General features: G+C 61.3%; 50 protein-coding genes (2 of these 50 running past the window's edge). 38 read left to right on the top strand and 12 right to left on the bottom strand.

Annotated elements, in window-relative coordinates:
* The 6 genes from queA to ACP7CJ_RS09535 form a co-directional block, all read left to right on the top strand.
* Nucleotides 1-848: the 3' portion of a tRNA preQ1(34) S-adenosylmethionine ribosyltransferase-isomerase QueA gene (gene queA, locus ACP7CJ_RS09560; protein ID WP_426100185.1), read on the top strand. 217 nt of this gene lie to the left of the window's left edge; the window shows 848 of its 1,065 coding nt (coding positions 218-1,065); its start codon lies off the left edge, out of view; it ends in the stop codon at nt 846-848.
* Between the two features lie 5 nt (nt 849-853).
* Nucleotides 854-1,969, top strand: coding sequence for a tRNA guanosine(34) transglycosylase Tgt (tgt, locus tag ACP7CJ_RS09555; protein ID WP_276197995.1), 1,116 nt, complete (start codon nt 854-856; stop codon nt 1,967-1,969).
* Between the two features lie 43 nt (nt 1,970-2,012).
* Nucleotides 2,013-2,351 carry a preprotein translocase subunit YajC gene (gene yajC / locus ACP7CJ_RS09550; RefSeq protein WP_076017553.1) on the top strand — a complete coding sequence of 113 codons (339 nt, stop codon included), beginning with the start codon at nt 2,013-2,015 and terminating at the stop codon, nt 2,349-2,351.
* 62 nt (nt 2,352-2,413) lie between these two features.
* Complete coding sequence (gene secD / locus ACP7CJ_RS09545) at nt 2,414-4,282, top strand: protein translocase subunit SecD (RefSeq protein WP_247399230.1); 1,869 nt, start codon at nt 2,414-2,416, stop codon at nt 4,280-4,282.
* A gap of 9 nt (nt 4,283-4,291) precedes the next feature.
* The gene (gene secF, locus ACP7CJ_RS09540) at nt 4,292-5,206 is read left to right on the top strand and encodes a protein translocase subunit SecF (protein ID WP_247399227.1); all 915 of its coding nucleotides are present in this window, start codon (nt 4,292-4,294) and stop codon (nt 5,204-5,206) included.
* Nucleotides 5,207-5,330: 124 nt separating this feature from the next.
* Nucleotides 5,331-5,873 (top strand): glycine zipper 2TM domain-containing protein, encoded by a 543-nt coding sequence (locus ACP7CJ_RS09535; protein WP_276194748.1) that lies wholly within the window; start codon nt 5,331-5,333, stop codon nt 5,871-5,873.
* Nucleotides 5,874-6,082: 209 nt separating this feature from the next.
* Here ACP7CJ_RS09535 and suhB read toward each other — a convergent pair whose 3' ends face one another.
* Nucleotides 6,083-6,898: an inositol-phosphate phosphatase gene (gene suhB / locus ACP7CJ_RS09530; protein WP_276194746.1), complete on the bottom strand. Its 816-nt coding sequence runs from the start codon at nt 6,896-6,898 to the stop codon at nt 6,083-6,085.
* 145 nt (nt 6,899-7,043) lie between these two features.
* On the opposite strand from suhB, the gene trmJ reads away from it, so the two are divergent.
* From trmJ to ACP7CJ_RS09425, 21 genes are all read left to right on the top strand, one after another.
* Entirely contained in the window at nt 7,044-7,814 is a 771-nt protein-coding gene (gene trmJ / locus ACP7CJ_RS09525; RefSeq protein ID WP_426100184.1) for a tRNA (cytosine(32)/uridine(32)-2'-O)-methyltransferase TrmJ, read from the top strand.
* Between the two features lie 2 nt (nt 7,815-7,816).
* Nucleotides 7,817-8,599 (top strand): serine O-acetyltransferase, encoded by a 783-nt coding sequence (gene cysE / locus ACP7CJ_RS09520; RefSeq protein ID WP_426100183.1) that lies wholly within the window; start codon nt 7,817-7,819, stop codon nt 8,597-8,599.
* A 303-nt stretch (nt 8,600-8,902) separates the two neighbouring features.
* Complete coding sequence (iscR, locus tag ACP7CJ_RS09515) at nt 8,903-9,394, top strand: Fe-S cluster assembly transcriptional regulator IscR (RefSeq protein WP_003194020.1); 492 nt, start codon at nt 8,903-8,905, stop codon at nt 9,392-9,394.
* Nucleotides 9,395-9,444: 50 nt separating this feature from the next.
* Nucleotides 9,445-10,659: an IscS subfamily cysteine desulfurase gene (locus ACP7CJ_RS09510; protein WP_247399828.1), complete on the top strand. Its 1,215-nt coding sequence runs from the start codon at nt 9,445-9,447 to the stop codon at nt 10,657-10,659.
* A 99-nt stretch (nt 10,660-10,758) separates the two neighbouring features.
* Nucleotides 10,759-11,145 (top strand): Fe-S cluster assembly scaffold IscU, encoded by a 387-nt coding sequence (gene iscU / locus ACP7CJ_RS09505; protein WP_010565229.1) that lies wholly within the window; start codon nt 10,759-10,761, stop codon nt 11,143-11,145.
* A 28-nt stretch (nt 11,146-11,173) separates the two neighbouring features.
* Entirely contained in the window at nt 11,174-11,497 is a 324-nt protein-coding gene (iscA, locus tag ACP7CJ_RS09500; RefSeq protein ID WP_276194733.1) for an iron-sulfur cluster assembly protein IscA, read from the top strand.
* 8 nt (nt 11,498-11,505) lie between these two features.
* The gene (hscB, locus tag ACP7CJ_RS09495) at nt 11,506-12,027 is read left to right on the top strand and encodes a co-chaperone HscB (protein WP_426100182.1); all 522 of its coding nucleotides are present in this window, start codon (nt 11,506-11,508) and stop codon (nt 12,025-12,027) included.
* Nucleotides 12,028-12,078: 51 nt separating this feature from the next.
* Nucleotides 12,079-13,941, top strand: a complete 1,863-nt coding sequence (gene hscA, locus ACP7CJ_RS09490) for a Fe-S protein assembly chaperone HscA (RefSeq protein ID WP_426100181.1) — start codon at nt 12,079-12,081, stop codon at nt 13,939-13,941.
* Nucleotides 13,942-13,944: 3 nt separating this feature from the next.
* Complete coding sequence (gene fdx, locus ACP7CJ_RS09485; protein WP_247399833.1) at nt 13,945-14,286, top strand: ISC system 2Fe-2S type ferredoxin; 342 nt, start codon at nt 13,945-13,947, stop codon at nt 14,284-14,286.
* A gap of 14 nt (nt 14,287-14,300) precedes the next feature.
* Nucleotides 14,301-14,501, top strand: a complete 201-nt coding sequence (gene iscX / locus ACP7CJ_RS09480) for a Fe-S cluster assembly protein IscX (RefSeq protein ID WP_276194727.1) — start codon at nt 14,301-14,303, stop codon at nt 14,499-14,501.
* Between the two features lie 88 nt (nt 14,502-14,589).
* Nucleotides 14,590-15,015 (top strand): nucleoside-diphosphate kinase, encoded by a 426-nt coding sequence (gene ndk / locus ACP7CJ_RS09475; RefSeq protein WP_017846179.1) that lies wholly within the window; start codon nt 14,590-14,592, stop codon nt 15,013-15,015.
* Between the two features lie 28 nt (nt 15,016-15,043).
* On the top strand, nt 15,044-16,192 hold the full coding sequence (rlmN, locus tag ACP7CJ_RS09470) for a 23S rRNA (adenine(2503)-C(2))-methyltransferase RlmN (protein WP_276194724.1): 1,149 nt from the start codon (nt 15,044-15,046) through the stop codon (nt 16,190-16,192).
* 12 nt (nt 16,193-16,204) lie between these two features.
* Nucleotides 16,205-16,963 carry a type IV pilus biogenesis/stability protein PilW gene (gene pilW, locus ACP7CJ_RS09465; RefSeq protein ID WP_276194723.1) on the top strand — a complete coding sequence of 253 codons (759 nt, stop codon included), beginning with the start codon at nt 16,205-16,207 and terminating at the stop codon, nt 16,961-16,963.
* On the top strand, nt 16,963-17,970 hold the full coding sequence (locus ACP7CJ_RS09460; RefSeq protein WP_426100180.1) for a RodZ domain-containing protein: 1,008 nt from the start codon (nt 16,963-16,965) through the stop codon (nt 17,968-17,970). The genes pilW and ACP7CJ_RS09460 overlap by 1 nt, the downstream gene beginning before the upstream one ends.
* Before the next feature lie 2 nt (nt 17,971-17,972).
* Nucleotides 17,973-19,082, top strand: a complete 1,110-nt coding sequence (gene ispG / locus ACP7CJ_RS09455) for a flavodoxin-dependent (E)-4-hydroxy-3-methylbut-2-enyl-diphosphate synthase (protein WP_276194721.1) — start codon at nt 17,973-17,975, stop codon at nt 19,080-19,082.
* A 23-nt stretch (nt 19,083-19,105) separates the two neighbouring features.
* Nucleotides 19,106-20,395, top strand: coding sequence for a histidine--tRNA ligase (gene hisS, locus ACP7CJ_RS09450; RefSeq protein WP_247403069.1), 1,290 nt, complete (start codon nt 19,106-19,108; stop codon nt 20,393-20,395).
* Nucleotides 20,396-20,436: 41 nt separating this feature from the next.
* Complete coding sequence (locus ACP7CJ_RS09445; RefSeq protein WP_247403067.1) at nt 20,437-21,078, top strand: YfgM family protein; 642 nt, start codon at nt 20,437-20,439, stop codon at nt 21,076-21,078.
* A complete protein-coding gene (gene bamB, locus ACP7CJ_RS09440; RefSeq protein WP_426100179.1) occupies nt 21,071-22,222 on the top strand; it encodes an outer membrane protein assembly factor BamB in 1,152 nt (383 codons plus the stop codon). The genes ACP7CJ_RS09445 and bamB overlap by 8 nt, the downstream gene beginning before the upstream one ends.
* A gap of 139 nt (nt 22,223-22,361) precedes the next feature.
* On the top strand, nt 22,362-23,831 hold the full coding sequence (der, locus tag ACP7CJ_RS09435) for a ribosome biogenesis GTPase Der (protein ID WP_247403065.1): 1,470 nt from the start codon (nt 22,362-22,364) through the stop codon (nt 23,829-23,831).
* Between the two features lie 114 nt (nt 23,832-23,945).
* Entirely contained in the window at nt 23,946-25,094 is a 1,149-nt protein-coding gene (locus ACP7CJ_RS09430; protein WP_426100178.1) for a pyridoxal phosphate-dependent aminotransferase, read from the top strand.
* Nucleotides 25,082-25,873: an amidohydrolase gene (locus ACP7CJ_RS09425; protein WP_426100177.1), complete on the top strand. Its 792-nt coding sequence runs from the start codon at nt 25,082-25,084 to the stop codon at nt 25,871-25,873. The genes ACP7CJ_RS09430 and ACP7CJ_RS09425 overlap by 13 nt, the downstream gene beginning before the upstream one ends.
* A 179-nt stretch (nt 25,874-26,052) precedes the next feature.
* Here the strand turns inward: ACP7CJ_RS09425 and leuA are convergent, their stop codons facing one another.
* From leuA to ACP7CJ_RS09405, 4 genes are all read right to left on the bottom strand, one after another.
* Entirely contained in the window at nt 26,053-27,732 is a 1,680-nt protein-coding gene (leuA, locus tag ACP7CJ_RS09420; RefSeq protein ID WP_276194719.1) for a 2-isopropylmalate synthase, read from the bottom strand.
* Between the two features lie 323 nt (nt 27,733-28,055).
* Nucleotides 28,056-28,877 (bottom strand): M23 family metallopeptidase, encoded by an 822-nt coding sequence (locus ACP7CJ_RS09415; RefSeq protein WP_276194718.1) that lies wholly within the window; start codon nt 28,875-28,877, stop codon nt 28,056-28,058.
* Nucleotides 28,878-28,880: 3 nt separating this feature from the next.
* Nucleotides 28,881-30,260: an exodeoxyribonuclease VII large subunit gene (gene xseA / locus ACP7CJ_RS09410; RefSeq protein WP_426100176.1), complete on the bottom strand. Its 1,380-nt coding sequence runs from the start codon at nt 30,258-30,260 to the stop codon at nt 28,881-28,883.
* Nucleotides 30,261-30,290: 30 nt separating this feature from the next.
* Nucleotides 30,291-31,181: a LysR family transcriptional regulator gene (locus ACP7CJ_RS09405; RefSeq protein WP_426100175.1), complete on the bottom strand. Its 891-nt coding sequence runs from the start codon at nt 31,179-31,181 to the stop codon at nt 30,291-30,293.
* A 99-nt stretch (nt 31,182-31,280) separates the two neighbouring features.
* Between ACP7CJ_RS09405 and ACP7CJ_RS09400 the strand changes: the two genes are divergently transcribed.
* From ACP7CJ_RS09400 to guaA, 4 genes are all read left to right on the top strand, one after another.
* On the top strand, nt 31,281-32,048 hold the full coding sequence (locus tag ACP7CJ_RS09400; RefSeq protein ID WP_276194715.1) for a sulfite exporter TauE/SafE family protein: 768 nt from the start codon (nt 31,281-31,283) through the stop codon (nt 32,046-32,048).
* A 162-nt stretch (nt 32,049-32,210) separates the two neighbouring features.
* Nucleotides 32,211-32,759, top strand: coding sequence for a sugar ABC transporter ATPase (locus ACP7CJ_RS09395; RefSeq protein WP_247402678.1), 549 nt, complete (start codon nt 32,211-32,213; stop codon nt 32,757-32,759).
* A 104-nt stretch (nt 32,760-32,863) separates the two neighbouring features.
* The gene (gene guaB / locus ACP7CJ_RS09390; RefSeq protein ID WP_321861888.1) at nt 32,864-34,333 is read left to right on the top strand and encodes an IMP dehydrogenase; all 1,470 of its coding nucleotides are present in this window, start codon (nt 32,864-32,866) and stop codon (nt 34,331-34,333) included.
* Nucleotides 34,334-34,415: 82 nt separating this feature from the next.
* Complete coding sequence (gene guaA, locus ACP7CJ_RS09385; protein ID WP_247402671.1) at nt 34,416-35,993, top strand: glutamine-hydrolyzing GMP synthase; 1,578 nt, start codon at nt 34,416-34,418, stop codon at nt 35,991-35,993.
* An 87-nt stretch (nt 35,994-36,080) separates the two neighbouring features.
* Here guaA and treR read toward each other — a convergent pair whose 3' ends face one another.
* Complete coding sequence (gene treR / locus ACP7CJ_RS09380; protein ID WP_426100174.1) at nt 36,081-36,785, bottom strand: trehalose operon repressor; 705 nt, start codon at nt 36,783-36,785, stop codon at nt 36,081-36,083.
* 237 nt (nt 36,786-37,022) lie between these two features.
* On the opposite strand from treR, the gene treP reads away from it, so the two are divergent.
* The 5 genes from treP (at nt 37,023) to ACP7CJ_RS09355 (ending at nt 44,511) form a co-directional block, all read left to right on the top strand.
* Complete coding sequence (gene treP, locus ACP7CJ_RS09375) at nt 37,023-38,465, top strand: PTS system trehalose-specific EIIBC component (protein WP_247402663.1); 1,443 nt, start codon at nt 37,023-37,025, stop codon at nt 38,463-38,465.
* Between the two features lie 117 nt (nt 38,466-38,582).
* Nucleotides 38,583-40,229, top strand: a complete 1,647-nt coding sequence (gene treC, locus ACP7CJ_RS09370; RefSeq protein WP_276194713.1) for an alpha,alpha-phosphotrehalase — start codon at nt 38,583-38,585, stop codon at nt 40,227-40,229.
* Between the two features lie 111 nt (nt 40,230-40,340).
* Nucleotides 40,341-41,561 carry a maltoporin gene (locus ACP7CJ_RS09365; protein WP_426100173.1) on the top strand — a complete coding sequence of 407 codons (1,221 nt, stop codon included), beginning with the start codon at nt 40,341-40,343 and terminating at the stop codon, nt 41,559-41,561.
* A gap of 122 nt (nt 41,562-41,683) precedes the next feature.
* Nucleotides 41,684-44,212 (top strand): phosphoenolpyruvate--protein phosphotransferase, encoded by a 2,529-nt coding sequence (ptsP, locus tag ACP7CJ_RS09360; protein WP_276194711.1) that lies wholly within the window; start codon nt 41,684-41,686, stop codon nt 44,210-44,212.
* A gap of 2 nt (nt 44,213-44,214) precedes the next feature.
* A complete protein-coding gene (locus tag ACP7CJ_RS09355; protein ID WP_276194710.1) occupies nt 44,215-44,511 on the top strand; it encodes a PTS transporter subunit EIIB in 297 nt (98 codons plus the stop codon).
* A gap of 127 nt (nt 44,512-44,638) precedes the next feature.
* Here ACP7CJ_RS09355 and mltF read toward each other — a convergent pair whose 3' ends face one another.
* The gene (gene mltF / locus ACP7CJ_RS09350) at nt 44,639-46,099 is read right to left on the bottom strand and encodes a membrane-bound lytic murein transglycosylase MltF (RefSeq protein ID WP_276194709.1); all 1,461 of its coding nucleotides are present in this window, start codon (nt 46,097-46,099) and stop codon (nt 44,639-44,641) included.
* A 286-nt stretch (nt 46,100-46,385) separates the two neighbouring features.
* On the opposite strand from mltF, the gene purL reads away from it, so the two are divergent.
* Both purL and ACP7CJ_RS09340 read left to right on the top strand, forming a co-directional pair.
* Nucleotides 46,386-50,282 (top strand): phosphoribosylformylglycinamidine synthase, encoded by a 3,897-nt coding sequence (gene purL, locus ACP7CJ_RS09345; protein ID WP_426100172.1) that lies wholly within the window; start codon nt 46,386-46,388, stop codon nt 50,280-50,282.
* A gap of 4 nt (nt 50,283-50,286) precedes the next feature.
* Nucleotides 50,287-50,598: an NGG1p interacting factor NIF3 gene (locus tag ACP7CJ_RS09340; protein WP_247404083.1), complete on the top strand. Its 312-nt coding sequence runs from the start codon at nt 50,287-50,289 to the stop codon at nt 50,596-50,598.
* Nucleotides 50,599-50,778: 180 nt separating this feature from the next.
* On the opposite strand, the gene nagE is transcribed toward ACP7CJ_RS09340, so the two are convergent.
* The 5 genes in view from nagE to ACP7CJ_RS09315 are tightly spaced (at most 36 nt apart) and all read right to left on the bottom strand, a layout consistent with a single transcriptional unit that may run on beyond the window.
* Nucleotides 50,779-52,485, bottom strand: coding sequence for an N-acetylglucosamine-specific PTS transporter subunit IIBC (nagE, locus tag ACP7CJ_RS09335; RefSeq protein ID WP_426100171.1), 1,707 nt, complete (start codon nt 52,483-52,485; stop codon nt 50,779-50,781).
* Between the two features lie 26 nt (nt 52,486-52,511).
* Nucleotides 52,512-55,022 (bottom strand): phosphoenolpyruvate--protein phosphotransferase, encoded by a 2,511-nt coding sequence (ptsP, locus tag ACP7CJ_RS09330; protein ID WP_426100170.1) that lies wholly within the window; start codon nt 55,020-55,022, stop codon nt 52,512-52,514.
* 36 nt (nt 55,023-55,058) lie between these two features.
* Nucleotides 55,059-56,081 (bottom strand): SIS domain-containing protein, encoded by a 1,023-nt coding sequence (locus ACP7CJ_RS09325; protein ID WP_426100169.1) that lies wholly within the window; start codon nt 56,079-56,081, stop codon nt 55,059-55,061.
* On the bottom strand, nt 56,062-57,168 hold the full coding sequence (nagA, locus tag ACP7CJ_RS09320; protein WP_426100168.1) for an N-acetylglucosamine-6-phosphate deacetylase: 1,107 nt from the start codon (nt 57,166-57,168) through the stop codon (nt 56,062-56,064). Before nagA ends, ACP7CJ_RS09325 begins: the two co-directional genes overlap by 20 nt.
* 36 nt (nt 57,169-57,204) lie before the next feature.
* A protein-coding gene (locus tag ACP7CJ_RS09315) for a GntR family transcriptional regulator (RefSeq protein WP_426100167.1) crosses the window boundary here: on the bottom strand, nt 57,205-57,671 show its 3' portion. Its footprint extends 265 nt past the window's final position; 467 of the gene's 732 nt are visible here — the last part of the coding sequence; its start codon lies beyond the right edge, outside the window; its stop codon occupies nt 57,205-57,207.

The following is a 57,671-nucleotide window of genomic DNA, read 5'->3' as shown; positions in this document are numbered from 1 at the left end:
CCTCCGGCGGCAAGCTGGAAATTCTGGTGGAGCGGGTGTTGGACAGCCATCGCGTGCTGGCCCATGTGCGTTCCAGCAAGTCGCCGAAACCGGGTTCGACCCTGCTGATCGATGGCGGTGGCGAAGCCGAGATGGTGGCGCGCCATGATGCGTTGTTCGAGCTCAAGTTTGCCGAGGAAGTGTTGCCGCTGCTGGAACGCGTCGGCCATATGCCGTTACCTCCTTATATAGACCGCCCCGACGAAGACTCGGACCGCGAGCGCTATCAGACGGTCTACTCCCAGCGCCTCGGCGCCGTGGCCGCGCCGACGGCCGGGCTGCATTTTGACCAGCCGTTGCTGGATGCGATCACCGCCAAGGGCGTCGAGACTGCGTATGTGACCCTGCACGTGGGGGCCGGGACGTTTCAGCCGGTGCGTGTGGATAACATCGAAGACCACCATATGCACAGCGAATGGCTGGAAGTCAGCCAGGACGTCGTGGACGCGGTCAACGCGTGCAAGGCGCGCGGCGGACGGGTTATTGCCGTGGGCACCACCAGCGTGCGTTCCCTGGAAAGCGCGGCGCGTGATGGCGTGCTCAAGCCGTTCAGTGGCGACACCGATATCTTTATTTACCCTGGCCGGCCGTTTCATGTGGTCGATGCCCTGGTGACCAACTTCCATTTGCCGGAATCCACGCTGTTGATGCTGGTGTCGGCATTTGCCGGTTATCCGGAAACCATGGCTGCTTATCAGGCCGCCATCGACAATGGATACCGTTTTTTCAGCTACGGTGATGCGATGTTTATCACCCGTAATCCGGCGCCGACTGCCCCTAAAGACGCGGGCCCCGAGGAACAACTATGAGCCGTATGTCGTTTGAATTGCTGGCCACTGACGGCAAAGCCCGTCGCGGTCGCCTGACGTTCCCACGCGGCACCGTCGAGACCCCGGCATTCATGCCTGTGGGCACCTACGGCACCGTCAAAGGCATGATGCCGCGCGACATCGTCGCCACCGGCGCCGAGATCATCCTCGGCAACACCTTCCACCTGTGGCTGCGCCCGGGCACGGAAGTGATCAAGAAGCACGGCGACCTGCATGACTTCATGAAGTGGCAAGGCCCGATCCTCACTGACTCGGGTGGTTTCCAGGTGTTCAGCCTGGGCGCGATGCGCAAGATCAAGGAGGAGGGCGTGACCTTCGCCTCGCCGGTCGACGGTTCCAAAGTGTTCATGGGCCCGGAAGAGTCGATGCAGGTCCAGCGCGACCTGGGCTCCGACATTGTGATGATTTTTGACGAATGCACGCCGTACCCGGCTGATGAAGACGTCGCGCGGGTTTCCATGGAGTTGTCGCTGCGTTGGGCCCAGCGCTCGAAGAACGCCCACGGCGACAACACCGCGGCGCTGTTCGGTATCGTCCAGGGCGGCATGCATGAAAGCCTGCGTAAACGCTCGCTGGAAGGCTTGGACAAGATCGGCTTCGACGGTCTGGCCATCGGCGGTCTGTCGGTAGGTGAGCCCAAGCACGAGATGATCAAGGTGCTGGATTACCTGCCGGGCCTGATGCCGGCTGACAAACCTCGTTACCTTATGGGCGTTGGCAAACCGGAAGATCTCGTAGAGGGTGTGCGCCGCGGTGTGGACATGTTCGATTGCGTGATGCCAACCCGTAATGCCCGCAATGGGCATCTGTTCATCGATACAGGCGTGCTGAAGATCCGTAACGCGTTCCATCGCCATGATGATTCGCCGCTCGATCCCACCTGTGACTGCTACACCTGCCAGAACTTCTCCCGTGCTTATCTGCACCATCTGGACAAGTGCGGGGAAATGCTGGGTAGCATGTTGAATACCATCCACAATTTGCGTCACTACCAAGTCCTGATGGCTGGTTTGCGCGAGGCTATTCAACAGGGTACATTGGCCGCCTTCGTCGATGCCTTCTATGCCAAGCGCGGGCTCCCTGTGCCGCCCTTGGACTGAGTTTTCCGACCCTAAGATTCACTATTTGCAACTGGAGTGCTAAATGAGCTTTTTTATCTCTAACGCCATGGCTGATGCCGCTGCGCCTGCTGCTGCCGGCCCCCTGGGCGGTGGTTTCGAGTGGATTTTCCTGGTCGGCTTCCTGGTCATCTTCTACCTGATGATCTGGCGTCCACAGGCCAAGCGCGCCAAAGAGCAGAAAAACCTGCTCGGCAGCCTGCAAAAAGGTGACGAAGTTGTGACGACCGGCGGTATCGCGGGCAAGATCACCAAGGTTTCCGACGCTTTCGTGGTTCTGGAAGTCTCCGACACCGTAGAAATGAAGTTCCAGAAGGGCGCCATCGCCGCCACGTTGCCTAAAGGCACGCTCAAAGCGATCTAAGTTCCAACCTTTACCAATCGACGGGGCGCGCAAGGCGCCCCGCGTTATAAGCGGGCGGCGTGATGCTGAACAAATACCCTCTGTGGAAATACCTACTGATCCTGGCGGTGCTGGCGATCGGTTTTATTTATTCCGCTCCCAATCTCTATCCTGATGACCCTGCGATCCAGATCTCTGGCGCCAGCACTTCGCTGAAGGTCAATCAGGCTGACCTGGAACGCGCGAGCAAAGCGCTCACCGATGCGGGTATCCAGGTTAAAGCGGCAACCTTGGCAGCTGATGCGAAGGGCGGCTTGTTGCGCCTGACCAAGCAAGAAGACCAGTTGCCGGCCAAAGACGTCGTGCGCAAGGCCATGGGTGACGACTATGTTGTCGCGCTCAACCTGGCACAGACCACGCCAAAATGGCTGCGCAGCATTGGTGCGCACCCGATGAAGCTGGGTCTGGACTTGTCCGGTGGTGTTCACTTCCTGCTGGAAGTCGACATGGACAAGGCCCTCGACGCGCGCCTGAAAGTCTACGAAGGCGACGTGAAGAGCCTGCTGCGTAAAGAGAAGTTGCGTTATCGCAGCCTGCCGCAGCTCAACGGTGCCATCCAGCTGGGCTTCTCTGACGAGGCCGCGCGCGAACAGGCCCGTGCGCTGATCCGCAAGAACTTCAACGATTTCGACATCGTACCGGCCGACCTCAACGGTCAACCTGTACTGCGTCTGGCGATGACCCCGGCCAAGCTGGCGGAAATCCGCGAATACTCCATCAAGCAGAACTTGACCACGGTACGTAACCGCGTCAACGAACTGGGTGTGGCCGAGCCGATCGTTCAGCGCCAGGGTGCCAACCGCATCGTGGTTGAGCTGCCGGGCGTGCAGGACACCGCTGAAGCCAAGCGCATCCTCGGTAAGACAGCCAACCTGGAATTCCGTCTGGCCGCCGAGCCGGGTGCTTCCAAAGCCACTTCCGAGACCTTCGAGTTCCGTGAAGGCAACCGCCCTGCGGCGCAGATCGAGCGTGGCTTGATCATCACCGGCGACCAGGTGACTGACGCCAAGGCCGGTTTCGGCGAGCACGGTACGCCTGAAGTGAACATCCGCCTGGATGGCCACGGCGGCGAACTGATGAGCCGCGCCACGCGCAGCAACGTCGGTCGCAGCATGGCGGTGATCTTCATCGAGCAACGCCCGATCACCACCTACACCAAGCAAATGGTCAACGGCGTCGAGAAAGACGTGCCGGTGCAGACCTTCAAGGAAGAGAAGAAGATCATCAGCCTGGCGACCATCCAGTCGCCGCTGGGTGCTCAATTCCGCATCACCGGCCTGAACGGCCAGGGCGAATCGTCCGAGCTGGCCCTGCTGCTGCGTGCCGGTGGCCTGGCTGCGCCGATGTACTTCGCTGAAGAGCGCACCATCGGCCCGAGCCTGGGTGCCGACAACATCACCAAGGGTGTCGATGCGGCCTTGTGGGGCATGCTGTTCGTGTCGCTGTTCATCATCGCCATCTACCGCTTCTTCGGCATCATCGCTACCGTGGCCCTGGCGGGCAACATGGTGATGCTGCTGGCCTTGATGTCGCTGCTGGGTGCTACGCTGACCCTGCCAGGTATCGCCGGTATCGTGCTGACCATGGGTATGGCGGTGGACGCCAACGTGCTGATCTTCTCGCGGATTCGTGAAGAGATCGCCGCTGGCATGACCGTGCAGCGTGCAATCAACGAAGGCTTCGGCCGGGCATTTACCGCGATTCTCGACTCCAACCTGACCACATTGCTGGTCGGCGGGATTCTCTTTGCCATGGGTACCGGCCCGGTCAAAGGTTTTGCGGTGACCATGTCCCTCGGTATCTTTACCTCGATGTTCACGGCCATCATGGTGACCCGCGCAATGGTCAACCTGATCTTTGGCGGGCGTGACTTCAAGAAGTTGTGGATTTAAGGGGCTGCCATGTTACGTACAATCAACTTCATGGGCGTTCGCAATATTGCGTTCGGCGTCACTGTGCTCCTTACCGTTCTGGCGTTGTTCAGCTGGTTCCATAAGGGCCTTAACTACGGTCTGGACTTCACCGGCGGTACGCTCATCGAGCTGACCTACGAGAAGCCAGCCGACGTTAGCCAGGTGCGCAGCGAGCTGGTCAAGGCCGGCTATCACGAAGCTATCGTGCAGAGCTTCGGTGCGACCACCGACCTGCTGGTGCGCATGCCGGGCGAAGACCCGCAACTGGGTCATCAGGTCGCCGAGGCCTTGCAGAAGGTCGGCGGTGATAACCCAGCGTCGGTCAAGCGCGTCGAGTTCGTCGGCCCGCAAGTGGGTGAAGAGCTGCGCGACCAGGGTGGTCTCGGCATGCTGATGGCGCTCGGCGGCATCATGATCTACCTGGCTTTCCGCTTTCAGTGGAAGTTCGGGGTTGGCGCCATTGTGTCGCTGATCCATGACGTGGTGGTAACCGTGGGTATCCTGGCGTACTTCCAGATCACCTTCGACCTGACCGTACTGGCTGCCGTGCTGGCGATCATTGGTTACTCCCTCAACGACACCATCGTGGTATTCGACCGGGTTCGAGAGAACTTCCGGGTACTGCGCAAGGCGACGCTGATCGAGAACATCAACATCTCCACCACTCAGACCCTGTTGCGGACCATGGCGACGTCGATCTCCACCTTGCTGGCGATCGCGGCACTGATGATCTTTGGTGGTGACAACCTGTGGGGCTTCTCCCTGGCGCTGTTTATCGGCGTTCTGGCGGGCACCTACTCGTCGATCTACATCGCCAACGTGGTGCTGATCTGGCTGAACCTCAACAGCGAAGACCTGATCCCTCCGGCCGCGACTGGCAAGGAGGTCGACGACCGCCCTTGATGGGTGAGCGTTGATTTGTTGTTACAAAGAAGGCGCGAGTATTGAACTCGCGCCTTTTTTTTTGCTCCAAGGCTGGGTATAGCGCGGATCTTTCGGTCCGTTTGTGATGGTCAGGAGGTTCAACGTGAACAAGTCGTTGCTGGTTGGTGCGGTATTGGGTGCTGTCGGTGTGACTGCCGGGGGTGCTGTTGCCACCTATAGCCTGGTAAAAAGCGGCCCTGAGTATGCGCAAGTGCTGGCGGTGCAGCCGGTGAACACCCAGATTAAGACGCCTCGCGAGGTCTGCAAGGACGTCGCAGTGACCCGGCAGAAGCCGGTGCAGGATCAACACCAGATCGTTGGTACGGTGGTCGGTGCGCTGGCGGGTGGCCTGTTGGGTAACCAGGTCGGTGGCGGTAACGGTAAGAAACTGGCCACCGTAGCCGGTGCGGTCGGTGGCGGCTACGCCGGTAACAAGGTTCAGGAAGGCATGCAGAACCGCGATACCTACACCACCACGCAAACCCGTTGTAACACCGTCAACGACATCAGCGACAAGGTTGTCGGCTATGACGTGCGTTACACCTTGGGTGGCAAGGAAGGTACGGTGCGCATGGATCGTGATCCAGGCGGTCAGATCCCGGTCGATAAAGAGGGGCGTTTGATTCTCGGTCAGAACCAGCCGTAATTCCGGGCCTGGCGCAGTTCACAATGTGGGGAGGGGGCTTGCCCCCGATGGCGGTGTGTCAGTCAGTCTATCTGTAGCTGAAACTCCGATATCCGGGGCAAGCCCCCTTCCACGGTTGGCTTGTGGTGTTGCTGGTATTTAAGTTAACGCCAAATTCCAGGCATAAAAAAAGCACCCCGAGGGGTGCTTTTTTGTGCTCGCTCGCTCGCTTAGCGCTTCAGCGAAGCCGGCAGGTGCGGCTGGATCGCCGTCAATACTGCCTTGAAGCATTTGGTGTTACCGGCAACCACGTGGCCCTTTTCCAGGAAGTCGTGACCACCAGTGAAGTCGCTCACCAGGCCGCCGGCTTCTTGGATCAGCAGCGCGCCCGCCGCCATGTCCCACTCGGACAGGCCCGATTCCCAGAATGCATCAAAACGACCGGCGGCCACGTAGGCTAGGTCCAGGCTGGCTGCACCGGCGCGGCGGATGCCGGCGGTCTGGCCAACCAGGGCGCGGAACATGCCCAGGTAGTTGTCCAGGTTGTCCATCTGGTCGTCACGGAATGGGAAGCCGGTGCCCAGCAGGGCGCCGTCCAGGCTGGTGCGGCCGCTGACGCGCAGGCGACGACCGTTCAACTGGGCTCCACGGCCACGGCTGGCGGTGAATTCTTCCTGGCGAACCGGGTCCAGCACAACGGCGTGTTCCAGGCGGCCACGGTATTTGCAGGCGATGCTCACGGCAAAGTGCGGGATGCCGCGCAGGAAGTTGGTGGTGCCATCCAGTGGGTCGATGATCCACAGGTAGTCTTCGCCTTCGCCGCTGCCTTTATGCATGCCGGTTTCTTCGCCGAGAATGCTGTGGGTAGGGTAGGCCTTGCGCAGGGCGTCGATGATTTTCTGCTCGGCGGCGCGATCCACCTCGGATACATAATCCTTGGCGTCTTTTTCGTCGACCTTGATGGTATCCAGGCGCTCGATGGAGCGGAAGATCAATTCACTGGCGCTGCGGGCGGCGCGCAGCGCGATATTCAGCATGGGCTGCATGGATGTGTCACCTAAGGTTGTTAAAGAAAGCCGAGCATTCTAGCAGAAACTTTCTTCAGGTGAAGGACGACGTGAGCTTTCATGGCATAACCTTAGGCTGTTCTGTAAGATTTGCTCCCCTTTCCCGTGTCCGAGAGCGCCTCCCTTGCTGCAAAACATTCGTGTCGTCTTGGTCAATACCAGTCATCCCGGCAATATCGGCGGGGTGGCGCGAGCCATGAAAAACATGGGGCTGACGCGCCTGGTGCTGGTCGAGCCGCGCGTGTTCCCGCACCACGAGGCCGATGCCCGTGCCTCTGGCGCCAATGACATCCTTGAAAATGCCCAGGTCGTCGCCACCCTGGAAGATGCATTGGTCGGCTGCAACCTGGTGCTTGGCACCAGCGCCCGCGACCGTCGAATCCCTTGGCCATTGCTCGATCCGCGTGAGTGCGGGACCAAAGTGGTGGAGGAAGCCGCCGGCGGCGCTGAAGTCGCCCTGGTGTTCGGTCGTGAAGACTCCGGCCTGACCAACGAAGAGCTGCAGCGATGTCATTATCACGTGCATATTCCATCAGACCCCGAGTTCAGCTCGCTGAACCTCGGGGCGGCGGTGCAGGTGTTGAGTTACGAAGTGCGCATGGCCTGGCTGGCCGCTGAAGGGCAGCCGAGCAAGGTCGAGAAGGATGAAGTGGCATCGACCAAAAGTGGCGAGTTGGCCACCATGGACGAGCTGGAGCGGTTCTATGAGCACCTGGAGCAAACCCTGGTGGCCATTGAATTCCTCGATCCGGAAAAACCCCGGCACTTGATGGCGCGCCTGCGTCGCCTGTACGGACGCAGCTCGGTCAGTCGAGCGGAAATGAATATATTGCGTGGCATCCTCACGGAAACCCAGAAAGCGGCCCGTGGCGAGCTTCTTAAGCGGAAGGATTAAAAATGTTCGAGCGTTTGCGAGAAGATATCCAGAGTGTTTTCCACCGGGACCCGGCGGCGCGCAATGCCTTTGAAGTGCTGACTTGCTACCCGGGCATGCATGCGATCTGGATTCATCGGCTGTCCGGTGCCTTGTGGGGCATGGGTTGGAAATGGCTGGCGCGGGTGGTGTCCAACTTTGGGCGCTGGTTGACCGGCATCGAGATTCACCCGGGCGCCAAGGTCGGCCGCCGCTTCTTCATCGACCACGGTATGGGCATCGTCATTGGCGAGACCGCCGAAATCGGCGATGACGTGACCCTGTACCAGGGCGTGACCCTTGGCGGTACCAGTTGGAATAAAGGCAAGCGCCACCCGACCCTGGAAAACGGCGTGGTGGTAGGGGCGGGCGCCAAGGTGCTTGGCCCGTTCACTGTGGGGGCTGGGGCCAAGGTCGGCTCCAATGCAGTGGTGACCAAAGCCGTGCCGCCCGGGGCAACCGTGGTTGGGATTCCAGGGCGGATCATCGTCAAGCCGGAAGTCGGTGATGAGCAGGAAGCCAAGCGCAAGGCTATGGCCGAGAAGATCGGCTTCGATGCCTACGGCGTCAGCGAAGACATGCCCGACCCGGTGGCTCGTGCCATCGGCCAGTTGCTTGATCACCTGCAGGCGGTAGATGGCAAGCTGGACGGCATGTGTGGTGCTCTGAAGGAGTTGGGCAGCAGCTATTGTGCGAAAGACCTGCCTTCGCTGCGCGAAGAGGACTTCGCCGAGATCAAAGACGAAGCCGCCACCAAGGTCGGCTGAAGTCTCACGATCAGCCGAAATACCCTGTGGGAGGGGGCTTGCCCCCGATAGCGGTGGTTCAGTCACCCAATACATTGACTGATCCGTCGCCATCGGGAGCAAGCCCCCTTCCGCATGTTGATCTCCATTGGTCTCTGAATTCCTGCTCGGCCCTGTTCCTGCTGTTCGTCCCCACCCCATCCTGATATTATTTGCGCGCCCTTTTTACGGCTAATCCTGACTAAAGTACTAGGTCTTATAGTTGACTTAAATACTCGGGAATCGCATACTTGCTCCCATTCTGAAACACCTTGGTACTTGTCCATGAGACTGACTACAAAAGGCCGATACGCGGTGACCGCCATGCTTGATTTGGCTTTGCACGCGCAAACTGGGCCGGTGTCCCTGGCCGATATCTCCGAGCGCCAAGGCATTTCCCTGTCCTACCTCGAACAGCTGTTCGCCAAATTGCGCCGCAGCAATCTGGTCTCCAGCGTGCGTGGGCCGGGTGGCGGCTATCAACTGTCCCGCGATATGCAGGGTATCCAGGTGGCCCAGGTGATCGACGCGGTCAACGAATCCGTCGATGCCACCAAATGCCAGGGTTTGGGTGATTGCCACGCCGGCGACACCTGCCTGACCCACCACTTGTGGTGTGACTTGAGCCTGCAGATCCATGAGTTTTTGAGTGGTATCAGCTTGGCTGATCTTGTGACTCGCCGTGAGGTGCAAGAAGTAGCCCAGCGTCAGGACCAGCGCCGTTGCAACACCAAGGCGCCGCGTCTGGACAAGATTGAAGCGTCCGCCGTCGAGTGACAGCCGAAGAGCTAACGGCACGCCAGCCAGCCTGATTTAGGAGAAAGTCCATGAAATTGCCGATTTACCTTGATTACTCAGCGACCACCCCAGTTGATCCACGTGTCGCGCAAAAGATGAGCGAATGCCTGCTGGTTGACGGAAACTTCGGCAACCCGGCGTCCCGTTCCCACGTATTTGGCTGGAAAGCCGAAGAAGCGGTTGAAAACGCTCGTCGTCAAGTCGCTGACCTGGTGGGTGCCGACCCACGCGAAATCGTCTGGACCTCCGGAGCTACCGAATCCGACAACCTGGCAATCAAGGGCGCCGCGCATTTCTACGCGACCAAAGGCAAGCACCTGATCACCACCAAGATCGAGCACAAGGCGGTCCTCGACACCATGCGCCAATTGGAGCGTGAAGGGTTCGAAGTCACCTACCTCGAGCCGACCACCGACGGTATCGTGACGCCGGCGATGATCGAAGCGGCGATGCGTGAAGACACCATCCTCGTTTCCGTGATCCACGTGAACAACGAAATCGGCACCATCAACGACATCGCGGCCATCGGCGAGCTGACCCGCTCCAAAGGTGTGTTGCTGCACGTCGACGCTGCTCAGTCCACCGGCAAGGTCGACATTGACCTGTCGAAGCTGAAAGTCGACCTGATGTCGTTCTCGGCGCACAAAACCTACGGTCCTAAAGGCATCGGTGCCCTGTACGTGAGCCGCAAACCTCGCGTGCGCATCGAAGCCACCATGCACGGTGGCGGTCACGAGCGCGGCATGCGTTCGGGCACCCTGGCGACCCACCAGATCGTTGGTATGGGCGAAGCATTCCGCGTAGCCAAGGAAGACATGGCTGCCGAAAACGTGCGCATCAAGGCTCTGAGCGATCGCTTCTACAAGCAGGTCGAAAACCTTGAAGAGCTGTACATCAATGGCAGCATGACTGCCCGTGTACCGCACAACCTGAATTTGAGCTTCAACTACGTCGAAGGCGAGTCGCTGATCATGGCGCTCAAGGACCTGGCGGTTTCGTCCGGTTCGGCCTGCACCTCGGCCTCCCTTGAGCCGTCCTACGTGCTGCGCGCCCTTGGCCGCAACGACGAACTGGCGCACAGCTCGATCCGCTTTACGTTTGGCCGTTTCACCACCGAAGAAGAAGTCGACTACGCCGCGCAGAAAGTCTGCGAGGCCGTCACCAAGCTGCGCACCTTGTCGCCGCTCTGGGATATGTACAAAGACGGCATCGATATTTCCAAGATCGAGTGGGCGGCACACTAACTATAGAAGCCGCCACCCCGGCTCTGTAGGAACGTGGCGGAAAACGCAGGCGTTTTTACAGGGCTCCAGAGCGGCCCTGATGAGTGAGGATTCAGTACCATGGCTTACAGCGAAAAGGTCATTGACCACTACGAAAACCCGCGCAACGTCGGCAAGATGGATGCGGAAGACCCTGATGTCGGCACCGGCATGGTCGGCGCTCCGGCGTGCGGCGATGTGATGCGCCTGCAGATCAAAGTCAATGAGGCGGGCGTTATCGAAGACGCCAAGTTCAAGACTTACGGCTGCGGTTCGGCTATCGCCTCCAGCTCCCTGGCGACCGAATGGATGAAAGGCAAGACCCTGGATGAGGCTGTGACTATCAGCAACACCCAACTGGCCGAAGAACTGGCTCTGCCGCCAGTGAAAATCCACTGCTCCGTGCTCGCAGAAGACGCCATCAAGGCCGCCGTTCGTGACTACAAGCAGAAGAAAGGCTTGATCTAAGCATTTGGCGACGAGTAAGGAGTCAACGATGGCTATCAGCATGACAGAAGCGGCTGCGCGGCACGTGCGACGCTCCCTGGATGGGCGCGGTAAAGGTGAGGGGATTCGTCTGGGTGTTCGCACCACGGGCTGTTCCGGCCTTGCCTATGTGCTGGAGTTTGTCGACGAGGTGGTGGGGGAAGATCAGGTGTTCGAAAGTCACGGCGAGAAAGTGATCATCGACCCGAAAAGCCTGACCTACCTGGACGGCACCGAACTCGATTTCGTCAAGGAAGGGTTGAACGAAGGCTTCAAGTTCAACAACCCCAACGTGCGCGGTGAATGTGGCTGCGGCGAAAGCTTCAACATCTGAGGCTACTTGTGGGCAATCCTTGTCATTTCGCTTTATTCGAGCTGCAGCCGAGCTTTCGGCTGGACCTCGAGCAGCTTGCCAGGCGCTACCGTGAATTGGCGCGTGGCGTGCATCCGGACCGCTTCGCTGACGCTTCCGAGCGCGAGCAACGCCTGGCGCTGGAGCAATCGGCCAGCCTCAACGAAGCCTATCAGACGCTCAAAAGCCCCCCCAAGCGCGCGCGTTACCTGCTCGCGATGAATGGTGGTGAGTTGCCGCTGGAAGTCACGGTGCATGATCCGGACTTTCTGATGCAGCAGATGCAGTTGCGCGAAGAGCTCGAAGACTTGCAGGACGAAGCCGATCTGGCGGGTGTCGCGGTCTTCAAGCGGCGTCTGAAAGTGGCTCAGGATGCGCTCTACGAAAGCTTCGCAGCCTGTTGGGATGATGCAGCGCAACGTGAGCAGGCAGAACGCCTGATGCGGCGCATGCAGTTCCTCGACAAGCTCACCTACGAAGTGCGCCAGTTAGAAGAGCGCCTCGACGATTAACCCAGCGCTGCCCATGTTGCACGCCTGAAAGACAGATAAGACCTGATTACCATGGCCCTACTGCAGATCGCCGAACCCGGCCAAAGTCCTCAACCGCACCAGCGTCGCCTGGCGGTCGGAATCGACTTGGGCACCACCAATTCCCTGGTCGCCGCCTTGCGCAGCGGCCTGTCCGAGCCGCTGCCCGATGCTGATGGCCAGGTGATCCTGCCGTCGGCAGTGCGCTATCACGCTGATCACACCGAAGTCGGTGAGTCGGCCAAGCGGGCAGCCTCTACCGATCCATTGAACACCGTGCTGTCGGTCAAGCGCTTGATGGGTCGTGGGTTGTCCGACGTCAAGCAATTGGGTGACCAGTTGCCGTACCGCTTTGTTGGCGGTGAGTCGCACATGCCGTTCATCGACACCGTCCAGGGCCCGAAAAGCCCGGTGGAAGTGTCGGCCGATATCCTCAAGGTGCTGCGCCAGCGCGCGGAAACCACCTTGGGCGGCGAACTGGTCGGCGCGGTAATTACGGTTCCAGCCTACTTTGATGACGCTCAGCGCCAAGCCACCAAGGATGCGGCGAAGCTCGCCGGCCTGAACGTGCTGCGTCTGCTCAACGAGCCGACCGCTGCTGCCGTGGCTTACGGCTTGGATCAGCATGCCGAAGGCTTGGTCGCAATTTACGACCTGGGCGGCGGCACCTTTGATATTTCAATCCTGCGCCTGACTGGCGGTGTCTTTGAGGTGTTGGCCACTGGTGGTGATACGGCCCTGGGCGGCGATGACTTCGACCACGCGATCGCCGGTTGGATCATCAACAGTGCCGGTTTGTCTGCTGACCTAGACCCCGGCGAGCAGCGCCATCTGCTGCAAACCGCCTGTGCCGCCAAGGAAGCCCTGACTGGCGCGGTCTCTGTTGACGTTTCCTACGGCAATTGGTCGGCCCAACTGACCCGTGAAGCCTTCGATTCGTTGATCGAGCCGATGGTCGCCCGCAGCCTCAAGGCTTGCCGCCGCGCCGTGCGTGATTCCGGTGTTGAGTTGGAAGATGTCGCTGCCGTGGTGATGGTCGGTGGTTCGACCCGTGTGCCGCGCGTTCGCGACGCTGTCGCCGAAGCGTTTGGCCGTCAGCCGCTGACTGAAATCGATCCGGATCAAGTGGTGGCCATTGGTGCCGCGATCCAGGCCGATACCCTGGCAGGCAACAAGCGCGACGGTGGCGAACTGCTGCTGCTCGACGTGATTCCGTTGTCCCTGGGGCTGGAAACCATGGGTGGCCTGATGGAGAAGGTGATTCCACGCAACACCACCATCCCCGTCGCCCGCGCCCAGGACTTCACCACTTACAAAGATGGCCAGACGGCCATGATGATTCATGTGCTGCAAGGCGAGCGTGAGCTGATCAGCGACTGCCGCTCCCTGGCACGCTTTGAATTGCGCGGTATCCCGGCGATGGTTGCGGGTGCGGCGAAAATTCGCGTGACCTTCCAGGTCGACGCTGATGGCCTGCTCAGTGTGGCTGCGCGTGAATTGGGCTCGGGCGTTGAAGCCAGCATCCAGGTCAAGCCGTCCTACGGTCTGACCGATGGCGAAATCGCCAAGATGCTCAAGGATTCGTTCCAGTATGCCGGTGACGACAAGGTCGCCCGCGTACTGCGTGAGCAGCAAGTCGATGCCCGGCGCCTGCTCGAAGCGGTGCAGGGCGCACTGGAGGTCGACGGCGAACGCCTGCTGGATGCTGAAGAGCGCATGGTCATCGACCTGCAGATGAAGGAGCTGGCCGAATTGATGAAAGGCTCCGATGGCTATGCCATCGAGCAGCAGACCAAGCGCTTGTCGCAAGTGACCGATGCCTTCGCCGCCCGCCGCATGAACCAGACGGTAAAAGCCGCCCTGGCGGGCCGCAACCTGAATGAAATTGAGGAATAATTGATGCCGCAGGTCATTTTTCTGCCACACGCCGAGCATTGCCCGGACGGTATGGTCGTGGAGGCTGAGACCGGCAAGTCCATCCTCGAAGTTGCCCATGAGCACCACATCGAAATCGAGAGTGCGTGCGGTGGTGTCTGCGCTTGCACCACTTGCCACTGCATTATTCGCGAGGGTTTCGACTCTCTGGAAGAGGCGGACGAGTTGGAAGAAGACTTTCTTGACCGTGCCTGGGGCCTGGAGCCGACTTCTCGCCTAAGCTGTCAGGCCAAGGTCGGGACTGAAGACATCACCGTCGAAATTCCGAAATACTCGCTCAACCATGCGGCCGAAGCGGCGCACTGACTGGTGGTACTGTCATGAGTTACGGTTGGAATGATGTGCAGCGCATTGCTGAAGAACTGGCTGAAGCCAAGCCGGATGTGAGCCCGCTGATGGTCAACTTCGTCGACCTGCAGCAGTGGATCATGGAGCTTCCCGATTTCGACAATACTTCTGGCCGTTGCGGCGAGAAGGTCTTGGAAGCGGTCCAGGCTCTCTGGATCGAAGAAATAGACTGATCATCCCCGCAGGTTAGGCAATACCCAAGAACCCGCGTATAATTCGCGGGTTTAATTTTTCGTAAATTACCGTTTCTGGAGTTACACCATGGCTGTTCAACGTACTTTCTCCATCATCAAGCCTGACGCTGTTGCAAAAAACGTCATCGGCGAGATCACCACTCGTTTCGAAAAAGCCGGCCTGAAGGTTGTAGCTTCGAAACTCAAGCAACTGTCCAAGGCTGAAGCTGAAGGCTTCTACGCTGAGCACAGCGCTCGTGGCTTCTTCGGCGACCTGGTTGCCTTCATGATCTCCGGTCCTGTTGTTGTTCAGGTTCTGGAAGGCGAAAACGCTATCGCTCTGAACCGTGAGCTGATGGGCGCTACCAACCCTAAAGAAGCCGCTGCCGGCACCATCCGTGCTGATTTCGCTGATTCCATCGACGCCAACGCTGTACACGGTTCTGACTCCGAAGCCGCTGCTGCTCGCGAAATCTCGTACTTCTTCGCAGCTACTGAAGTAACCACTCGCTAAGCATTGGCTTAAGAGTGAAGGTGAATCCATGACTACATCGACTGTAAAAACCAACCTGCTGGGTCTGACTCAGCAGGAAATGGAAAAATTCTTCGACTCAATCGGGGAGAAGCGTTTCCGTGCCGGTCAGGTAATGAAGTGGATTCACCACTTTGGTGTCGACGATTTCGACGCCATGACGAACGTCAGCAAGGCCCTGCGCGACAAGCTCAAGGTTATTGCCGAGGTCCGTGGTCCCGAGGTTGTCAGCGAGGACATCTCCAGCGACGGCACCCGTAAGTGGGTGGTGCGCGTGGCGTCCGGCAGTTGCGTCGAGACCGTCTACATTCCCCAGGGCAAACGTGGCACCTTGTGCGTTTCGTCCCAGGCAGGCTGTGCCCTGGACTGCAGTTTCTGCTCCACCGGCAAGCAAGGCTTCAATAGCAACCTCACCGCCGCCGAAGTCATCGGCCAGGTGTGGATTGCCAACAAATCCTTTGGCAGCGTCCCGGCAACCGTCGACCGTGCCATCACCAACGTGGTGATGATGGGCATGGGTGAGCCGCTGCTGAACTTCGATAACGTCATCGCCGCCATGCACCTGATGATGGACGACCTGGGCTACGGCATCTCCAAGCGCCGTGTGACCCTGTCGACTTCCGGCGTGGTACCGATGATCGATGAGCTGTCCAAGCACATCGACGTCTCCCTGGCGTTATCGCTGCACGCACCCAATGACGCATTGCGTAACCAATTGGTGCCGATCAACAAGAAGTATCCGCTTAAGATGCTGCTCGAGTCTTGCCAGCGTTACATGGCGACCTTGGGCGAGAAGCGCGTGTTGACCATTGAGTACACTATGCTCAAGGACATCAACGACAAGGTCGAGCACGCGGTCGAGATGATCGAACTGCTCAAGAACACCCCGTGCAAGATCAACCTGATTCCTTTCAACCCGTTTCCACATTCTGGCTACGAGCGGCCGAGCAACAACGCCATCCGCCGTTTCCAGGATCAACTGCACCAGGCCGGCTACAACGTCACCGTGCGCACCACCCGTGGTGAAGACATCGACGCCGCTTGTGGCCAATTGGTAGGACAGGTGCTGGATCGCACCCGTCGCAGCGAACGTTATATCGCGGTGCGCGAACTGAGCGCCGCCGACGATATGCCGCAAAGCACTGCGACTCGAACCTGAGAGAGGATCTCTATGCCCTTGCGCCTTGCGCTGCTATTGCTTGTTACCGGTCTCGCGGCCGGTTGTGTTTCTTCGGGCCATGACAGCCCTTTGCAAACCGGCAAGGGTCGTGAAGAGGCGCGAGTGGCTTATGTGCAACTGGGCTTGGGTTACCTGCGCCAAGGCATGAGCGAGCAGGCCAAGGTGCCGCTGAAGAGGGCTCTTGAGCTGGATAGCGACGATGCCGACGCCAATGGCGCACTGGCCCTGGTGTTCCAGGCCCAGGCCGAGCCTGAGCTGGCCGATCAGTATTTCAACAAGGCCCTGGCTTCGCGCCCTGCCGATCCACGGCTGCTGAATAATTACGGCAGCTTCCTGTTCGAACAGAAACGCTATGAACAGGCGTCCCTTTATTTCCAGCAAGCCTGCGCCGATACCCTCTACCCAGAGCGGTCGCGGGTGTTCGAGAACCTTGGGGTGGCTTCCAAGCGTCTCGGCCAGCGTGATATCGCGCGCCAGCACCTGGAAAAAGCCCTGCACCTGAACAGTCGCCAGCCTCGCGCCTTGCTCGAAATGGCTGAGTTGTCTTACGAAGACAGGCATTATGTGCCGGCACGTGACTATTACGAGCGTTTTAGCCTGCTCAGCGGGCAAAATGCACGTAGTCTATTGCTCGGAGTGCGCCTGGCGACGGTTCATGAAGAACGCGACACGGCCGCACGTTATGGCCAGCAACTCGAACGACTCTATCCCGGTACCCCGGAATATCAGCAATACCTGTCGGAGCAATGATGAAAGCGGCGCACCCGGAAGTTGTAGCAGCTAATCGCGTAAACCCAGGCGACACCTTGCGTCAGGCCCGCGAAAGCAATGGTTGGTCTCTGGCGGAAGTGGCCCTCAAGCTCAATTTGACCACCACGTCCCTGGGCAACCTGGAAGCCGGCGCGTTCGACAAGCTGCCTGGGCATACCTTCGCCCGCGGCTATATCCGCGCCTACGCCAAATTACTGGGTATCGACCAGACCATATTGGTCCAGCAATTCGACCAGTTCACCGGCACCGACTCCCAGGGCAGCAATGTCCATGGTCTGGGGCGCATCGAAGAGCCGGTGCGGGTGTCCCACACGATCCTGCGCATCGTCAGCCTGTTGTTGCTGATCGCCGTGATTGGTGGCGGCTTCGTCTGGTGGCAGGACCAAGCCTCCCAGCGCACCAAGGACTTGACCAGCAACGCTCTGGAGCACGTCGAAGTCGAAAGCGCCGACGGCACCACGCAGATTCACCCATTGGACGAGCCGGAAGACCAGGCTGTCGCCGAAGGCCAGGCTGCGCCTGAAGCGCCAGTGACTGCCGAGCAACCCGCAGTGGAATCGGCCCCGGCGGCCATCGCTGCGGTGCCGGCTCCAGCTGTACCGGCGCATACCCCGGTCGTACCGCCTGCAACGGCGCACACCCCGGCTGCACCTGTGGCGCCGGCCGCTCCTGTGCAGACGCCAGCGCCTACCGCCCCTGCGGCGCCCGCGATTTCGCCGCCGACCACGCCTGTGTTGATCGCCGGTGACGGGCGCGTACATATTACTTTCGTCGCTGACTGCTGGACGCAACTCACCGATGGCAATGGCAAAGTGCTGTTTAGCGGTATGAAGCGTAAGGGAGATACGCTCGACCAGGGCGGCAAGCCTCCTTTGACGCTGCGTCTGGGCTTTGCCCGTGGTGCGCAAGTGGCCTACAACGGCCAGCCTGTCGACGTAGCGCCGTTCACCAGTGGCGAAACTGCTCGCCTGAAGTTGGGACAATAGTCATGCACGGCGAATCTCCAATCAAACGTCGCGTATCGCGCAAGATCTGGGTCGGCTCGGTGCCGGTGGGCGGCGACGCCCCCATCGCGGTACAGAGCATGACCAACAGCGACACCAATGATGTTGCTGCCACCGTCGCCCAGATCAATCGTCTGGAAGCTGCTGGCGTCGACATCGTGCGGATTTCCGTACCGGACATGGATGCCGCCGAAGCCTTCGGCCGCATCAAGCAACTGGTCAAGGTGCCGCTGGTTGCCGACATTCACTTCGACTACCGGATCGCTTTGCGCGTTGCGGAGTTGGGTGTTGATTGCCTGCGTATCAACCCGGGCAACATCGGTCGCGAAGACCGTGTGCGCGCGGTGGTGGATGCTGCCCGTGATCGCGGGATTCCGATCCGCATCGGCGTCAACGCCGGTTCCCTGGAAAAAGACCTGCAAAAGAAATACGGCGAGCCGACCCCCGCCGCGCTGGTTGAATCGGCGCTGCGCCACGTTGAACACCTTGAGCGCCTTAATTTCCAGGACTTCAAGGTCAGCGTAAAGGCCTCCGACGTGTTCATGGCGGTAGAGGCCTACCGCTTGCTGGCCAAGGAAATCGTGCAGCCGCTGCACCTGGGTATCACTGAAGCGGGCGGTTTGCGCTCAGGCACAGTGAAATCTGCGGTGGGTCTCGGTATGCTGCTCGCCGAAGGGATTGGCGATACTATCCGCATCTCCCTGGCGGCAGACCCGGTAGAGGAAGTGAAGGTCGGTTACGACATTCTCAAATCCCTGCATTTGCGTTCCCGTGGCATCAACTTTATTGCCTGCCCGAGCTGCTCGCGGCAGAACTTCGACGTGGTGAAAACCATGAACGAACTGGAAGGGCGCCTCGAAGACCTGCTGGTGCCGCTGGATGTTGCGGTGATCGGTTGCGTGGTCAACGGTCCGGGTGAAGCCAAGGAAGCCCATATCGGCTTGACCGGCGGCACCCCGAACCTGATTTACATCGACGGCAAGCCGTCGCAGAAACTGACGAATGACAATCTGGTGGATGAGCTCGAAAGACTGATCCGCCAGAAAGCGGCCGAGAAGGTCGAAGCTGACGCTGCAGTTATCGCGCGCGGCTGATCCAGCGAATTTAAGGAATAGATGTGAGCAAGTCTCTGCAAGCCATTCGTGGCATGAACGACATCCTTCCGGAGCAGACGCCGCTGTGGCGCTACTTCGAGAGCACCGTTGCGCGTCTGCTGGATAACTACGGTTATAAACAGATCCGTATGCCGATCGTCGAGTTCACCGAGCTGTTCAAGCGTTCCATCGGTGAAGTGACCGACATCGTCGAAAAAGAGATGTACACCTTCGAAGACCGCAACGGCGATTCGCTGACCCTGCGTCCGGAAGGCACCGCCGCGTGCGTGCGCGCCGTGCTCGAGCATGGCCTCAGCGGCGGTGGCCAGCCGCAGAAGCTGTGGTACATCGGGCCGATGTTCCGCCACGAGCGTCCACAGAAAGGCCGTTATCGCCAGTTCCACCAGATCGGCCTGGAAGTGTTCAACCTCGACGGTCCGGACATCGACGCCGAGCTGATCGTGCTGACCTGGCGCCTGTGGGGGCTGCTAGGCATCCGCGATGCGGTCAAGCTTGAACTCAACAGCCTGGGCACCAGCGAGTCCCGGGGCCGCTACCGCGTCGCCCTGGTCGAGTACCTGTCCGCCCACCTGGACAAGTTGGACGAAGACAGCCAGCGCCGTCTGAAAACCAACCCGTTGCGCGTCCTCGATACCAAGAACGCCGACACGCAAGCCGTACTGGTCAACGCGCCGAAGATGGCCGACTACCTGGACGACGAATCCCGTATCCACTTCGAGGGCCTCAAGGCGCGTCTGGATGCCGCCGGTATTCCATACGTGATCAACCCGAAACTGGTGCGTGGCCTCGATTACTACAGCAAGACCGTGTTCGAGTGGGTTACCGACAAACTCGGCGCGCAGGGCACCGTGTGTGCCGGTGGCCGTTACGACGGCCTGGTCGAGCAGATGGGTGGCAAGCCTACGCCCGGCGTGGGTTTTGCCATGGGTATCGAGCGGCTGATCCTGCTGCTGGAAACCCTTGAGCAGGTTCCGGAAGAAATCTCCCGGCAGGTGGATGTGTACCTGTGTGCCTTTGGCGAGGCCGCCGAACTGGCTGGCCTGGCCCTGAGCGAAAAAGTGCGCGACCAACTGCCGAACCTGCGCCTGCAGATCAATGCTGGCGCCGGCAGCTTCAAGAGCCAGTTCAAGAAGGCCGACAAGAGCGGTGCGCTGTACGCACTGATCCTCGGCGATGACGAATTGGCCCAGCAAGTGATAGGTTTCAAACCCCTGCGTGGCCAGGGCGAGCAACAGAACATTGCCTTTGATGCGCTCGCCGCGCACTTGGCCACCTGCGTCGTGCAGGGTTGAAGCTGTCGAACAGCCGAATTTAGCGATTGAGGAGTGTTGGGGTGTCGAGTACTGATGATGAGCAGTTGGCCGAGTTCAAGGACTGGTGGCAGCGTAATGGCAAGCCCCTGGTTACCGGTGGCCTGCTGGCTTTAGTGGTAGTGTTCGGCTGGCAAGCCTGGCACAAGTATCAGGCGAACCAGTCCCAAGGTGCCTCGATCCTCTATCAGCAATTGCTGGAAACCACGCTGACGCCGAGCGGCAAGCCCGATCCTGCGCAAGTGGCAGACCTGGCTGGTAAGCTCAAGAGCGAATTTGGCGGTAGCACCTACGCCCAATACGGCAGCCTGTTCGTCGCGAAAGTCGCGGTCGACACCGGCAAGCTGGATGATGCAGTCACCGAACTGAAGGCCATCGCCGACAAGCCGACCAACCCGACCCTGGGTGAAATCGCACGTCAGCGCCTGGCTCAGGTATTGGCGGCACAGAACAAGGCCGACGAAGCACTCAAACTGCTCGACGGTGATGCTGACAAGGCATTTGTAGCCACTCGCGAAGAGCTCAAGGGCGACCTGTTGGTCCAATTGGGTCGTACCGACGAAGCCAATGCTGCGTACCAAAAAGCCAAGGCGGCGCTGTCTGATGAAGCAGCGGTCGGTGGCTTACAAATCAAGCTCGACGACTTGGCCAAAGGGGATGCGTGACGTGATCCGTTGGAAACATGCAGCATTGCTGGCTCTGGCCGTTCTGGCCGCGGGTTGCAGCAGCAACAGTAAAAAAGAACTGCCTCCGGCCGAGCTGACCAGCTTCAAGGAAGAAGTGGTCCTGCAAAAGCAATGGAGCCGCTCCATCGGTGACGGTCAGGGCGAAACCTACAACATGTTGGTACCGGCAATCGACGGTGACAACATTGTGGCCGCTGACGTGACCGGCGTGGTGATCTCCATGGATCGCATGAACGGCGACGTGAAGTGGAAGAAAGACCTCGAACTGCCCGTATCCGGCGCCGTCGGCGTGGGTTACGGCATGGTTATGCTCGGCACGCTCAAAGGCGAAGTCGTGGCGCTGGACTCCAGCACCGGTGAAGAGAAATGGCGCGCTCGCGTGACCAGTGAAGTCCTCGCACCGCCTGCCACCAACGGCGACATCGTCGTGGTGCAGACCCAGGACGACCGTGTGATCGGCCTCGACGCCAACACCGGCGAACAGCGCTGGCTGTACGACAGCACCCCTGCGGTGCTGACCCTGCGCGGTACCAGTGGTCCGGTTGTGACCAATAATCTGGCCGTTGCAGGTCTGTCGACCGGTAAAGTGGTCGCCCTGAATACCCAGAACGGCGTACCGATCTGGGAAACGCGTGTGGCCATCCCGCAAGGTCGTTCGGAACTGGATCGCGTCGTCGACATCGATGGTGGCTTGCTGCTGTCCGGCGAAACCCTCTACGTCGCTACCTACCAGGGCCGTGTCGCGGCACTGGACCTGCAAAGCGGCCGCGTTAACTGGCAGCGTGATGCTTCCAGCTACGCCGGTGTCGCCCAAGGGTTTGGCAGCGTCTACGTAAGTCTGTCGTCTGGCACCGTTGAAAGTGTCGACGAACGTTCTACCACTGCGCTGTGGAGCAACGACTCTCTGGCCCGCCGTCAACTGTCGGCACCGGAAGTGTTCTCCAGCTACGTAGCGGTAGGCGACTTCGAAGGTTACCTGCACCTGCTGAGCCAGGTGGACGGTCGTTTTGTGGGTCGCGAGCGCATCGACAGCGACGGCCTGCGTGCGCGTCCGCTGGTCGTGGGTAACATGCTTTATGTGTTTGGCAACAGCGGCAAGCTGGAAGCCCTGACCATCAAGTAAAGGTTTGACTATGCTTGGGGTAATCCCCAGGCGGCCCCGCTTCGGCGGGGCATGCTGCATCTGACGATGCTGCCCCGAGCACCAGCCGCTGCCTTGCAGCGGCTTTTGTATTTTCTGAAATAACGAAGTGGAGAGCCGCATGGTTCCCGTAATCGCCCTGGTGGGCCGACCTAACGTCGGCAAGTCCACCTTGTTCAACCGCCTGACCAGGACTCGCGACGCCATTGTCGGCGACTTGTCCGGTTTGACCCGTGATCGCCAATACGGTGAGGCAAAGTGGCAAGGGCGCTCCTACATTATTGTCGACACCGGTGGTATCTCCGGTGACGAGCATGGCATGGACGAAAAGATGGCCGAGCAGTCGCTGCTGGCCATTGAAGAAGCCGATGTCGTGTTGTTTCTCGTGGACGCCCGCGCGGGCTACACCGCTGCCGACCAGATGATCGGCGAGCACCTGCGCAAGCGCAACAAGCGTTCCTATGTGGTGGCCAACAAGATCGACAACATCGATCCTGAAATGGCCCGTGCCGAATTCAGTCCGATGGGCCTGGGCGACGCGATTCCGATCGCCGGTGCCCACGGTCGCGGCATCACCCAGATGTTGGAAATCGCCCTGCGCGACTTCCCTAGGGATGACGCCGAGGAAGAAGAGGGCGAAGAAGAGGTCGTCGCCGAAGGTGAGGAAGCCAAGCGCATTCCTGGCCCGAGCGAAAAAGATGGTATCAAGATCGCCATCATCGGCCGCCCCAACGTCGGCAAGTCGACCCTGGTCAACCGCATGCTCGGTGAAGACCGTGTCATCGTGTACGACGAGCCCGGCACCACCCGCGACAGTATCTACATCCCGTTCGAGCGTAACGACGAGAAGTACACGCTGATTGACACCGCCGGTGTGCGCAAGCGCGGCAAGATCCACGAGGAAGTTGAAAAGTTCTCCGTGGTGAAAACCCTGCAGGCGATCAAAGACGCCAACGTGGTGATCTTCGTGATGGACGCCCGCGAAGGCGTGGTGGACCACGACCTCAACCTGCTGGGCTTCGCCCTGGAAGCCGGTCGGGCCCTGGTGATCGCGATCAACAAGTGGGACGGCATGACGCCGAGCGAGCGCGATTTCGTCAAGATCGAGCTGCAGCGTCGCCTGTTCTTCGTTGAGTTCGCCGATATCCACTTTATCTCGGCACTGCACGGCACCGGCGTGGGCAACCTCTACGCGTCCGTACAGAACTCGTTCAAGTCCGCGGTGACCCGCTGGCCGACCAACCGTCTGACCCAGATCCTCGAAGACGCGGTAGGCGAGCACGCACCGCCGATGGTCAACAACCGCCGGATCAAACTGCGTTACGCCCACTTGGGTGGTGCCAACCCGCCGATTATCGTGATCCACGGTAATCAGATCGAGAAGGTGCCCAAGTCCTACGTGCGTTACCTGGAAAACACCTACCGCCGTGTCTTGAAGCTGGTCGGTACGCCGATCCGTATCGAGTTCAAGGGTGGCGAGAACCCATACGAAGGCAACAAGAACACACTGACTGACCGTCAGGTGAACAAGAAGCGTCGTTTGATGACTCACCACAAGAAGGCCGACAAGAAGCGCCGCGACAAGCGCTGATTCCGACCTCGCAAAAAGGGCTCTTTACGAGCCCTTTTTTGTGCGCGGTGGTTTGCGCCTTGACCCGATGCAATTGGCAGCTTAAAACTTGGGGCTCACCTGCAGGGGCCTCCGATGATCAACAGCAAGCTGCCAAATGTCGGCACGACCATTTTCACCACCATGTCGCAACTCGCTGCCGAGACCGGCGCGCTTAACCTGTCCCAGGGGTTCCCCGATTTTAATGGCCCACAGGGCTTGCTCGATGCCGTGGGCAAGCATGTTGCCAGCGGCCATAACCAATACGCGCCGATGACCGGCCTGCCTGCCCTGCGCCAACAAGTGGCGGCCAAGATCGCTCGCAGCTATGGCGCCACGGTCAGCCCCGACAGCGAAGTGACCATGACCCCAGGCGCCACTGCGGCAATCTTCTGCGCGATTCAGGCGGTGATTCGCAGCGGTGACGAAGTCATCGTATTCGACCCGTGCTACGACAGCTATGAGCCCTCGGTCGAGTTGGCCGGCGGTCGTTGTGTGCACGTGCAACTGAACCTGAAAAACTTCACCCTCGACTTTGAAAAGATCCAGGCGGCGTTGTCTGCGCGCACGCGCATGATCATCCTGAACACACCGCATAACCCCACCGGCGCACTGATCAGTCGCGCCGAGCTGGACCTGTTGGCGGCCTTGATCCGCGACCGTGATATCTACCTGGTCAGCGACGAGGTCTACGAACACCTGGTGTTTGATGGCGTGCCCCACGTCAGCGTGCTGGCCCACGAAGAGCTGTATCAACGTGCGTTCGTGGTCAGCTCCTTCGGTAAGACCTACCACGTCACCGGCTGGAAAACCGGCTACGTGGTCGCGCCCCCGGCCCTGACCGCCGAATTGCGTAAGGTGCATCAATATGTCAACTTCTGCGGCGTGACCCCGTTGCAGTACGCGTTGGCCGATTTCATGGCTGAGCACCCGGAACACGTCGAAGAATTACCGGCCTTTTACCAGGCCAAGCGCGACCTGTTCTGTGACCTGCTGACGCCGTCGCGTTTCAGCTTTAATCGGGTCACCGGTACTTACTTCCAACTGGTGGATTACTCAGCGATTCGCCCGGACCTGGATGACGTCGCTATGTCCTTGTGGATGACCCGCGAGCATGGGGTAGCAACAATCCCGGTTTCGGTGTTCTACCAGCACCCACCCCAAGGCCAGCGCCTGGTGCGCCTGTGCTTTGCCAAACGCGAGGAGACGCTGCAACAAGCAGCCGAAAAACTATGCGTGATCTGAATGCACTGCCTGACCTGAACATCGCCCTGGTCCAGACCAGCCTGGCCTGGCACGACCGCAAGGCCAACCTCGATCACTTCGAATTGCTGCTGGAGCAGGCCCGGGGCGCTGACCTGATCATCCTGCCAGAGATGTTCACTACCGGTTTTTCCATGGACTCGGCCACCCTGGCCGAACCGGAAAGTGGCCCGACCCATCGCTGGCTCCAGGCCCAGGCGGCGAAGTACAACGCGGTGATCACCGGGAGTGTGATTATCCAGGCGGCCGACGGCAGCCATCGCAACCGTCTGTTATGGGCGCGGCCGGATGGCGAGGTGCTGCATTACGACAAGCGCCATCTGTTCCGCATGGCCGGCGAGCACAATCACTACACGCCCGGCGAGCGCCAGGTGCAGTTCGAGATAAAGGGCTGGCGTATTCGCCCATTGATTTGCTACGACCTGCGCTTTCCGGTGTGGAGCCGTGATGCCCAGGACACCGATCTGCTGCTGTACACCGCCAACTGGCCAGGGGCGCGACGCCAGCATTGGAACCGGTTGCTGCCGGCGCGTGCGATCGAGAACCTGTGTTATGTGGCGGCGGTGAATCGGGTGGGTACGGACGGCAAGGGCTTTGTCTATACCGGAGATAGCCAGGTGCTGGATTTCCAGGGTGAGAACCTGCTGAGTGCGGGGGAGGCTGACGGGGTGTTCCAGGTGTGCCTGGACGCGGCTGAGCTGGCGGCGTATCGCAGCAAGTTTCCGGCGAATCTGGATGCTGATAACTTTCAGTTTGTCTGACAGAGCGCTATCGCGGGCAAACCCACTCCCATATGTTGACCGCGTTTTCCCTGTAGGAACACGGTCAAAATGTGGGAGTGGGCTTGCCCGCGATGAGGCCCCGACACACAACACAACTCCAAAGCCCAACAAAAAGGCCCCTGAGTTCTCACCCAGGGGCCTTTTGCATGTCGGCGGAGTTACGCCGCTTTCGCTTCCACCTGGCTCAGCGAGCGGTTCAGGGCGCTGAACACCGCCTTGAAGCTGGCCGTGGTGATGTTTTCATCAATACCCACGCCATGCACCGGACGCTCGCCGTTCACTCGCAGCTCGATGTAGGCCGCGGCCTTGGCGTTGGTGCCGGAACCGATCGCGTGTTCGTTGTAGTCCATGATCTCCACGCCAATCGGCAGGCCGGCGACCAGGGCTTCCAGCGCACCGTTGCCCTTGCCGTGCCAGCGCAGGTTGGTTTCGCCTTGGCCTTTGCTCGAGACTTCCACTTCCACCGTGCTGTTGCCGTTTTCTTCCTGCAGGCGATGGCTGACCAGCGCATACGGCGTGTTGGCTTGCAGGTATTCACGCTGCAACAGCGCGTGAATCTGCGAAGCGCTCATCTCCAGGCCCACACGGTCGGTTTCGGCCTGTACCACTTGGCTGAACTCGATCTGCATGCGACGCGGCAAGCTGATGCCGTATTCCTGCTCCAGCAGGTAGGCGATGCCGCCTTTGCCCGACTGGCTGTTCACCCGAATCACGGCCTCGTAGCTGCGGCCGATGTCGGCCGGGTCGATCGGCAAGTACGGCACTTCCCACAGGGCGTCGGTTTTTTGCTGGGCGAAGCCCTTGCGGATCGCGTCCTGGTGGGAGCCAGAGAACGCGGTGTGTACCAGGTCGCCGACATACGGATGGCGCGGATGCACCTGGATCTGGTTGCACTCCTCGACCACTTTGCGCACGCCGTCGATGTCGGAGAAGTCCAGCTCAGGGTGCACGCCCTGGGTATAGAGGTTCAACGCCACGGTGACCAGGTCGACGTTACCGGTACGCTCGCCGTTGCCGAACAGGCAGCCTTCGACACGGTCGGCGCCTGCCATCAGGCCCAGCTCGGTGGCGGCTACGCCGGTGCCACGGTCGTTGTGGGTGTGCAGGCTGATGATCACGCTGTCACGACGGTTGATATGACGACCGAACCACTCGATCTGGTCGGCATAGATGTTTGGCGTGGCGCATTCAACGGTGGCCGGCAGGTTGAGGATCATCTTGTGCTCAGGCGTCGGGTTCCACACCTCGATCACCGCGTCACACACTTCCTTGGCGAACTCCAATTCAGTGGCGCTGAAGGTCTCTGGCGAGTATTCGAACGTCCACTGGGTGTCTGGCTGCTGGGCGGCGTATTTGACGAACAGCTTGGCCGCGTTGACCGCGATGGCCTTGACCCCGTCCTTGTCCTGGTTGAACACGATGCGGCGGAAGGACGGCGAGGTGGCGTTGTACAGGTGGACGATGGCTTTTTTCGCGCCGCGCAGGGATTCGAAGGTGCGCTCGATCAAGTCTTCGCGGCCCTGGGTCAGCACCTGGATGGTAGTGTCCTCAGGGATGTGGTTGCCTTCGATCAGGGTGCGCACGAAGTCGAAGTCGGTTTGCGAAGCGGCCGGGAACGAGGCTTCGATTTCCTTCACGCCGACGGCGACCAAGGTCTTCCAGAAGCGCAGCTTTTTGACTGCATCCATGGGTTCGATCAGCGACTGGTTGCCATCACGCAGGTCGGAGCTGCACCAGATCGGCGCGCTGGTGATGGTTTTCGACGGCCAGGTGCGGTCCGGGATATCGATGGTTGGAAACGCGCGGTACTTCGAAGACGGGTCTTTGAGCATGCTCATCGGGAAATCCTTTGTAGTAGGGGCCGAAAAAAGGCGGCCTGCCGTGGAACTGTTATTGGGGATAAAGCGGGAGACGAGGCAGATCGATTCAGCCTGGCAGTCGTGCGCTGACAAGGCACAGGCTGCGGTGCTGACGGAGCAGAATGAGGGTGTGAGAAGTTTTCATAAGCTCAACCCTAACCCCAGAGGTGAAAGATGGCAAGTAGTGCGGAAAAATTGAGAGAAGTTCTTCTCTGTGCGTAGGAAACGAGATTTTATGCTTAGTAAATGGTTGTTGGCTTGCTTAAATTGCGCAGCCTTTGTTGGCCGCGCAATCGGGCCATTCAAGGTTGGAACGCGCCGATAAAGATCGCCGGATCTACCCGTGCATCGTTCAGGCTGACATTCCAGTGCATATGCGGCCCGGTCGCGCGGCCCGTCGCGCCGACCTTGCCCACCACTGCGCCGCGTGCCAGTGGCTGGCCCACGCTGACATCGATCTTCGACATATGGCAGAACATGCTGATAAAGCCCTGGCCGTGGTCGACGAACACCGTGTTGCCGTTGAAGAAGTAGTTGCCGACCAGGATCACCTTGCCCGCCGCCGGGGTCTTGATCGGCGTGCCGGCGGGGACGGCGAAATCCAGGCCTGAATGCGGATTGCGTTCTTCGCCGTTGAAGAAACGACGCACGCCGAACTTGCTCGACAGCGGGCCGTTGACCGGTTTGTCCAGCACCAGGTTGCTTGGCTGGTTAGGGCTGAAACTGCGGTAAGCCTTGATCTGTACCGCCAGCTCCGCCTCGATGCGTTTGAGCTGCGCCGGGGCGGGGTTGACCTGGCTTTTGTTTTTCAGGGTGATGCGCTGTTCCGGGTACTGCTTGTAACCGACGATAAACGGCAGGTTGCGCCCACCGCTGCTGATGCGTTCGTTGCCCGGTTTGACCGTCAGCGGAATACCGACAATCGCCAGCCAGTTGGCCTGCTCCTTCACCACCAGGAGCGGCTTGCCCTGGTAGGTGGCTTTTGGTGCGGCGGCCGAGGAGCCCAGGTCGACGACTGCAACACCGCCAGGCACCGGCTTGTTCAAGGTCCGGGAGATGTAGCTGTCGGCGTGGGCGTTGACGGTCAGGCACAGCAGCATCAACAGGCTAAATAGACGTGGCATCAATCAATCCAATAACGAAAGGGTGACGGGTGTCAGATGGTTGTCTTCCACCCGCACTTGCAATTGGCCTTCACCGAGGCGCGCGGTCAGGCGCTGGCCGGTGTGGGTCTGCGCGGCATTGCGAATCGCCTGGCCGCGTTCGTCGAGCAGGATGCTGTAGCCACGGCCGAGGGTCGCCAGTGGGCTGACCACTTGCAGTGTCTGCACCTGGCTTTGCAGTTGCAGGCGGCGCGCCTTGAGGCCCTCGCGCATGGCGCGGGGCAGGCGCTCGGCGAGGCTGTCCAGGCGTTGGCGCAGCAAGGCCAATTGGCGGCCGGGGTGTTGGCCGGCGAGGCGCGTTTCCAGGCGGATCAAGCGTTCGCGGCGGGTATTGAGGCTGCGTTCGAAGGCGCGGCGCAGGCGCATGTCCAAGTCATCCAGGCGTTGGGCCTGCTGGCGCAGACGTTCGCCGGGATGGCGCAGGCGGCGCGCCATGCCTTCGAGGCGCAGGCGGTCGTGGGTCAGCCGGTTGCGCATCAGCAGCACCAGGCGACGGTGCAGGCTGTCGACCTGGCGCACCAGGCTGCTGGAGTCCGGGGCCAGCAGTTCTGCAGCGGCAGACGGCGTAGGCGCGCGCACGTCGGCGACAAAGTCGCTGATCGACACATCGGTCTCATGGCCGACGGCGCTGACGATCGGCGTCACGCAAGCATCCACCGCGCGGGCCACGGCTTCTTCGTTGAAGCACCAGAGGTCTTCCAGCGAGCCGCCGCCACGGGCCAGGATCAACGCGTCAAAGCCCCGCGCGTCGGCCAGCTTCAGCGCGCGCACAATCTGCGCCACCGCTTCGCGGCCTTGTACGGCCGTGGGGATCAGGGTGAGTTGCACCTGCGGCGCACGGCGGCGGAACACGCTGATGATGTCGCGGATCACCGCGCCGGTCGGCGAACTGATAATGCCGATGCGCTGCGGATGGGCCGGCAGTGCCACCTTGCGTTCGGCGCTGAACAGGCCTTCGGCGCTGAGCTTTTCCTTCAACGCATCGAAGGCCAGGCGCAGCGCACCATCGCCGGCGGGCTCGACGGTATCGAGGATCAGTTGGTAGTCGCCACGGCCCTCGAACAGCGAGACCTTGCCACGCACCTTCACCGCCAGGCCATCTTTCAAGGCCTGGCGCACCCGTGCGGCGTTCTGCCGGAACAGTGCGCAACGCACTTGGGCGCCGCTGTCCTTGAGGGTGAAATACACATGGCCGGAAGCCGGGCGGGCGAGGTTGGAGATCTCACCTTCGACCCAGATATTGGTGAACACGTCTTCCAGCAACACCCGCGCACGGCCGTTGAGTTGGCTGACAGTCAGGACCTCGCGGTCCAGGCCCAAGCGGGCGAACGGGTCTTTAATCATGGAAAGAGATCTTTAGTCATGGGCGGCAGTTTATAGGCATTCGCGCAAGGTTTGACAGAATTGCTCCACCAACGCGCTGGGTGCGTGCGGGCAGGCCAGGGCCACGGTACTCAAACAGTCCGGGTCGGCCAGGGGCAGAAAATGCACAGCGGCCGGGGCAATGTCCTGCATCGATTTTGGTAGCAAGGCAATGCCGAAGCCGGCCTGGATCAACTGCAACTGTGTGGTCTTGCGCGACATGACCCGCGCAGGCTTGGGGAAAAATCCGGCACGCATGCACAACTCGGCCGACAGATAGCTCAGCCCGCCGCGCTGGGGATGGGGGACCGAGATAAACGCTTCGTCCCTGAGTTGCGCCCATTCGACCGGCGCCTGGCTGCGCGCTAACGGGTGGTTCGGCGGCACCGCCAGCAGTAGCTGCTCACTGTATAAAGGCACTACATGCACGCCTTCGCGCTGGCGCAGCACTGGCAGGCGCAGCAGGCCGACTTCCAGGCGACCGTCGGCGATTTCTTCCAGTTGGGCTTCGGAAGACAGTTTGGCGATATCCATCGATACGCCGGGGCAACGCTCCAGCCAGGTGCTGATGCCGCGCAACAACGGGCCGCTCATCGGCACGGTGCTCGAATGGCTCAGGCGCAGGGTGCCGACTTGGCCGTTACCCACTTGTGTCGCCATCTCGCTGGCCTTGTGCAGTTCAGTCAGCAGGTTGCGTGCCCTGGGATAAAAGGCTTCACCGGCGGCCGTCAACCGAGGCTGGCGCGCGGTGCGTTCGAACAACGGGGTGTGCAGTTGGTTTTCCAGCGCTTTGATCTGCCGGCTCAGCGCCGACTGCGCGACAAACAGGCGCTCGGCGGCGGCGCTGAAGCTGCCGCTGTCGGCGATTTCGACGAAGTAGCGCAGTTGGCGGGTGGAAATCAAGACTCATGCCTTTTCGAGATGGGTAGAGGGCTTTGAAGATATTAGTCGCAAGTCTCACCGATGGCTAAAGTGATGGACATCTCTTTCAAGGAATTACCCATGAGCCCGGTTGAGCTGATGAGTCAGTGGTCGTTTGGCGGTATGGATTGGCTGGTGATCGGCCTGGGCATTGTCGTGGCCTACATCGTGTTTGGTATCGCCGGGTTCGGTACGGCACTGGTGGCGGGGCCGATCCTGCTGGTGTTCATGCCGCTGTCGAAGATCATCCCGCTGCTGGTGCTGCTGGACTTTGTTGCTGCCTTCGGCAACCTGCTGCAATCGCGGCGGGATGTGAACAAGCCGGAGCTGTTGCGACTGCTGCCGTGCATGGCGATCGGTTGCACCTTGGGCGTGGTGTTTTTGCTCAACCTGCATTCGGATCTGTTGCTGCTGTTGATGGGCCTGTTTATCAGCGCCTATGCGATTTACAGCTTGGCGGTGAAGGCTCGGCCGGCGCAACTGGCGGCGGGCTGGGCGATTCCCATGGGCACCGTCGGCGGCTTGTTCGGTGCGTTGTTCGGCAGTGGCGGCTTTTTATATGCGATCTACCTGAGCAGTCGTTTGCCCAAGGACGCCGCGCGCGCCACGCAAAGCGCGTTGATCAGTTGCAGCACCGTGGTGCGCCTCAGCCTGTTCCTGATTGCCGGGGTGTATGCCGACATGCCGCTGTTGCTGCTGGCGGTTTGCCTGTTGCCGGCGATGGCCCTCGGATTGTGGTGTGGGCGCAGGCTGACGCTGCGCATGTCCCGTGAGGCGTTTGTGCGATTGGTGACGTGGCTGGTGCTGGCCAGTGGCATCGCATTGATTGGGCGGTACTTGAGTACTTGACCTGATTTATTCAGGGATTAAGCTGCCTGCCTTCAGGGCCTCTTCGCGAGCAAGCCCGCTCCCACAGTTGACCGCATTTATCCTGCAGGATCGCGGTCGAATGGTGGGAGCGGGCTTGCTCGCGAAGGCGCCAGACGCTACACCGCAGGACTCTCAGGCCCCATGAACTCCCAAAGCATCCTTGTCCCGAAAATCTCCACCTTGCCTGTCCACGAACCCCGCGCCCGGGCGGTCGTGCGCTGGCTGGTGCGCAAGAACATCATCAAGGAAGAGCTGACCACGTGCGGACGCACCGGTAATCGCATGGCTTACGCCCTGGCGGATGGCGCCCGCGCCGTGGTACTGCACCCCGAGGCGCTGCCGTTCAACGAGCCGGTCAATGGCCTGGAAATCATCTACAAGCGTTGCATCTATACACCGGCCAAAGGCTTTCTCGAAGAAGCCGGCTGCCCGGAATGCCTCAAGGAAGTCGGCGAGGCGCTGTTCGACAGCCTGGAAGACTGGATGCCAGGCCACACCGACAACTTCACCTGCCCGCTGTGTGGGCATGAGGATGACATCAACGGCTTTCTGTTCCTGCAGGAATGCGGGTTTTCCAACCTCGGATTCATCTTCAACAACTGGGCGGAGGCGGGTTTCAAGCAGAGCTTTATCGACGAATTTGCCGATTGGTTGGACCAGAAGATCAGTTGGGTCAAAGTCGAGCTTTAATCCATCTATCAGTATTACCAAGTTTGTCAGAGTTTTACGTTGAGACCTGAGGGGTGTCTGAGTATAATGGCGCGCTTCCATTTTCCCGCTCGGGAGCCCCCGCGATGCTGCGTATCAGCCAAGAAGCTCTGACATTCGACGACATTCTCTTAGTGCCCGGTTATTCCGAGGTGCTTCCTAACGAAGTCAGTCTCAAGACCCGCCTAACCCGTGGCATCGAGCTGAATATTCCCCTGGTTTCCGCTGCCATGGATACCGTCACTGAAGCCCGTCTGGCCATCGCCATGGCTCAGGAAGGCGGCATTGGCATCATTCACAAGAACATGACCATCGAGCAGCAAGCTGCCGAAGTGCGCAAGGTCAAGCGTTACGAAGCCGGTGTGGTCAAGGACCCGATCACCATCGAAGCTGACGCCACCGTGCGTGAACTGTTCGAACTGACCCGCCTGCACAATATCTCCGGCGTTCCGGTGCTGCACAATGGCGACCTGGTCGGCATCGTCACCTCCCGTGACGTGCGTTTCGAGAACCGTCTTGAAGTCACCGTCCGCGAAGTGATGACGCCTAAAGAGCGTCTGGTCACGGTCAAGGAAGGCGCTGACAAGAACGACGTGCGCGAACTGTTGCACAAGCACCGCATCGAGCGCGTGCTGATCGTCGACGACAAATTTGCCCTCAAGGGCATGATGACCGTCAACGATATCGAAAAAGCCAAGGCTTACCCGCTGGCCAGCAAGGATGACCAAGGTCGTCTGCGCGTCGGCGCGGCAGTCGGCACCGGTAAAGACACCGGTGATCGCGTGGCGGCACTGGTCGCTGCCGGCGTGGACGTGGTGGTGGTCGACACCGCCCACGGTCACTCCAAGGGCGTGATCGACCGCGTTCGTTGGGTCAAACAGAATTTCCCTGAAGTCCAGGTGATCGGCGGCAACATCGCCACCGGCGCTGCCGCCAAGGCCCTGGCCGAAGCGGGCGCGGATGCGGTCAAGGTCGGTATCGGCCCTGGCTCAATCTGCACCACGCGTATCGTCGCGGGTGTGGGCGTGCCACAAATCAGCGCCATCGCCAACGTCGCCGAGGCCCTCGAAGGCACGGGCGTTCCGTTGATCGCCGACGGCGGTATCCGTTTCTCCGGTGACCTGTCCAAAGCCATCGTCGCCGGTGCTTCCTGCGTAATGATGGGTTCGATGTTCGCCGGTACTGAAGAAGCCCCGGGCGAGATCGAACTGTTCCAGGGCCGTTCGTACAAGGCCTACCGCGGCATGGGTTCGCTGGGCGCCATGTCCCAGGCGCAAGGCTCTTCTGACCGTTACTTCCAGGACTCCTCGGCAGGCGCCGAGAAACTCGTTCCGGAAGGCATCGAAGGCCGTGTGCCGTACAAAGGCACCCTGAGCGCGATCATCCATCAACTGATGGGCGGCCTGCGTTCCTCGATGGGCTACACCGGTAGCGCCGACATCGAAGAAATGCGCACCAAGCCAGAGTTCGTGCGGATCACCGGCGCCGGTATGGCCGAATCCCACGTCCATGATGTGCAGATCACCAAGGAAGCGCCGAACTACCGCGTAGGTTGAGGCTTCCAGCATAAAGTTAAGTAACCGGGGCTGTCTTATGCAGCCCCGAGTTGTTTCTGATTCATTAGACGAGACTGATCTCATGGCCCTCGACATTCACGCCCACCGTATCCTGATCCTCGATTTCGGTTCCCAGTACACCCAACTGATCGCCCGTCGCGTGCGTGAAATCGGCGTGTACTGCGAACTGCATCCGTTCGACATGGACGACGAAGCGATCCGCGAATTCGCACCGAAAGGCGTCATCCTTGCCGGCGGCCCCGAGTCTGTACACGAAGCCAACAGCCCGCGCTGCCCGCAAGCCGTATTCGACCTGGGCGTGCCGGTGTTCGGTATCTGCTATGGCATGCAAACGATGGCCGAGCAGTTGGGCGGCAAGGTTGAAGGTTCCGAGCTGCGTGAATTCGGTTATGCGCGTGTCGACGTGGTCGGCAAGAGCCGCCTGTTGGACGGCATCGAAGACCATGTCGACGCCGACGGCCTGTTCGGCCTCGATGTGTGGATGAGCCACGGTGACAAAGTCACCAAGATGCCGGAAGACTTCCACATCCTGGCCAGCACCCCGAGCTGCCCGATCGCCGGTATGTTCAACGATGAGCGTGGTTACTACGGCGTGCAGTTCCACCCGGAAGTGACCCACACCAAGCAGGGCGGTCGCATCCTGTCGCGTTTCATCCTCGATATCTGCGCGTGTGAAGCCCTGTGGACCCCGTCGAAAATCGCAGAAGACGCGATCGCCAACGTGCGTGCCCAGGTCGGCACCGACAATGTGCTGCTCGGCCTGTCCGGCGGCGTCGACTCCTCCGTGGTAGCCGCGCTGCTGCACAAGGCCATTGGCGACCAGCTGACCTGCGTATTCGTCGACAACGGCCTGCTGCGCCTGCACGAAGGCGAGCAAGTGATGGCCATGTTCGCCGAGAACATGGGCGTCAAGGTGATCCGCGCCAACGCCGAGGAGCAGTTCCTCAACAACCTGGCCGGCGAGTCCGACCCGGAGAAAAAGCGCAAGATCATCGGCCGCACCTTCATCGACGTATTCGATGCCCAGTCCAACAAACTGGACAACATCAAGTACCTCGCCCAGGGCACCATCTACCCCGACGTGATCGAGTCGGCCGGCGCCAAGAGCGGCAAGGCCCACGTGATCAAGTCCCACCACAACGTAGGTGGCCTGCCTGAGGAAATGAACCTCAAGCTGGTCGAACCGCTGCGCGAACTGTTCAAGGACGAAGTCCGCCGTCTGGGCCTGGAACTGGGCCTGCCTTACGACATGGTCTACCGTCACCCATTCCCAGGCCCGGGCCTGGGCGTGCGCATCCTCGGTGAAGTGAAGAAGGAATACGCCGACCTGCTGCGTCGCGCCGACCACATCTTCATCGAAGAACTGCACAAGGCCGACTGGTATCACAAAGTCAGCCAGGCGTTCGTGGTGTTCCAGCCGGTGAAATCGGTAGGCGTGGTCGGCGACGGTCGTCGTTACGCGTGGGTCGTGGCCCTGCGTGCGGTGGAAACCATCGACTTCATGACCGCCCGTTGGGCACACCTGCCCTACGAACTGCTGGAAACCGTCAGCGGCCGTATCATCAATGAAATCGAAGGCATTTCGCGCGTGACGTATGACGTGTCGAGCAAGCCGCCGGCGACGATTGAGTGGGAATGATCCTGCCCTAGCAGATAAATGCTGAACAACAAAACCCCGGCCATGTGCCGGGGTTTTGTGTTTCTGGAATAGGGAAGATCAACGCCCTCATCGCCGCGCGATATCCGAAAAGTAAAACTTATCCAACGTGTGCCGCGACTCGGTGTACTCGAACTGCCGCCCGTCCTGCAAAAACGTCTGGTTGCTCACCACGATCACATGGCTTTGACCCTCGAGGTCGAGGTGCGCCTGGTCGTCTTTGCCGCGGGGCAGGGCTTCGATGGTGCGTTGGGCGTAGCTGATCTGTAACTGCAACGTCTGCTCGATGAAGGCGTAGATCGATTGCTCGGCGATGTCGCGGTCCAGGCCGGGGATCAGGTCGGCGACGAAGTGGTTGATGTCGAGGATCACCCGTTTGCCGCCGATGCGCCGCACCCGTTTGATGCGGGTGATCAGGCTGCCGGGTTCGGCCTCGATGTGCTGCAGCAGTGAACCTTCCAGCGGGAACTGGGTGAATTCGACGACGTCGGTGCGTACGTCATCGCCCAGGTCGGCGTGGGTTTCGTGGAAGCTGACGATGCCGCCCAGTTGGAACTCGATAGGGTTGGGCGACAACACAAACGTGCCCTTGCCGTGGATTTTTTGCGCAAACCCACGTTCCTGCAACTGCTCGATGGCTCGCCGCACTGTGCCACGACTGGCCTGGTAGGTATCCATCAGTTCGGTTTCAGAGGGAAGACGGGTGCCGCGTTGCAGGCGTTCAGTGGTGATGTTGGCAAGCAGATCGGTATAGATCTGGTTGTATTTGCTCATGGGGATGGCTCTGTGCCGCGTTTGCGTTCAAGGCAGGAACCTTAGTAGCACGGCAGGGGTTTGTCTATTGGGCCCGTGGATATCTGTGGCCTGCGGGGCGGCCAGGCCTACAAAAAATAAACAACATGTAACTCGTACAGACGAGTTGTTGCTTTAACTCGTCTGTACGAGTACTTTTGCCTTCGGCGTGCTGCCAATGACTGCCCTCAAATAAAAAAATCAAAGTGGAAACCAAGCATGAGCCACGACTATTCGAACATCGCCCGCGAGATTCTCGAGAACCTCGGGGGCCGCGACAACCTTGAGCAAGCTGCCCACTGCGTGACCCGCCTGCGCCTGGCGCTCAAGGACCCGAGCCTGGTCAACGGCAGCGCGTTGAACCAGGTCGACCTGGTCAAGGGTTCGTTCTTTACCGGTGGCCTGTTCCAGGTGGTGATCGGCCCCGGCGAAGTGGAAAAGGTCTACGCCGCCCTGCGCGAACAGACCGGCCTCGCCGCCGCCACCATCGCCGACGTCAAGAAGAAGGGCGCCGACAAGACCAACGCCATGCAGCGCCTGGTGCGGGTGTTCTCCGATGTGTTCATGCCGATCCTGCCCGCGCTGATCATCGCCGGCCTGTTGATGGGCGTGAACAACCTGATGGGCGCCAAGGGCATGTTCATCGAAGGCAAGACGCTGCTGGAGGCCTACCCGAACCTGGATGGCCTGTGGAGCCTGATCAACCTGATGGCCAACACCTCGTTCGTGTTCCTGCCGGCGCTGGTGGGCTGGTCGGCAGCCAAGCGTTTTGGCGGCAGTGAAATCCTCGGCATTGTGCTCGGCCTGATGCTGGTCCACCCGGACCTGCTCAACGCCTGGAACTACGGCAAGGCGGTGGCCGGTCTCGATGGTCAGAGCCTGCCGTACTTCGACATTTTCGGCTGGTTCAAGATCGAGAAAGTCGGCTACCAGGGGCAGATCCTGCCGATCCTGATGGCGGCCTATGTGATGAGCGTCATCGAGAAATGGCTGCGCGCGCGAGTGCCCAATGCGATTCAATTGCTGGTCGTGCCGATCACCACCATCGTCGTCACCGGCGTACTCGCGCTGGCGATCATCGGCCCGGTGACCCGTCACCTCGGCATCCTGATCACCGAAGGCGTGGTCACCCTGTTTGACCTGGCGCCGATGCTCGGTGGGGCGATTTTCGGCCTGCTGTATGCGCCGCTGGTGATCACCGGCATGCACCACATGTTCCTGGCGGTGGACCTGCAACTGATCTCCACCCAGGGCGGCACATTTATCTGGCCGATGATCGTCATGTCCAACCTGGCCCAGGGCAGCGCCGCGTTGGCGGTGTTCTACATGACCCGCAATGCGCGGGACAAAAGCATGGCCTCGACTTCCGCTATCTCGGCGTATTTCGGCATCACTGAGCCGGCGATGTTCGGGGTGAACCTGCGCTTCAAGTTTCCATTTTATGCCGCGTTGCTGGGGTCGGCACTGGGCAGCATTTTCCTCTCGCTGAACAAGGTGCAGGCCTCGGCCATCGGGGTCGGTGGCTTGCCTGGGTTTATCTCGATCGTGCCGCATGCGATCCCGATGTTTGTGATCGGGATGGTCATCGCGATGGTCGTGCCGTTTGTTCTGACCTGTGCATTGAGCATGAAGATTGTCCGGCCTGGGTATCGCGTTGCCTGAATTACCGCCTTCGCGAGCAAGCCCGCTCCCACAGTTGAAATGCGTTCCCCCTATGGGAGGGGGCTTGCTCCCGATGAGGCCGAGCGGCTGGTACAAAATTTTACTGAAGGAACCCCCATGCAAAACTGGCAACACTCGGTGATCTACCAGATCTACCCCAAGAGCTTTCACAGCCACGCCGGTAACGCCACCGGAGACCTGCTGGGTATCGTGGACAAACTCGACTACCTGCAATGGCTGGGCGTCGACTGCCTGTGGATCACCCCGTTCCTGCGCTCGCCGCAGCGCGACAACGGCTACGACATCAGCGACTACTACGCCATCGACCCGAGCTACGGGACCATGGCCGATTGCGACCGGCTGATCAGCGAAGCGGCCACGCGCGGCATCAAGCTGATGCTCGATATCGTGGTCAACCACACCTCCATCGAGCACGAGTGGTTCCAGCAGGCGCGCAGCAGCCTCGACAACCCGTACCGCGACTTCTATATCTGGCGCGACCAGCCGAACAACTGGGAATCCAAGTTCGGCGGTTCGGCCTGGGAATACGAAGCGCAAACCGGCCAGTACTTCCTGCACCTGTTCGACCACACCCAGGCCGACCTGAATTGGGACAACCCCAAGGTGCGCGCCGAGGTGTTCAAGCTGATGCGCTTCTGGCGCGACAAAGGTGTGGGCGGTTTCCGCCTGGACGTGATCAACCTGATCTCCAAACCCGCCGACTTCCCCGAAGACGCCAGTGACGGCCGCCGTTTCTACACCGACGGTCCGAACGTGCACGAATACCTGCAGGAAATGCACCGCGAAGTCTTCGCAGGCCATGCCCTGATCAACGTCGGCGAGATGTCGTCCACCAGCCTGGAACACTGCATCCGCTACTCGCGGCCGGAGTCGAAAGAGCTGTCGATGACTTTCAACTTCCACCACCTGAAAGTTGACTACCCGAACCTGCAGAAGTGGGTGAAGGCCGACTTCGATTTCCTGCAGCTCAAGCAGATCTTTTCCGACTGGCAACTGGGTATGCAGGCCGGCGGCGGTTGGAACGCGCTGTTCTGGTGTAACCACGACCAGCCACGGGTGGTCTCGCGCTTTGGGGATGACGGTGAGCATCGTGTGGTCTCGGCCAAGATGCTCGCCACGGCGCTGCACTTCCTGCAGGGCACGCCGTATGTGTATCAGGGCGAAGAGTTGGGTATGACCAATCCGGGCTTCGACAAGATCGAACAGTACCGCGATGTCGAAACCCTCAACATCTACCGCCTCAAACGTGATGCCGGTGAGTCCGAGGCGTCGAGCATGGCGGCGATCATGCAGAAGTCGCGGGACAACGGGCGCACGCCGATGCAGTGGAATGCCTGCAAGCATGCCGGTTTCAGTAGCGCTGAACCGTGGATCGGCATCCCGGCCAATGCGGCGCAGATCAACGTCGACAGCCAACGGGATGACCCGGATTCGGTGCTGCATCACTACCGCAGCCTGATCGCCTTGCGTCGCCAGGAGCCGCTGATTCAAGACGGCGTTTATCGCGAATTGTTGCAGGACCATCTCCAGGTTTGGGCCTACCTACGCGAAGGCCATGGCGAGCGCCTGCTGGTGCTGAACAACTTCTACGGCAAACCCTGCGAAATCCAGCTGCCCGACAACGTCCTCAACGCAACGACGCGGCAGCGCCTGCTGATCAGCAACTACCCCGATTGCCAGGCAAGCGCGGGCACGCTGGCGTTACGGCCTTACGAATCCTTCGTGCTGCACCTCAAGGACTGATGCCTGGAGCGTTGTAGCAACGGTCGAGCGCGACGCTAAGCAGGAGATTAATTCCCCGTGTGGGAGCACCGGGCGCTTCACAAAAACATAATAAAAATATCGGAGTACTGCATGAAAAAAACAATAAAGCTGGGCCTCGTGGCGTCGTGTCTGAGCTTGCCGTTCGGCGCTCAGGCCCTGGAGTTTGCCGGTTACTTGCGCAGCGGCGCGGGGACTTCAACCGGCAGTGGCAAGCAGCAGTGTTTCCAACTGCCGGGCGCGCAAACCAAATACCGTTTGGGCAACGAATGTGAACAATACGGCGAACTGGAGCTGCGCCAGGACCTGCTGACCCTCGACGACGGCTCCGTGCTCAGCGTCGACGCCATGGCTTCTCTCTACAACAAGTACGACCGCGCGCTTAAATTCCAGGGCGAAGACAACGGCTCGGCGCGCATGCCGCAGATGTATGCGCAGTGGTCCAACCTGCCCAGCCTCAACGGCGGCTCGCTGTGGGCGGGGCGGCGCTACTACAAACGTAACGACATCCATATCTCCGACTTCTACTACTGGAACCAGAGCGCCACGGGCGGTGGCATCGAGGACGTGCTGATTGGCGACCTGAAATACAGCTACGCGCTTTCGCGCAAGGACAACCTGTACCAGAAGGAATATGCCACCCGTCACGATTTCAACGTGGCCGGCTTCAAGACCAACCCCGGCGGCAAGCTGGAACTGGGCTTGAGCTACATCGAAAAAGCCGGCGGGCGTGACGCCAACAGCGGTTGGGCGCTGACCGCGCAACATGTGCAAACACCGTTCCTCGGCGGCAAGAACAAGTTCGCCCTGCAGTACGGCGAAGGCCCCGGCACCGGCCTCGGCTACACCGGCAATACCGCCCTGGATAGCAGCAGCAAAAGCTACCGCGCCGTGGAGTTCTTCGACTGGCAACTCACCCCTCGTTTCGGTGGGCAGATCGAGGCGGTGTACCAGAAAGATATTCGCCCCGGCAGCCAGGACCAGACCAGGATGTCCATCGGTGTGCGTCCGGCATATGCGATCAGTGAACAGTTCAAACTGGTCACCGAGCTTGGCCATGATCAGGTCGACGCTACCGGCGGTACACGCAAGCTGAGCAAATTCACCTTCGCCCCGACCTGGTCGCCCAAGGGCCCGGATTTCTGGGCGCGCCCGGAAGTGCGTCTGTACTACACCTATGCGACTTGGAACGAAGCGGCCAAGCGCGCGGCGAATGAGCTGGCGGCTGGGTCGGCGTTGTCCGACACCGGCGCCTACGGCACTGCGCGGCATGGCTCGAACATCGGTGTGCAAGTCGAGTACTGGTGGAAGTGAATTTTCGGCGGTAGACAGGCTTAAATGTGGGAGGGGGCAAGCTCCTCCCACATTTGATCTTCGTCACCTCGGGATTTGTATCCACCCAATGATTTTTACAGAACAAAACAGCAGGTGACGTCATGACCGCAACTCAACCCCTGGAATTGCTTGCGCCCTTGTCGGGTGTGCTGCTGGCACTGGACAAGGTCCCCGACCCGGTGTTCTCCAGCCGCCTGATCGGCGACGGCCTGTGCATCGATCCCACCTCGCCGACCCTCTGCGCGCCATTGACCGGAGTGATCAGCAATATCCAGGAGAGTGGCCATGCGGTGAGCATTACCGACGACAACGGCGTCCAGGTGCTGCTGCATATCGGCCTGGACACCGTGAACCTGGCGGGCAAGGGCTTCAGCCGATTGGTCGAGGAAGGCCAGCGGGTGGTGGCCGGGCAGCCGCTGATCGAGTTCGACGCCGACTACGTTGCGCTCAACGCCCGCAGCCTGCTGACCTTGATGCTAGTGGTCAGCGGCGAGCCGTTTGCGCTACTGGCGCCGGCCAGCGGCCTGGTCGCGGTGGGCCAGCCGCTGTTGCGCCTGTCTCCAGGTGAGGCGGCAGAAACAGTGGACGAGGAGGGCGATGCGCTGTTCTCCAAGCCGCTGACGTTGCCCAATACCAACGGTTTGCACGCCCGCCCGGCGGCGGTGTTTGCCCAGGCGGCGAAGGGGTTCAATGCCAGCATCTATTTGCACAAGCAAATCCAGAGTGCCAACGCCAAGTCGCTGGTGGCGATCATGGCGCTGCAAACCGTGCAGGGCGACACCTTGCAGGTGAGCGCGGCGGGAGCGGATGCCAGCGCGGCGATCAAGGCCTTGGTGGCGCTGTTGGCCGAGGGGTGCGGCGAGACGATCGCGACGCTGGTCGAGGAGGCTGCGCCGCTTGCGTCTGTGTCATCCGCGAGGGTGTTTCGGGGCGTGTGTGCGTCGCCGGGCTCGGCGTTTGGTCAGGTGGTCCAGGTGGCGGAGCCGGCGCTGAGCATTCCCGAAGCGGGGGGCGGCGAAGCACTCGAACGCGCGGCGTTGGGGCGTGGCTTGCTGGCTGCAACCGAGGCCTTGCAAGCGCTGCAGGCCAAGGCGGTCGGCAGTGCCCAGGCGCAGATCTTCCGTGCCCATCAGGAACTGCTCGAAGACCCGACCCTGCTGGAGCACGCCCACTGCCTGCTAGCCGAGGGCAAAAGCGCCGCCTTTGCCTGGAACAACGCCACGCTCGCCACCGCCAAACTGTTCCAGGGCCTGGGCAATGCCCTGCTCGCCGAACGTGCGGCGGACTTGGCCGACGTCGGCCAGCGCGTGCTGAAACTGCTTCTCGGCATTCAGGATCGCGCATGGGAACTGCCTGAACGCGCGATCCTGATCGCTGAGCAACTGACGCCGTCGCAAACCGCCAGCCTCGATACGCACAAGGTGCTCGGGTTTGTCACCGTCGGCGGCGGCGCGACCAGCCACGTCGCGATCCTTGCTCGTGCGCTGGGGCTGCCGGCGATTTGCGGGGTGCCGCCGCAGGTGTTGGCGCTGGCCAATGGTCAACAGGTGCTGCTGGATGCCGACAAGGGCGAGCTGCACCTGAACCCGGACCTGGCCGAGATAGAGCAATTGCAGGCCACTCGCCGGGAGCAAGTGCTGCGGCACCAACGCGACGTCGCGCAGGCGTGCCTGGCGGCCATCACCCGCGACGGTCATCATGTCGAAGTCACGGCCAACGTCGCGTCGCTTCAGGAGGTCGAGCAATCCCTGAGCCTGGGCGGCGAAGGCGTGGGCCTGCTGCGTTCGGAGTTCCTCTACCTGGACCGCCATCGCGCGCCGAGCCCCGAAGAGCAAGCCGGCACCTACAGCGCCATCGCCCGCGCGCTGGGCCCGGAGCGCAACCTGGTGGTGCGCACGTTGGACGTCGGCGGTGACAAACCCTTGGCCTATGTGCCGATGGACGCCGAGACCAACCCGTTCCTGGGCCTGCGCGGTATTCGCCTGTGCCTGGAGCGCCCCGAATTGCTGCGCGAACAGTTCCGCGCAATCCTCGCCAGTGCCGGGCTGACGCGGCTGCATATCATGCTGCCGATGGTCAGCCTGCTCTCGGAGCTGCACCTGGCGCGCACGATTCTTGAAGAGGAAGCATCGGCCCTTGGGCTTACCGAGCTGCCGAAGTTGGGCATCATGATCGAGGTGCCGTCTGCGGCCTTGATGGCGGATGTATTCGCGCCCCATGTGGACTTCTTCTCCATCGGCACCAACGACCTGACCCAATACACCCTGGCGATGGACCGCGACCACCCACGCTTGGCCAGCCAGGCCGACAGCTTTCACCCGGCGGTGCTGCGCCTGATCGCCACCACCGTCAAGGCCGCCCATGCCCACGGCAAGTGGGTCGGCGTGTGCGGGGCGCTGGCGTCTGAAACGTTGGCGGTGCCGGTGTTGATCGGGTTGGGGGTGGACGAACTGTCGGTCAGCGTGCCGCTGATCCCGTCCATCAAGGCCACCGTGCGCGAGCTGGACCTGGCGGACTGCCAGATCATCGCCCGTCAGGTGCTGGGCCTGGAAGAAGCTGCGCAAGTACGCGAGGCCTTGCGCCTGTACCACGCGGCCACCGTTGAAACCTCACCTGTCGTGGAGCACTGAGCATGTTCGAGAAATTGCAGCGGGCGTTCTGGAAAGCCCTGACCCCGGACTTGATCGCCGAGACCGTCGCTGCGCCTGTGCCAGCGGGGGAGAACCTGTTGTCCGCCGACGTGCTGAATGCCCTCGGTGGCGCGGATAACCTCAAGTCGCAACAACGCGTGGCGCTGACGCGAGTGCGTGTGCAACTGCAGGATGCGGCACGGGTGGATGCGGCGGCGTTAAAGGCGGCGGGAGTGTCGGGAGTGATGGTGCTGGCGGGTGGGATCGTGCATCTGATCACCGGTCTCCAAGGCCAGTAGCGAGTCAAATGTGGGAGGGGGCTTGCTCCCGATGGCGGTGGGTCAGTTATAGAAAAGCTGACTGTCACACCGCTATCGGGGGCAAGCCCCCTCCCACATTGGGCGGTGGTGTTTGGGGGTGTCGGGTTTACAGCTGCGGGTTCTCTTCCGGCGGCTTGGTCTTGTTCACCCCAGGCACATGCAGGTTGCCTTCGACCACTTGGTTGCCTTCCAGCTGTGGCTGGGTCACCCAGGTAAGGATGTCGTAGTAGCGCCGGATGTTCGCCACAAAATGCACCGGCTCGCCGCCCCGGGCATAGCCGTAGCGGGTCTTGCTGTACCACTGCTTCTGCGACAGGCGTGGCAGCATCTTTTTTACGTCCAGCCACTTGTTCGGGTTCAGGCCGTCCTTCTGCGCCAGCTTGCGTGCGTCGTCCAGATGCCCGGTGCCCACGTTATAAGCAGCCAGGGCAAACCAGGTGCGATCCGGCTCGGCGATATCGTCGTCCAACTCATCCTTGATCTTGGCCAGGTACTTGGCGCCGCCCATGATGCTTTGCTTGGCGTCCAGGCGGTTGGATACGCCCATCGCCTGGGCGGTGTTCTGGGTCAGCATCATCAGGCCGCGCACGCCGGTCTTGGAGGTGACCGCGGGTTGCCAGAGTGATTCCTGATAGCCAATGGCGGCTAATAGGCGCCAGTCGACCTTTTCTTCCTTGGCGTAGGCCTTGAAGTGTTTCTCGTACTTGGGCAGGCGCTGCTGCAAGTGCTGGGCGAAAGTATAGGCGCCCATGTAGCCGAGCACGTCGACGTGCCCGTAGTAGCGATCTTTCAGGCGTTGCAAGGTGCCGTTCTTGCCGACCTTGTCCAGGTAGCTGTTGACCTCGTTGAGCAGGCTGTTGTCTTCGCCGGCGGCCACGGCCCAGCTCTGGTTGCTGGCATTGCCGAGGTCGAACGCCACGCGCACGTTGGGGAAGTACACCTGGTTCATCGCCACTTCGTTGGAGTCCACCAGGGTCAGGTCGATCTGGCCCTCGTCGACCATGCGCAGCAGGTCGACCACCTCAACGGCGTCGGATTCTTCGTATTCGATCGCAGGGTTCTGCTTTTTAAGCTCCGCCAGTTGTTCGGCGTGGGTGCTGCCCTTGAGCACTATGATCTTCTTGCCCGCCAGGTCCGCCGCGTTGGTGGGGCGCGACTGGCCGTTGCGGTAGATGATCTGCGGGGTGACTTCCAGGTACGGGTGGGAGAAGCGTACCTGCTGCTTGCGTTGCTCGCTGCTGACCAAACCGGCGGCGGCGAGCACCGGGCCGTTGGGTTTGCCGAGCTGGCCGAACAGGTCGTCGAGGTTGTCGGCGGTCTCGATTTCCAGTTTCACCCCCAGGTCGTCGGCAAAGCGCTTGACCAATTCGTATTCGAAACCGGTTTCACCGTTGCGGTCCTGGAAATACGTGGCCGGGCTGTTCCGGGTAATCACCCGCAATACGCCATCCTCCTTGATTCGCTCGAGCGTGCTGGGTTTATCAACACAGGCGCTGAGCATCAGGAAGAGTCCGGTTGCGATGAGCCATTTGGCGCATCGCGGGCGTAAAGCAGTTGGGGAGAACATCTGCGCAGTATACGCAAACGGCCCACGGCGCCATATCTCGACAGCAGGGGACTTGTCTGCTAGCCGCCTTGAAACTGTGCTGCAGCCCGCAGAAACGTGGCCTGGCGAGCGATTGTGACGGTTAAAATAACTGCGCCCAATGCTGTGGTTAACGCCCCGCTACCGTGCAAACCCTGCCAACTGACGTTCGGCAGCGGCCAGCGGTAGCGTTTCGGGTGCCGTTGACGACGGTTTACGCTAGAATGCACGGCCTCAAAGCACACCCCTTCCCGAGGCTGTCCCGAAGATGTTGATCCTGCGCGGCGCTCCTGCCCTTTCTGCCTTTCGCCACAGCAAACTCCTTGAGCAACTGAGCCAGAAGGTTCCAGCTGTTACAGGCTTGTATGCTGAATTTGCTCACTTCGCCGACGTGACTGGCGTCTTGACCGCCGACGAACAGCAAGTGCTGGCACGCCTTCTGAAGTACGGCCCAAGCGTTCCCGTTCAAGAGCCGACCGGCCGCTTGTTCCTGGTTCTGCCGCGGTTCGGCACCATCTCGCCCTGGTCGAGCAAGGCCAGCGATATCGCCCGCAACTGCGGCCTGGAAAAAATCCAGCGCCTGGAACGCGGTATTGCCTTCTATGTCGCGGGCCAGTTCAGCGATGCCGAGGCCGAGCTGATCGCCAGCAGCCTGCACGACCGCATGACCCAGATCATCGTCAGCCAGTTGGAACAGGCCGGCGGTCTGTTCAGTCACGCCGAGGCCAAGCCGCTCACCGCGATTGACGTGCTCGGCGGTGGCCGCGCCGCTCTCGCGAAGGCCAACACCGAACTGGGCCTGGCCCTGGCCGAAGACGAGATCGATTATCTGGTCAACGCCTTCAACGGCTTGAAGCGCAACCCGCACGACATCGAACTGATGATGTTTGCCCAGGCCAACTCCGAGCACTGCCGTCACAAGATCTTCAACGCCAGTTGGGACATCGACGGCGAAAGCCAGGAAAAAAGCCTGTTCGGCATGATCAAGAACACCTACGTGATGCACAGCGAAGGCGTTCTGTCGGCTTATAAGGACAACGCCTCGGTCATCGTCGGCAGCGTCGCCGGTCGTTTCTTCCCGGACCCTGAAACCCGCCAGTACGGCGCGGTGCAGGAACCGGTACACATCCTGATGAAAGTCGAGACCCACAACCACCCGACCGCGATTGCCCCGTTCCCGGGCGCAGCCACCGGTTCCGGCGGTGAGATCCGCGACGAAGGTGCCACCGGCCGTGGCGCCAAGCCCAAGGCCGGGTTGACCGGCTTCACCGTGTCCAACCTGCAGATCCCGGGCTTCGTACAGCCGTGGGAAGTGCCATATGGCAAGCCGGAGCGCATCGTCACCGCGCTGGACATCATGATCGAAGGCCCGCTGGGCGGCGCCGCGTTCAACAACGAATTCGGGCGTCCGGCGCTGACCGGCTATTTCCGTACCTTCGAACAATCGATCACCACCCCGCATGGCGACGAAGTGCGCGGTTACCACAAGCCGATCATGTTGGCCGGCGGCATGGGCAACATCCGTGAAGAACACGTCAAGAAAGGCGAGATCCTGGTCGGCTCCAAGCTGATCGTGCTCGGCGGCCCGGCAATGTTGATCGGCCTGGGCGGCGGCGCGGCTTCCTCCATGGCCACCGGCACCAGCTCGGCGGACCTGGACTTCGCTTCCGTACAGCGCGAAAACCCAGAGATGGAGCGCCGCTGCCAGGAAGTCATCGACCGTTGCTGGCAGTTGGGTGACAAGAACCCGATCAGCTTTATCCACGACGTCGGCGCCGGCGGTTTGTCCAACGCCTTCCCGGAACTGGTCAACGATGGCGAGCGTGGCGGCCGTTTCGAACTGCGCAACATTCCAAACGACGAGCCGGGCATGGCCCCGCACGAAATCTGGAGTAACGAATCCCAGGAACGCTACGTCCTGGCTGTCGGCCCTGAAGACTTCGCGCGCTTCCAGGCCATCTGCGAACGTGAGCGTTGCCCGTTTGCCGTGGTCGGCGAAGCCACAGCCGAGCCGCATCTGACCGTCACCGACAGCCACTTCGGCAACAGCCCGGTGGACATGCCGCTCGAAGTGCTGCTGGGCAAAGCCCCGCGCATGCACCGTTCGGCGGTACGTGAAGCGGAGCTGGGCGATGACTTCGACCCAAGCACACTGGAATTGGCCGACAGCATCGAGCGCGTGCTGCACCACCCGGCGGTCGCGAGCAAAAGTTTCCTGATCACCATCGGCGACCGCACCATCACCGGCCTGGTTGCCCGTGACCAAATGGTCGGCCCGTGGCAAGTGCCGGTGGCCGACGTTGCCGTCACCGCCACCAGCTTCGACGTCTACACCGGTGAAGCCATGGCCATGGGCGAGCGCACGCCGCTGGCCCTGCTGGACGCTCCGGCGTCGGGCCGCATGGCCATTGGTGAAACCCTCACCAACATCGCCGCGTCCCGTATCGGCAAGCTGTCCGACATCAAATTGTCGGCCAACTGGATGTCCGCTGCCGGTCACCCCGGCGAAGACGCGCGCTTGTACGACACCGTCAAGGCTGTCGGCATGGAGCTGTGCCCGGAACTGGGGATCACCATTCCGGTGGGCAAGGACTCCATGTCCATGGCCACCCGTTGGAACGATGACGGCGTGGACAAGAGCGTCACCTCGCCGCTGTCGTTGATCGTCACCGGTTTCGCACCGGTCACCGACATCCGCCAGACCCTGACCCCGCAACTGCGCATGGACAAGGGCACCACCGATCTGATCCTGATCGACCTGGGCCGTGGCCAGAACCGCATGGGCGCCTCGATCCTTGCGCAAACCCATGGCAAGCTCGGCAAACACGCGCCGGACGTCGACGACGCCGAAGACCTGAAAGCCTTCTTCGCGGTGATCCAGGGCCTCAACGCCGACGGCCACCTGCTGGCCTACCACGACCGTTCCGACGGTGGTCTGTTGACCAGCGTGGTCGAAATGGCCTTCGCCGGTCACTGCGGCCTGAACCTGGTGCTCGACAGCGTTGCCGAGGACGCCTCTGAAATCAACGGCATCCTGTTCAACGAAGAACTGGGTGCGGTGATCCAGGTGCGCCAGGACGCGACGCCGGACGTATTGGCACAGTTCAGCGCCGCCGGCCTGGGCGATTGCGTGGCCGTGATCGGCCAGCCGATCAACAACGGTCAGATCGACATCGTCTTCAACGGCGACACCGTGTTCGAAGGCCAGCGCCGTCTGCTGCAACGCCAGTGGGCCGAGACCAGCTACCAGATCCAGCGCCTGCGTGATAACGCCGACTGCGCCGAGCAGGAATTCGACGTGATCCTGGAAGAAGACAACCCGGGCCTGAGCACCAAGCTCAGCTTCGACGTCAACCAGGACATCGCTGCGCCGTACATCAAGAAAGGCATTCGCCCACAGGTTGCCGTACTGCGTGAGCAGGGCGTCAACGGCCAGGTGGAAATGGCGGCCGCATTCGACCGTGCCGGCTTCAATGCGATCGACGTACACATGAGCGACATCCTCGCCGGTCGCGTCGACCTCAACGAGTTCAAAGGCCTGGTGGCCTGCGGCGGTTTCTCCTACGGCGACGTGTTGGGTGCCGGTGAAGGCTGGGCCAAGTCGGCCCTGTTCAACAGCCGTGCTCGCGATGCGTTCCAGGGCTTCTTCGAGCGCAACGACAGCTTCACCCTGGGTGTGTGCAACGGTTGCCAGATGATGTCCAACCTCCACGAACTGATCCCGGGCAGTGAGTTCTGGCCGCACTTCGTGCGTAACCGTTCCGAACAGTTCGAAGCCCGTGTCGCCATGGTGCAGGTGCAGGAGTCCAACTCGATCTTCCTGCAAGGCATGGCCGGTTCGCGTATGCCAATCGCCATCGCCCACGGTGAAGGTCATGCCGAGTTCGCCAGCGAAGACGCCTTGCTCGAAGCCGACGTGTCCGGTTGCGTGGCCATGCGTTTCGTCGACAACCACGGCAAGGTCACCGAAAGCCACCCGGCCAACCCGAACGGCTCGCCGCGCGGGATCACCGGCCTCACCAGCCGCGACGGTCGCGTGACTATCATGATGCCGCACCCGGAGCGTGTATTCCGTGCCGTGCAGAACTCGTGGCGCCCGGAAGAGTGGAACGAAGACGGCGCGTGGATGCGCATGTTCCGCAACGCTCGCGTGTGGGTGAACTAAGGCGGTGTACAAGCTCGCTTTCTTTGTGCCCGCGAGCCACGTGGAGACGGTAAAAACCGCCGTCTTCGCAGCCGGCGGCGGGCGCATCGGCGACTACGACAGCTGCGCCTGGCAAGTGCTGGGCCAGGGCCAATTCCGCGCGTTGGACGGCAGCCAGCCGTTTCTCGGGCAAGTCGGCCAGGTTGAAGTGGTTGAAGAGTGGAAAGTTGAGCTGGTGGTGGCGGATGCGTTGATCGTGGCTGTTGTGGCCGCGTTGAAGCTGAGCCATCCCTATGAGACACCGGCGTATGAGGTATGGCAGTTGGCGGATTTTTGATTCGTTGATTGCATGAGCAAGAAACCCGCTGGGCCTGTTGGGGCAGCGGGTTTTTTGTTGCCTGTGAGGCCCAATCGCAGGCAAGCCTACTCCCACATTTGGCTGCGTTGCCAGGTCGGGCGCCGGTCAAATGTGGGAGGGGGCTTGCCCGCGATAAGGTCAGAGCAGCCACTACATCTCTTAAACCCCGGCGCTGACCTCACGGCCACTGACCATCTGCTCCAACGCCTCGCTCAAACCCGAGGCCTTGTCACCAATCAGCAGGTGCCAAACACCGCTATCGAGTTGGCTAACGCCTTGGCAACCAAGCGCTGTCAGTTGAGCCTCGGACACCACCGAGTCATCCCCCAATTCCACCCGCAACCGGGTCATCGCCACCGCTTCCAACTGGCGCACATTTTCCCGGCCACCCAATGCAATCAGCCATCTCTCGGCTTCCCGGACATCCACCGCAACCAACTTATCCACAGGCGCAACTGTCACGGGCGCATTGGCTACAAACGACGGCATCGCCAACCGGATCTCATCGGCAATGCTGTCCGCCATCGGCCCGACCACTACCTGCAAGCTCCCACCGTTACCCGGCCGAACCACGGCCATCGCACCGAGGGCTTTCAACTGTGCATCCACTGCTTTGTTGCGGTCGACCATGTCCAACCGCAACCGCGTGGTGCAGGCTCCCACGCTGAGCAGGTTGTCGGCACCCCCCAACGCCTGGATGTAAGCCGTGGCGCGCTGGTTATCGCTCATCACTTCGGCCTGCGCCACCGGGATATCTTCGCGGCCCGGTGTCTTCAGTTGGAAGCGGCGGATGCAGTAGTTGAACACGCTGTAGTAGATCACTGCGTAAGCCAAGCCGACCGGGAGGACCCGCCAGCCATTGGTGGACTTGCCCCAACCCAGCACCATGTCGATAAACCCACCGGAGAAGGTAAAGCCCAGGTGGATATCCAGCAGGTTAGTGACCGCCATCGACAGCCCGGTCAGCAACGCATGCAGCAGGTACAGGAACGGCGCGAGGAACATGAAGGCGAATTCGATCGGCTCGGTCACGCCGGTCAGGAACGAGGTCAGCGCCATCGACAGGAAAATCCCGCCCATCACTTTGCGTCGTTCCGGCAGGGCATTGCGGTACATCGCCAGGCACGCGGCGGGCAGGCCGAACAGCATCACCGGGAACATGCCGGTCATGAACTGGCCGCCTTTCGGGTCGCCGGCGAAGTAGCGGGTCAGGTCGCCGGTCACCACCGCGCCGGTCAGCGGGTCGGTAAAGCTGCCGAACACGAACCACGCCATGTTGTTGAGGATATGGTGCAGGCCGGTGACGATCAGCAGGCGGTTGAACACGCCAAACACGAAGGCACCCAGGCTGCCGCTTTCCATCAGCAATACGCCGAAGCTATTGATGCCGTGCTGGATCGGTGGCCAGATCAGGCCAAAGATCACGCCCAGGCCGACCGCGCTGAACCCGGTGACAATCGGTACAAATCGCCGCCCGCCAAAGAACGCCAGGTATTCCGGCAGCTTGATGTCCTTGAAGCGGTTGTACAGCCCGCCCGCCATCAAACCGCTGGCGATCCCGGCGAGCATGCCCATGTTGATGCTCGTATCCATCACCTTTAGGGTGGAGACCATCACCAGGTAACCAATCGCCCCGGCCAGGCCCGCGGTGCCGTTATTGTCGCGGGCAAAACCCACGGCGATGCCGATGGCGAAGATCAGCGCGAGGTTGGCGAAGATCGCCTGCCCGGCGTCGTGCATCACCGCGATGTTGAGCAGGTCGGTGTCGCCCAGGCGCAGCAGGAGGCCGGCGATCGGCAGGATCGCAATCGGCAGCATCAGCGCACGGCCCAGGCGTTGCAGGCCTTCGATAAAGTGTTGGTACATGGCGTGTCTCCCTTTTCTTGTTGTTGTCAGCTCAGCGGCCAGTGGTGTTGACAGGCTTGGCGTACCGCCTTGGCGCTGCTCAGGTCGAGCAGACCCAGGCTCAGTTGCCGGCATTGCGCCGCGTCCAGGTGGCGGACGCGGTCCTTGATTTCGCCGATCTGCGGCGGGCTGACCGACAGCTCGCTGACCCCCAGGCCGACCAACACCGGCGTCGCCAATGGGTCGGACGCCAGGGCGCCGCACACGCCGACCCAGCGCCCGTGTTTGGCTGCGCCCGTGCAGGTCTGGGCGATCAACCGCAGCAGCGCCGGGTGCAGCGCATCGACCCGTGCGGCGAGGCCGGCGTGGTCGCGGTCCATGGCCAGGGTGTACTGGGACAGGTCATTGGTGCCGATGGACAAGAAGTCCGCATGCTCGGCCAGTTGTTCGGCCATCAGCGCAGCGGCGGGCACTTCGATCATCACCCCCAGTTCCGGACGCTGGGTCAGTTTCAGCTCGACGCACAGTTCATCCAGGCGCTGGCGGATCTGCAGCAGTTCGTCGACTTCACTGACCATCGGCAGCAGGATGCGGCAGCGCGCCAGCGGGCTGACTTGCAGCAGTGCGCGCAGTTGCTGGTCGAGCACCTCGGGGCGCACCTGGGCCAGGCGAATGCCGCGCAGGCCCAGCACCGGGTTGGCCTCGACCGGCAGCGGCAGGTAGTCGAGCTGTTTGTCGCCGCCCACGTCGATGGTGCGGATGATCACCGACTTGTCGCCCATTGCATCCAGCACCGCTTGATAGGCCTGGCGCTGTTCCTGTTCGTCCGGTGCGGTGCGGCGGTCGACGAAGAGGAATTCGGTGCGCAGCAGGCCGATGCCATCGGCGCCGTTTTCAAATGCCACTTGGGCCTCGGCGCTGGAGGCGACATTGGCGGCGACTTCAATGGTCATGCCATCGCGGGTGTTCGCCGGCAGTCGCGCCTGGGTCTGTTGTGCCTGGCGGCGCAGGTTCTGCGTGTCGCGAATCCGGTGGACTTCGGCGTGGCGCGCCTCGCTGGGCGCCAGTTCCAGGCGACCGTTGGCGGCGTCGAGTACCACGCGTTGGCCTTGGGGCACATCGAGCACCTCGGCGCCCAGCGCCACCACGCATGGCAAACCTTTGCCCCGGGCCAGGATCGCGACATGGGAGGTGGCGCCGCCCTCGGCCATGCAGATGCCGGCGGCCTGTTGCGCGCTCAGTTGCAGCAGGTCCGAGGGCGTCAGCTCATGGGCGCTGACAATCGCCCCGGCGGGTAACTCGAGGTGCCACGCTTCACCCAGCAGCGCGCGCAGTACGCGTTGTTGCAGGTCGCGCAGGTCGTTGGCGCGTTCGGCCAACAACGGCTTGCCCAGGCCCAGCAACACCGCGCATTGCGCCTGGATCGCATCGCGCCAGGCGTGGGTGGCGGCGCTGCCGTGTTCGATGGCGCGGGTGGCGGCGTCCAGCAGGGTCGGGTCTTCCAACAGTGCGAGGTGGGCGGCGAAGATCTCTTCTTCGTCGACGGCCTTGCGCTGGCGGGCGAGGTCCAGGGTGGTGCGGATTTCGTTGCGCACCTGCTCAAGCGCCGCATCCAGCCGCTGCAGTTGCTCGTCGGCGCAATGCTGGGCGGTATCGTCTGGCAGCTCGATCCCGCTCAGGCGGAACAGCGGCCCGCAGACCAAGCCCGGCGCCGCGCATACGCCTTGCAATACACCGGCTTCGGTAGGCGTGCGACGGGGTGCGACGGCCACCGGTGCGGGAGGTTCGTCGCTGATCGCTACCGACAGCGCGGCAACCAGTGCCTGCACTGCCGCCGCACAATCCTTGCCACGGCTGGTGACGCGGACCTCATCGTCTTCGCCGATGCCCAGCCCCATCAGGGCAACCAGGCTGTCGCACGCTGCCGACTTGCCGGCGAAATGCAACTGCGTCTGGCTGCTGAACGCCTGGGCGGTCTTGCGGATCAATGCTGCCGGACGCGCATGCAGGCCGCCGCGATGGGTGATGCGCACGCTGGCGCTGGCTTGCGCGACGGAGTTATCCACAGCTGTTTGCGGCGCTACGCTGGAACGCAGCGCCACGCGCGCCAGCGGTTCACCGCGCTTGATCGAATGGAGCGCCAGCGGTGTCAGTTCGAAGCGCTCGCTGTTGGTGAGAATGATCAGGCTGACCAGGCTCTTGCACTGGCGCGCAATCCGGTCCAGGTCAAACTGCATCAGCGCCTGGCCCTTGCTCACCCGCGCGCCGTTCTTCACCAGCAGGGTGAACCCTTCGCCGTTCAATTCCACCGTGTCGATGCCCACATGCATCAATAGCTCGGCGCCGTTCTGCGCACGAATCGTCAGCGCATGCCCGGTGCGCGCCACATGGATGATCTCGCCGTCGCACGGTGCGTACAGGCAATCGTTCAGCGGGTCGATGGCCAGGCCGTCGCCCATGGCGCCGCTGGCGAAGACTTCGTCGGGGACGTTGTCCAAGGCCAGCACCGGCCCGCTGAGGGGGGCGCTGAGGGTCAATTCATTATTGTTGTTGGACATGGGCACGGTACTCATCAGGAAATCGCGGCACGCCACTCAGTGGGTGCGGGTGACTTTGCTCAGGTGGCGCGGCTGGTCAGGGTTCATGCCCCGGGCGACCGCCAGGCCGGCGGCCATGACATAGAAACTCTGGATGGCCAGGATCGGGTCCAGGCTCGGGTGTTCGGCGCGGCTCAGGGTCAGGTCGCGTTCGGCGATATCGTCCGGCGCGGCCAGCAACACGCGGGCGCCGCGTTGGCGCATATCGGCAGCCAGGCTCAATAGCCCGGCTTGCTCGGCGCCGCGTGGGGCGAAGATCAGCAGCGGGTAGTTGTTGCCGATCAAGGCCATCGGCCCGTGACGCACCTCGGCGCTGCTGAAGGCTTCGGCCTGGATCGCCGAGGTTTCCTTGAGCTTGAGCGCGGCTTCCTGGGCGATGGCAAACCCGGCGCCACGGCCGATCACCATCAATTGCTGGCAGTCGCGCAGGGCGTCGATGGCTTGCGTCCAGTCCTGCTTGGCTGCTTCGCGCAGGCCCTCGGGCAACGCACGGCAGGCGTGCAGCAGGTCGGCTTCCTGGTTCCAGTGGCCGATCAACAGCGCGCTGGCGCTGAGGGTCGCGATAAAGCTCTTGGTCGCGGCCACACTGAGTTCCGGGCCGGCGCACAGCGGCACATGGAATTCGCAGGCGGCTTCCAGGGGTGAATCTTCGGCATTGACCAGCGAGATGCTCAAGGCGCCGCGTTTGCGCAGTTGGCGCAGGCTGTCGACCAGGTCCGGGCTCTGGCCCGACTGAGAGAAACCGAACACGACCTGGCCGCTGACCTGCAACGGCGCTTGCAGCAGGGTCACCACCGACATCGGCAACGACGCCACCGGAATGCCTACGTGCTGCATGGCCAGGTAGGCGAAGTAGCTCGCGGCATGGTCCGAGCTGCCACGGGCGATGGTCATCGCCACTTGCGGCGGCTGACGGCGCAGGCGGTCGGTGATGTCTTGCAGACGCGGGTCCAGGCGTTGCAGCTGCGCGGCTACGGCGTCACAGGAGGCGAGGGCCTCTTCAAGCATTTTTGAGGACAATGGTTTCTCCTTCGACCATGACGTCGGTGAGGTGCAGGGAGCGGTCCAGGCGCACGCAGTCGGCAAAGCTGCCGGGTTGCAGGCGGCCGCGTTCTTCCAGGCCCAGGTAGTCCGCCGGAAATTGCGACAGGCGTTGTGAGGCTTCGCTGATGGGCAGGCCGATCTTCACCAGGTTGCGCAGCGCCTGATCCATGGTCAGGGTGCTGCCGGCCAGGGTGCCGTCGGCCAGGCGCACGCCGCCCAGGCATTTGGTCACGGTGTGGCTGCCCAGCTTGTATTCGCCGTCGGGCATGCCGGCGGCGGCGGTGGAGTCGGTGACGCAGTACAGGCACGGGATCGCGCGCAGGGCCACGCGCATGGCACCGGGGTGTACGTGGAGCAAATCCGGGATCAATTCCGCGTACTGGGCGTGGGCCAACGCCGCGCCGACGATGCCCGGCTCGCGGTGATGTAGCGGGCTCATGGCGTTGTACAAATGCGTGAAGCTGGTGGCGCCGGCGGCGAGGGCGGCGACGCCTTCTTCATAGCTGCCCAGGGTGTGGCCGATCTGCATACGCACGCCGCGTGTACTGAGGGCGCGGATCAGGCTGTCATGCCCGGCGATTTCCGGGGCGATGGTGATCACCCGGATCGGCGCCAGGCGCAGGTAGGTTTCCACTTCTTCCATCAATGCGGTGTGGGCGAAGTTGGGTTGCGCGCCGAGTTTGCCCGGATTGATGTAGGGGCCTTCCAGGTGCACGCCAAGGACCCGGGCACTGCCGCTCGGGCGCTGCTCGCAGAAGCTGCCGAGCTGGCCGAGTACGCTGGAAATCTCGTCCACCGGCGCGGTCATGGTGGTGGCCAGCAGCGAGGTAGTGCCAAAGCGCACGTGGGTGCGGGTGATGGTTTCGAAGGCGTTGGCACCTTCCATGATGTCTTTGCCGCCGCCGCCGTGGACGTGCAGGTCGATAAACCCCGGCAGCAGGTAGGGCAAGTCGTTGTCGGCCGGGTTGCAAGGCGCGCCTTCGATGGCGATCACCTTGCCGTGTGCATGCGCCAGGCGGCCGCGAATCCAGCCATGGGGCGTGAGGATATTGTCTTCGGACATGGGCAGTTCTCTAAGGCCGCGGTGCGCGGCAAAGGCCTATCGCCGCAGCTCTGCGACAAAGTCGTAGTAGTCGTTGCGGCAGTAGGTGTCGGTGATTTCGATCGGTGTGTTGTCGGCGGTGTAGCCGACGCGGGTCATCAGCAGCATGGCGGTGCCGGGGGCGATGCCGACCAGTGCGGCGAACTCGTCCGAGGCGTTGATCGCCTGGATATGCTGCAGGGCGCGCACGATGGGTTTGCCGATGCCCTCCAGGTACTCGTAGAGGGAGTGGCCGATGGCTTGCGGTTGTGGCAGCAACGAGGCGGGCATGGCGGTCATTTCGATTGCCATCACCGTGTCGTCGGCTTTGCGCAGGCGTTTGAGGCGCGTCACCTTGTCGTTCGGCGACAGGCCCAGGCGGATCAATTCTTCATGGGTCGGCGCGCTGATGTCGCGTTCCAGCCACTGGGAACTGGGCACAAACCCCTTGAGTCGCAGCATCTCGCTGAACCCTGACAGGCGCG

Origin of the sequence: Pseudomonas sp. PSPC3-2 (assembly GCF_049897085.1) — a bacterium.
GTDB lineage: Bacteria > Pseudomonadota > Gammaproteobacteria > Pseudomonadales > Pseudomonadaceae > Aquipseudomonas > Aquipseudomonas paraveronii.
This window is presented reverse-complemented; position numbering and strand designations above follow the sequence as displayed.

Bases quoted from the DNA above. Each gene is read 5' to 3' on its own strand.
- secD (WP_247399230.1), top strand. From the start codon at position 2,414: ATGCTGAACAAATACCCTCTGTGGAAATACCTACTGATCCTGGCGGTG.
- treR (WP_426100174.1), bottom strand. From the start codon at position 36,785: ATGAGCAAATACAACCAGATCTATACCGATCTGCTTGCCAACATCACC.
- iscA (WP_276194733.1), top strand. From the start codon at position 11,174: ATGGCTATCAGCATGACAGAAGCGGCTGCGCGGCACGTGCGACGCTCC.
- leuA (WP_276194719.1), bottom strand. From the start codon at position 27,732: ATGAGCATGCTCAAAGACCCGTCTTCGAAGTACCGCGCGTTTCCAACC.
- der (WP_247403065.1), top strand. From the start codon at position 22,362: ATGGTTCCCGTAATCGCCCTGGTGGGCCGACCTAACGTCGGCAAGTCC.
- xseA (WP_426100176.1), bottom strand. From the start codon at position 30,260: ATGATTAAAGACCCGTTCGCCCGCTTGGGCCTGGACCGCGAGGTCCTG.
- ACP7CJ_RS09460 (WP_426100180.1), top strand. From the start codon at position 16,963: ATGAAAGCGGCGCACCCGGAAGTTGTAGCAGCTAATCGCGTAAACCCA.
- treC (WP_276194713.1), top strand. From the start codon at position 38,583: ATGCAAAACTGGCAACACTCGGTGATCTACCAGATCTACCCCAAGAGC.
- ACP7CJ_RS09425 (WP_426100177.1), top strand. From the start codon at position 25,082: ATGCGTGATCTGAATGCACTGCCTGACCTGAACATCGCCCTGGTCCAG.
- ACP7CJ_RS09415 (WP_276194718.1), bottom strand. From the start codon at position 28,877: ATGCCACGTCTATTTAGCCTGTTGATGCTGCTGTGCCTGACCGTCAAC.
- ACP7CJ_RS09430 (WP_426100178.1), top strand. From the start codon at position 23,946: ATGATCAACAGCAAGCTGCCAAATGTCGGCACGACCATTTTCACCACC.
- treP (WP_247402663.1), top strand. From the start codon at position 37,023: ATGAGCCACGACTATTCGAACATCGCCCGCGAGATTCTCGAGAACCTC.
- hscA (WP_426100181.1), top strand. From the start codon at position 12,079: ATGGCCCTACTGCAGATCGCCGAACCCGGCCAAAGTCCTCAACCGCAC.
- cysE (WP_426100183.1), top strand. From the start codon at position 7,817: ATGTTCGAGCGTTTGCGAGAAGATATCCAGAGTGTTTTCCACCGGGAC.
- ACP7CJ_RS09510 (WP_247399828.1), top strand. From the start codon at position 9,445: ATGAAATTGCCGATTTACCTTGATTACTCAGCGACCACCCCAGTTGAT.
- iscU (WP_010565229.1), top strand. From the start codon at position 10,759: ATGGCTTACAGCGAAAAGGTCATTGACCACTACGAAAACCCGCGCAAC.
- suhB (WP_276194746.1), bottom strand. From the start codon at position 6,898: ATGCAGCCCATGCTGAATATCGCGCTGCGCGCCGCCCGCAGCGCCAGT.
- bamB (WP_426100179.1), top strand. From the start codon at position 21,071: ATGCGTGACGTGATCCGTTGGAAACATGCAGCATTGCTGGCTCTGGCC.
- guaB (WP_321861888.1), top strand. From the start codon at position 32,864: ATGCTGCGTATCAGCCAAGAAGCTCTGACATTCGACGACATTCTCTTA.
- rlmN (WP_276194724.1), top strand. From the start codon at position 15,044: ATGACTACATCGACTGTAAAAACCAACCTGCTGGGTCTGACTCAGCAG.
- guaA (WP_247402671.1), top strand. From the start codon at position 34,416: ATGGCCCTCGACATTCACGCCCACCGTATCCTGATCCTCGATTTCGGT.
- ispG (WP_276194721.1), top strand. From the start codon at position 17,973: ATGCACGGCGAATCTCCAATCAAACGTCGCGTATCGCGCAAGATCTGG.
- secF (WP_247399227.1), top strand. From the start codon at position 4,292: ATGTTACGTACAATCAACTTCATGGGCGTTCGCAATATTGCGTTCGGC.
- ndk (WP_017846179.1), top strand. From the start codon at position 14,590: ATGGCTGTTCAACGTACTTTCTCCATCATCAAGCCTGACGCTGTTGCA.
- iscR (WP_003194020.1), top strand. From the start codon at position 8,903: ATGAGACTGACTACAAAAGGCCGATACGCGGTGACCGCCATGCTTGAT.
- ptsP (WP_426100170.1), bottom strand. From the start codon at position 55,022: ATGTCCAACAACAATAATGAATTGACCCTCAGCGCCCCCCTCAGCGGG.
- ACP7CJ_RS09355 (WP_276194710.1), top strand. From the start codon at position 44,215: ATGTTCGAGAAATTGCAGCGGGCGTTCTGGAAAGCCCTGACCCCGGAC.
- yajC (WP_076017553.1), top strand. From the start codon at position 2,013: ATGAGCTTTTTTATCTCTAACGCCATGGCTGATGCCGCTGCGCCTGCT.
- ACP7CJ_RS09365 (WP_426100173.1), top strand. From the start codon at position 40,341: ATGAAAAAAACAATAAAGCTGGGCCTCGTGGCGTCGTGTCTGAGCTTG.
- mltF (WP_276194709.1), bottom strand. From the start codon at position 46,099: ATGTTCTCCCCAACTGCTTTACGCCCGCGATGCGCCAAATGGCTCATC.
- ACP7CJ_RS09395 (WP_247402678.1), top strand. From the start codon at position 32,211: ATGAACTCCCAAAGCATCCTTGTCCCGAAAATCTCCACCTTGCCTGTC.
- nagA (WP_426100168.1), bottom strand. From the start codon at position 57,168: ATGTCCGAAGACAATATCCTCACGCCCCATGGCTGGATTCGCGGCCGC.
- tgt (WP_276197995.1), top strand. From the start codon at position 854: ATGTCGTTTGAATTGCTGGCCACTGACGGCAAAGCCCGTCGCGGTCGC.
- pilW (WP_276194723.1), top strand. From the start codon at position 16,205: ATGCCCTTGCGCCTTGCGCTGCTATTGCTTGTTACCGGTCTCGCGGCC.
- purL (WP_426100172.1), top strand. From the start codon at position 46,386: ATGTTGATCCTGCGCGGCGCTCCTGCCCTTTCTGCCTTTCGCCACAGC.
- ptsP (WP_276194711.1), top strand. From the start codon at position 41,684: ATGACCGCAACTCAACCCCTGGAATTGCTTGCGCCCTTGTCGGGTGTG.
- nagE (WP_426100171.1), bottom strand. From the start codon at position 52,485: ATGTACCAACACTTTATCGAAGGCCTGCAACGCCTGGGCCGTGCGCTG.
- fdx (WP_247399833.1), top strand. From the start codon at position 13,945: ATGCCGCAGGTCATTTTTCTGCCACACGCCGAGCATTGCCCGGACGGT.
- ACP7CJ_RS09400 (WP_276194715.1), top strand. From the start codon at position 31,281: ATGAGCCCGGTTGAGCTGATGAGTCAGTGGTCGTTTGGCGGTATGGAT.
- iscX (WP_276194727.1), top strand. From the start codon at position 14,301: ATGAGTTACGGTTGGAATGATGTGCAGCGCATTGCTGAAGAACTGGCT.